Below are 48,218 nucleotides of genomic sequence, written 5' to 3' on the forward strand. Positions count from 1 at the left end.
GGCGTCGAAGAACGCGATCACGGGGCGCTCGTCCGTGGCGGTGGGGAAGGGCCCGTCGGGGCCGGACTCGTCGGCCCGGGCGGGGCGGTGGGGCCGTCGGGGGCTGCCGGGTTGCGTGCTGATTTGGAGGGGTTGGGTGCGCGGGTGGTGTTCGGGGCGTGTGATGTGGCGGATCGTGGGGCGTTGGAGGGTGTGTTGGCGGGGGTGCCGGTGGAGGCGCCGTTGGTGGGTGTGGTGCATACGGCGGGTGTGGCTGAGGATGGTGTGTTGTCGCAGTTGGACGGGGAGCGGTTGGAGCGGGTGCTGCGGCCGAAGGTGGATGGTGCGTGGAATCTGCATGAGTTGACGCGTGGGTGTGGGTTGAAGGCGTTTGTGTTGTATTCGTCGTTGGCGGGTCTGCTGGGGACGGCGGGTCAGGCGAATTATGCGGCGGGGAATGCGTTTTTGGATGGTCTGGCGTCGTTGCGTCGGGCTGAGGGTTTGGTGGGGGTGTCGATGGTGTGGGGTTTGTGGGAGGAGTCGAGTGGGATCAGTGGGGATTTGGGTGAGGTGGATCTGCGGCGGTTGGGGCGGTTGGGGTTGCGGGCGTTGTCGTCGTCGGAGGGGTTGAGGCTGTTTGATGCGGCGTTGGGTGTGCGGGAGCCGGTGGTGGCGTTGACGGGTGTGGACGGGGGTGCGTTGCGGGCGCGGGGTGATGAGGTGCCGGTGATGTTGCGGGGGCTGGTGCCTGGTGGGTCGCGGCGTCGGGGTGTGGTGTCGGGTGGGGATGGTGGTGGGGGTCAGTCGTTGGGTGTGCGGTTGTCGGGTCTGTCGGTGGAGGAGCGTGGGCGGGTTCTGGTGGATCTGGTGCGGGGTGTGGTGGCCGGGATTCTGGGTCATGACGATCCGCGGGAGGTCGAGGCCGATCGGGCGTTCCAGGAGATGGGTTTCGATTCGCTGAACGCGGTGGAGTTGCGGAACCGGTTGAACGCGTTGGGCGGGCTGCGGCTGGCGAACACGGTGGTCTTCGACTATCCCTCGGTCAGTGCGCTGGCCGGTTTCCTCGACAGGCAACTCGCCGACCAGGACACCCCCACAACCAACAACACCCTCCCCACCGCACTGGGGGAGCTGGAGGAGTACATCCGGAGCGCCGGGGGAGACGACGCGCTGCGGCGAAGCATCACCGAACAGCTGCAGCGGCTGCTGGAGCTGGCGGGTGCCGGCCCGAACGAGGGCCATGACGCCAACGACGACCTCGACTCCGCCAGTGACGAGGAGCTCTTCGCACTGATCGACGGAGCCGAGTAGCCGTTCGCCGGCGGGGTGGGCGGCCGACCCGGACGGGCCGGCCGCCCACCCCGTACATCCACTGCGTGCGGTCTCCGCGCGGACGGACGCAACGCCACCAACGGAACACCACAACAGGAAGAGGACACCGAACGATGGGCACTGACCGATGGATACGCCGGATGGGAGTGCCGGGCTCGGGCAACGTCCGGCTGGTGTGCTTTCCGCACGCGGGCGGCGCCGTCACCTTCTTCACGGGGCTCGCGCGGGCGCTGGCGCCGGACATCGAGGTGCTGGGAGTGCAGTACCCGGGCCGCCAGGACCGCCACCGGGAGCAGCCGGTCGATGAGATCCCCCGGATGGCGGCAGCCGTCGGCGAGGAACTGGAGGCGCTCCTCTCGGACGGGCGCCCGTGTGCGTTCCTCGGCCACAGCATGGGCGCACTGGTGGCTTTCGAAACGGGCCTGTTGCTGCGCGGGGGACAGGCGTCGAAGGGTCTGACCCGGCTGTTCGCCTCCGGCCGTGCCACTCCGCCGGCGGGACCGCTCCCCGGCGATCTGGTGACCGGGGACGAGCTGCTGACCGAGCTGCACCGGATGGGGGGCATCGGCGAAGACGTGCTGAACGACCCCGAGATGCTCTCGATGATCATGCCGGTGGTGCAGGCCGACTACCAGGCGCTGGCGGCGTACCGTATGGCTCCCGGTGCCTCGCTGGACTGCCCGGTCACGGTGCTGACGGGAGAGACGGACCCCGTCGTCTCGCCGCAGGAGGCGGCACGGTGGCAGGAGGTCACCTCGGCCCCCACCCAGGTGCACGTCTTCCCGGGGGGCCACTTCTATCTACAGGACCAGGTCCGGCAGGTCGCCGCAGTGGTGCGCGAGTCACTGCTTCCCGGCTGACCCGGCGCCGGCCCGGGGGGTGCGGGCCGCCTCCCGGGTGCCGGGGGTCACTCGGCAGGGGGCTCGTAGGCCAGGTTGTGCATGGAGCACAGCTCGTACAAGTTCTCCTCGAACACCGGCTCGAGATCGCTGTAGGCGAAGTCGAGCTGGCGGAGTATCTCCATGCACAGCAGGCCGTACAGCTTGATCCAGCTCGACAGGAACAGGTGGAGGGCCTCCGGCGGGAGGGTGCTGTTCGTGCGGGCCGAGTAGTCGGACATCTGCCGCTGGATGGACGGTGCCAGGTCGGTGAAGGCCGTCACCGGGTAGGGGGCCTGCTTCCACACCTCCACCAGCTGGTCGAGGAAGACGCTCTCGAACTGCTGTCCCGCCTGCTGCCGCGGCGACTCCTCGTCCGGCTTTGCCGCCGACATCACGGGGCTGGCGAACATCCAGCTGAACTCGCTGGGGTGGTCGAGCGCCCAGGCGCGCATCGCCCGGCACGTCAACAGCAGCCTCCGGCCCGGACGGTCGGGCGGACAGGTGTCCCGCGCCGCCAGCATCGTCGCGGTCAGCTCCTGGTAGAAGTCCGTGATGATCGCTTCGACCAGGGCGTCATGACTGGCGTAATAGCGGTACACGGCGGGGCCGCTCATGCCCATCTCCCGGGCCACGGCGTTGATCGTCACTCCGGTCGGGCCGTGCTTGCGCAGCAGCCCGCGTGCTGTCGTACGAATCTCAAGAAGTGTGGCCTGCCGGCGCCGTTTCACCCAGGAACTTGACGTTTGCTGGCCCATCGCTTCGTCCTCGCAGTCGTAGCCATTGACATGATAGTTGGCCTATGATTTGTTATAGAGCGTAAGTTAAGTCAGTGGTTAGAATATTACTGAGTAGAACTTGTGCTGTCCATAGTCGAGACGCGGGATGACGATGCTGAAGAGGTCCGAGGACTGGCGGTTCGTGGCGGCGGCTCTCGTGCTCGTCGCGGGGGGCGTCTGGGGCGTTTCCCGTGCGCTTTCCGCGCGGGACGCGCAGATCGCCCGGCTGCTCGATGTCCTGGAGAGCGCGGTGGGCGGTGAGGCGGTGGGCCAGGAGGTCCTGAAGGAGGCGCGGCAGCGCTGACCCGGACCCGCCGCGGCCCCGAAAGAGCCGGCGCGCAGCCGTTCCTCCCCCGGGCGGCGGCGCGCTTCTGTGTGTCGGTCCGCCGGCGGCCCGGCCGTTGCGCCGGGACCGCGTGCCGCAGGATCTGACGCACGGTTGCCGAGGCGTCGCCTTCCCTCCACAATGCCTTCTGGGGCCGGAGCCGGGGCCACGCGCTGCTCGTCGGGAGCCGGGCGGGCCGGAGTCGCTCCTCGTCCGGCGTGCCCCGAGACGTCCAGCGCCCGTCCCCGGTGGCATCGGGAGTAGGCCGAGCGCACGAAAACCACATGAGGTTCCCCGCTTCCTGAGATCGGTACGGATTCAGTTGCGGCGTGGACGACTCGCACGGCAGAGCAACCTGGGTGAGCGGCTGAGACAAGCCTAGGGGTGTCCCCGACCCGCAAAGGGCGTCCGCAGACCGCGCGGTGAGCGGGCAGTGGAAGCGTGATGTGCGCTGCACGGCCTGCCCCTTCGCGGTACGAGGGGCAGTTCCCGAAGGGTTTCCGTGACGGGTGCCGCGGAGCTCGCGCGGCACCCCGCGGCACGGGGTCTCACTCGTCCAGGATCCTGGCCACCAGTTCGGCGGCGCGCGGGTGCGGCATGCCCGCCGCGCACAGGAGGGTGACCGTGACGGCGTAACCGGCCTCCTCGGCGCGCACCTGGCCGTTGTTGGTGGCCTCCATCATCGAGAACAGCACGCCCTCCAGGACGTACCGCAGCCCCTCCGGCGGCAGTGGTGAGGAGAACGACCCCTCCTCCAGGGCGCGTTGGATCAGCTGCGTGCCGGCCCCGTGGACGGCGCCGAGGCGGTCCCGGATCCCCTCCATCGTGAGGCTCTGCTGGGCGAGGGAGAGCAGCAGGCGGTACCGGTCGACGACCTTCCAGACCGCGAGGAGCGAGCGGGCGAGTGCCTCCGCCGGATCCGCCACGCCTTCCCGGCCGGCGGCGTGCGCCTGCTCCACCGCCTCGATGGCCTCGCCGATGATCGCGGCTACCAGTGCGTCGCGGCTGGTGAAGTGGCCGTACACCGTGCGCCGCGACAGGCCCGCCGCGAGGGCGATCTGGTTCATGGACGCGTCCGGGCTGCGGAGCAGCTCGACGAGGGCGACGTCGAGGATGTGTCGGCGGTTGGCTTCGGCTCTGAGGCTCGACGCGTGTGGATGCATGGCGCCTAGTTTTACAGATGTGTGCAAGTACGGCTACATTCACAGGTGTGCGCAACTTGCAGTCGCGCTGCCCTGCGCTGCCGGCATGCGGTCGCAGAGCCGAACCGAGAACCGAGGGGGACCCATGCCGCTAATCGTCAACGAGCCGGTCGAGCGGTTGAGCCGGCCGTACTCCCGCCGCTGGTGGGCGCTGATGGTGCTCTGCCTGAGCCTGATCATCTCGGTCATGGCGAACACCGCCCTGACGGTCGCGGCGCCGGCCATGACCCGCGACCTCGATCTGTCCAGCTCCGACCTGCAGTGGGTCATCGACGCGTACACCGTCCCGTACGCCGCGCTGATGCTGCTGCTCGGCGCGATCGGCGACAAGTACGGCCGGCGGGGCTCGTTGGTGCTCGGCCTGCTCATCATGGGGGCGGGCGGCGTGGCCGGCGCCTTCGCGGACACCTCCGTCCAGGTCATCGCCGTCCGCGCGGCCATGGGGTTCGGTGCCGCCATGATCATGCCCGCGACGCTGTCGCTGCTCGCGGCGATGTTCCCGCGCAGGGAACGGGCCAAGGCGATCACCATCTGGGCGGCGACCTCGGGCCTCTCCATCGCCGCCGGGCCGCTGATCGCCGGTGTGCTGCTCAAGGACAACGGCTGGGAGTCCACGTTCCTGATCAACGTGCCGGTGTGCGCCGTCGCGATCCTGGCGGCGTACGTCCTGGTGCCGCCGTCCAAGGCCGGCGACCGCGGCCGGATCGACTACGGCGGCGGCGTGCTCTCCGTGGTCTGGTCCGGCGCCCTCATCTACATGATCATTGACGGCCCCCACTTCGGCTGGGGCCGGTCGGCGTTCACCGCCGCGGCGATCGCCGGGATCGGCCTGCTCCTGTTCGTCTGGTGGGAGTTGCGCCACCCGCGTCCGATCCTCGACGTGCGGAAGTTCGCCCAGCGCGGCTTCGCCGGCGCGAACCTCGGCATCGCCGCCTTCTTCCTCGCCGTGTTCGGCGTCTTCTACTACCTCACTCAGCACTTCCAGTTCGTCCTGGACTACGACCCGCTGGAAACCGGCATCCGCATGCTGCCGCTGGCGTTCGGGGTGTTCCTGGGCGCCGCGCTGACCGGCATGCTGACCCCGCGCCTCGGCGCGCGCGTCATGGTGACGCTGGGCATGGTGGGCGGTACGACGGCCCTGGCCCTGCTCATCGGCGTCGACGCGGGCTCCACGTACGGGGACTTCGTCGCCCCGCTCGCCCTGCTCGGCGTCTCCCTCGGCCTCGCCGTCTCCCCGTGCACGGACACCATCATGGGTGCCTTCCCCGAGTCGGAGCTCGGCGTCGGCGGCGCCGTGAACGACACCTCGCTCGAACTCGGCGGATCGCTCGGCATCGCGGTCCTCGGCTCGGTGCTCGCCTCGTCGTACGCGGCGAACCTCACCGACGCGACCAAGGGCGGCGGGGTCCCGCCTCAGGCGCTGGAGGCCGCGAAGGACTCGGTCGGCGCCGGCAACGCCGTGGCCCAGTCCTTCGACGAGCGGGCACGTCAGCTGACGGAACAGGCGGCGCAGGCAGCGTCCCCCGCGGACGCCGCCGCGCTCAAGGAGCAGGCGGCGGAAGTGGCGCGGGGCTCGGCCCGGATGGCCGACGCGGTCGGGTCCGCCTTCTCCGACGCGGTGTCCCACACGAGCCTGGTCGGCGCGGTCGTCCTCGGTGCGGGCGCCCTGGTCGTCGCCGTACTGATGCCCCGCAAGTCCGCCGAGCCGCAGCCCCCCGTCGAGGCGGAAGCCCTGCCCGAGCCCCCGCAGACTCCGGTGCCCACGAGGGTGGGCCGGTGAGGCGGCCCTCCGGCCGAAGCGTGTGCTGAGACCGCGCCGACGGCACCACGAAGGCCGCCCGGCGCAGGAGTGAAAGCCGCCCGCGCCGGCGGACCGGACGCGATCCCGCTCCGGTCCGCCGGCGCGGGCAGCCGTTTCGGTGGTGACGCCGGCAGCGGTGACGCCGGCGGTACGACGCCTGGCAGTGGCAGCAGTGGCAGCAGTGGCAGCAGTGGCAGCAGTGGCAGCAGTGGCAGCAGCGGCGGACGGCCGGCGCGGGCACGCCGCTGCGCAGCTCACGGGACCGCGTGCAGGGCGCCGCGGTGGAAGACGATCGATGTGGAGCCCGCCGTGGCCGGCCGTCCCAGACCGGCCACGCGCGCCAGGGCGAAGTGGTGGTCGCCGAGCTTTCGTATCTCCTCGACCCGGCAGTCGAGCCACGCGGCGACGCCGGGGAGCAGGGGATTGCCCAGCGGAGACGTCGCCGGCGTCAGCCCCGCGAACTTGTCGCCGCCGCTGCTCGCGAACCGGGCGCACAGCTCCTGCTGGTCGCCCGAGAGGACGTTGACGGTGAAGGTGGCCGAACGCCTCATCTCGGGCCAGCTCGACGACTTCTCGTCGACGAAGATGCCGATCAGCGGCGGATCCAGCGACACCGACACGAACGACCCCACGGTCAGCCCGGCCGGCCCGCCCTCTGTTGTCGCCGTGACCACGGTGACGGCTGTCGGAACCTCGCGCAGCACACCGCGGAGCGTCCCCGAACTGACGGGCACCGCTGCGTCGGTGTGGTCGCGGGCGGGCGAAGTCGTGCCCATGGTGTCCTCCCGGTCGAGTCGTCCTCCGGCAGACCCTGGCACCCGGCCCTGGAGAGCCGGTCACCGCCACATGGTGCGCGGCAGATCCGCAACGGCGGCGGACGAGCCGCGAGCCGTCCCCACTCCCGGGTCTTCAGTCATCCTCCAGGCGCGACCGCCAGGCTCGGCCGGGTAGAGCCAGTGTCAGCAGGTCAGGAGGAAAACGTCATGACGACGGAGCCGCAGAGCGGGGAGTCCCGGGTCGCTTTCGTCACGGGTGCCACGCGGGGCATCGGCCGTGCGGTGGCCGAGACCCTGGGCGGGGCCGGCATCAAGGTCTTCATCACCGCACGCAACGCCGAGGACGTCACGGCGACGGTGAAGGAGCTGACCGAGGCAGGCATCACGGTCGACGGCACCGCCGCCGACGTACGGTCCGGCGACGACGTCGCCCGGTCGGTCGCGACGGCCGTCGAGCGTTTCGGCCCCATCGACATCCTGGTCAACAACGCGGGCCGCAGCGGCGGCGGAGTGACCGCCCAGATCACCGACGAACTCTGGAACGACGTCGTCGAGACCAACCTGACCAGCGTCTTCCGCGTCACCCGCGAAGTGCTCAACGCGGGCGGCATGGCAGCCAAGTCCGTCGGGCGGATCATCAACATCGCCTCGACGGGCGGCAAGCAGGGCGTGATGCTCGGAGCGCCGTACAGCGCCTCAAAGCACGCGGTTGTCGGCTTCACCAAGTCGCTCGGACTGGAGCTGGCCAAGACCGGGATCACCGTCAACGCCGTCTGCCCCGGCTACGTGGAGACTCCCATGGCCAAGAGGGTGCGCGAAGGGTACGCGGGCCACTGGGAGGTCGCCGAGGAAGAGGTGCTCAAACGGTTCGAGGCCAAGATCCCGCTGGGCCGCTACACCGCCCCCGGGGAAGTCGCCGCCCTGGTCGCCTACCTGGCCGGTCCCGCCGCCGCCCCCGTCACCGCCCAGGCCATCAACGTCTGCGGCGGCCTCGGCAACTACTGACGCGCCCGCGGACGACCCGTGCGCGTACGGGCGGCCGCAACCCCGCCCAGCCCTACCGAAGGAGAGCCGGACCCACCATGGCAGTGACGCATCACGCTCGGCACACGATCACCGTCGACGCTCCGGCGCGCACGGTGTACGACATCGTCGCGGACGCCGCCGACTGGCCGCGGGTCTTCCCCCCGTCGGTCCACGTCGAGCGGACGCCGCTCGGCGACGGCGAGGAGGCCCTGCGCATCTGGGCCACGGCCAACGACGAAGTGAAGCACTGGCAGTCGAGGCGGTGGCTCGACCCGGAGGCGCTCACGGTCGCCTTCCGGCAGGAACGGACCACGGCTCCGGCGACGTCGATGGGCGGCCGGTGGCAGATACGCGCGCTGTCCGACGGCCGCTGCGAGGTCGTCCTCCTCCACGACTTCACCGCGCAGGACGACGACCCCGGGAACGTCGAGTGGATCAACCGGGCGCTGGACCGCAACAGCGAGGCCGAGCTGAGCCGGATGAAGGCCACCGCCGAATCCGCCGGTGAACTGGGCGAGTTGCTGTGCACCTTCGAGGACCGGGTGCGCATCGAGGCGCCGATTGCGGACGTGCACGCGTTCCTGTGGCGCGGCGAGCAGTGGCAGGACCGGCTGCCGCACGTGGCCCGGGTGAAGCTGTCGGAGCCGGAGGACGACATCCAGGTCCTCGAGATGGACACCCTGGCCAAGGACGGCTCCCGGCACACCACCGAGTCGGTACGGGTGAGCCTCGGGTCCTCGAGGATCGTCTACAAGCAGCTGCGGGTGCCGCCGCTGCTCACCGCGCACGTCGGCGAGTGGCTGCTGGAGGAGGCGGACGGGGGCACGACGGCCGTGGCGCGCCACACCGTCGTGATCAACCCGTCCTCGGTCACCCTGCTCGGCCCGGACACCACCGTGGCCGGCGCGCGCACCTTCATACGGGAGACGCTGGGTGCCAACAGTCTGGCGACGCTGCGGCACGCCAAGGAGTTCACCGAACCGAGCCCCGCCCGCTGACCGCGGCGCCGGACACACCCGGCCGGTGGCCCGGCCGGGGCCGGCACCCGCGCATCGGCACCTGTGCACCACTGCATCCGCACCGGCCGGGCCCGTACCCAGGGCCCGGCCGGTGCGGATGCAGTGCGTCGTGGGCCGTCGCCCGCGCCCGTGCGCCCGCGCACTTGGACATGGCCCACGTGTGCGTGACGGGCGCGACGGGTCAGGCGTGACGGGCAGCGGCGACGGTCAGGCGTGACAGGCGACGGGGCGGCCCCCGTTGAACTCCGCCATCTCCGCGAAGACCGGGGCCGACCGGATCTCGGTGTCCCGGGGCCGCGACGACTCCTCGACGTAGGCGCGGTGCAGATTGGCCACCAGGCGCTCGGAGTCACGGAGTCCGGCGTACGGGCCGAGGCCGGCGTCGCGCGCGGCCTGCAGCGGTGAGGCCCCGGCGGCCAGGCCCGCCCGGGCGGTGTCGCGCACCCACAGCAGGTAGTCGCGGGTGTCGTCGAGCACCTCGGGGCCGGCGACCGGCCCGTGTCCGCCCACGACGACGGCCGGGTCCAGGGCGCGCAGCCTCGTGATGGCCTCCAGGGTGCCGCTCAGGGAGCCCATGAGGACGAAGGGCGTGCAGCCGGGCAGCAGGACGTCACCCGCGAACAGGACGCGCTGTTCGGGGAGCCAGACCACGATGTCACTGGTGGTGTGTGCGGGGCCCACGTGGATCAACTCGGCGGTCAGGCCCCCGACATGGAGTGTGGCGCGGTCCCGGAACGTCAGGGTGGGCAGCGCGAGGCGGAGGTCGCCCCAGTCCGTGTCCGGCCAGACCTCCCGCATCGCGAGGCCGCGGCGGGCCATTTCGTTCCGGGTCACCTCGTGCGACACCACGGTGGCGTGCGGGGCGACCACCGAGTTGCCGAAGTGGTGGTCCCCGTGATGGTGGGTGGTGACGATCGTGCCCACCTCCAGCGGCGTACGGGAGGCGACGGCCGCGCGCAGGGCGCGGGCCCGCCGTTCGGTGGCGGCGGTGTCCACCACGGCCACCGCGCCGTCTCCGATCAGCACCCCGGCGTTGTTCAGGCACCAGCCCCCGTCCGGCTGGACGTAGGCGTGGACGCCCGGTGCGAGCTCTTCCAGACGGGGAGGGTCCTGCGCGGGCGGGGTGCCGGTGCGGGGCGTGGCCGACGGCTGGGTCATTCGGGCGTTCCTTCCCGGGGCGGGCGGGGTCCGGTTGCGCGAGCGCCCCCTCACGATCTGCCGTTCCGCTGGAGGGCCGGAGGTGGGCGGATGGCCGCGGACAGGAGGCCCGCAGGAGCGGTCGTCCCCGCCGTGTGGAACAGCTTGCACCGGAGAGAAGTGCGGGACATACTGTTCCGTAGTTGTGGGGCGAGTTGTTCCGTTTCCAGAGGACGAGCTGTCGCTGTCCATACACCCCCCCATTCCCACCGCACCTCGGCAGGAGATTCCTGGTGTCCGAACAGTCCCTGGGGCAGGCTCACGCATCCCCGTCCGCTTCCCCACCGGCCGGCGCCGCGACCGGCTCACCCTCCCGCAAGGGTCTGGCGCTGACCGCCATCGCGGTCGCCCAGCTGATGGTCGTGCTCGACGTGTCGATCGTCAACGTGGCGCTGCCGTCCATCCAGTCGGCTCTCGACTTCTCCGCGACCAACCTGGAGTGGGTGGTCAACGCCTACGCGCTCGCCTTCGGCGGACTGCTGCTGCTCGGCGGGCGGATCGCGGACATGTACGGTCAGCGCCGCACGCTCCTCTTCGGCATCGGACTGCTGACGGTGTCGTCGCTGCTCGGCGGCCTCGCGACCAACCAGGGCTGGCTGATCGGCGCCCGGGCCGTGCAGGGCGTCGCCGGTGCGCTGATCGCACCCGCCGCTCTGGCGCTGATCGCCAGCACGTTCTCCGAGGGCGCCGAACGCAACAAGGCCATGGGCATCTACGCGGCCATGGGCGGCGCGGGCGGCGCGCTCGGCAACGTGCTGGGCGGCGTCTTCACCGACGCGCTGAGCTGGCGCTGGGTGCTGTTCGTCAACGTTCCCATCGGTGTTCTGCTGCTGCTGGCCGCGGTCAAGGCGTTCCCCGCCGAGCGCGTCACCACCGGGGGGCGGCGCCTCGACCTGCCGGGCGCCGTCACCTCCACCGTCGGCATGTCGCTCGTGGTGTACGGGCTGATCCACGCGGCCACCGACGACTGGGGCAGTGCGGGCACGGTCCTGCCGCTCGCCGTCGGCGCCGCGCTGCTCGCCGTCTTCCTCTTCATCGAGTTCCGCACGGACTCCCCGCTCATGCCGCCGAGCATCTTCCGCAACCGCAACCGGTCCGGTGCGTACGCGATCATGCTGGCGCTCGGTGCCGGCATGATCGCCCTCTTCTACTTCCTCACCCTGTTCATGCAGATCGTGCTCGGCTTCAGCCCGCTCAAGACCGGCTTCGCCTTCCTGCCGTTCGCCGTGGGAGCGGCGGTCTTCGCGACGATCAGCAGCCAGGTGGTCGGGCGTGTCGGCCCGCGGATCCTGCTCGGCGCCGGCACCCTCCTGGCGGCCGTCGCCTTCTTCTGGTTCTCGCAGCTCAGCGAGAACGGCAGCTACAGCGGCGATCTGCTCGGCCCGCTGAGCCTCGCCGGATGCAGCGTGGGCCTGTGCTTCGTGCCGCTCACCCTCGCGGCGGTGGCAGGGGTGCGCAAGGCCCAGGCGGGTGTCTCCTCCGCCCTCCTCAACGCCGGTCAGCAGGTCGGTGCCGCACTGGGCCTCGCGGCCCTCGGGACGGTCGCGATCAGCGCCACCAAGGACCGGCTCACCGAGCTGATGGGAGCGGCCGCCGCCGAATCGGCCGAGGGCTACGGACCCGCCGACGCGGCGAACATGCCGCCGGAGGTCCGCAAGGCGGTGTTCGACTCGCTCGCGCAGGGCTACGGCACGGCGTTCATGGTGGCCGGCTTCGTCCTGCTCGGCGCGTTCGTCCTCGCCGTCCTGGTGCTCCGGGTCTCCTCCAAGGACGCGGAGGACGCCGAGATGGGGGTCGTGATCTGACCCGCCGGACCCTCGTCCGGCCCTCGCCCGAACCCCCGTACCGACACTCGACCCGCAGGAGGCCGCAGTGAACGCCCGAGCGCAGACCGGCAGCGCACCAGCCGTCGACCTGACGATGATGTACGCGATCCACCACGCCTTCCGGCGGGATCTGCGGCTGCTGGAGGAGGCGCAGCACGACGACCTCGCGGCCTTCCGGCAGGGATGGCAGCGTTTCAAGACCTACCTGACGATCCACCACCTCGCCGAGGACCACTCCCTGTGGCCCGTGCTGCGCACCAAACTGGCCGGGCAGAAGGAGGCGTTGGAGATGCTCCGGGCCATGGAGGTCGAGCACGCACAGCTCGACACGGCCGTGGAGAAGATCGACGCGGCGCTCGGCCGGCAGGGCGGTGAACGGGCGCTTCCGGACCTCATGGAGGACGTCGCCGCCTGTCTGCTCGACCACCTCGACCACGAGGAGGCCCAGGCCCTGCCCCTGGTGGAGAGCGAGCTGTCGGCGGCCGAGTGGGACGCCTTCGTGACGGAGCAGCGCACCCAGGTCGGCATCAAGGGCGCGGCGACGTTCTTCCCCTGGCTGCTCGACGGGGTGCCGGAGGACGAACGACGCAACGTGCTCGACCGGGTCCCGGCCCCGCTGCGCCTGGTGTACCGGGGAGTGTGGCGGCCCAGGTACGAGCGCAACTCGCCCTGGAAGGGCGGGGCCGCCGCCTCCTGAGGGCGGGACCCCGGTAAGACTCCGGTGCCGGACGTGGACATCCCCCGCCGCGTCCGGCACCGGTCCGCCTTCTCGCCCCGCCCCGGCGGGGCCCCTGTTCCGGACCGCCCGCAACATGGGAACTCCCGGATCACCGGAACCGCCCGGGACACCGCGACGGCTCCGAACCGCCCGGAACATCGGAACTGCCCGGGGCACCGGGACGGCTCAGAACATCAAAACCGATCAGGACGTCAGAACACCAGCACAGCCTTGCCGTTGACCTGTCGGTCACCGACGCCGCGCAGCACGGGATCCGGGTCCGACCAGTCGCCGACGAGCGTGACCTGCGGGTCCAGGGCGCCCTCGGCGACGAGCCGCAGCAGCACCCCGAGATCCTCCCCGACGGGCCTGCGCGGCATCTCGTCGAACAGGTGGAGATACCGGATCCGGACACCGGGGCGGGCATGGCCCCAGTCGAAGGGCAGGGAGAGGTCCGAGCGCGTGGTGTTGCCGTAGCAGACCACGACGCCGCGCTGCCCGACCAGTTGGTACGCGCTGCGGAACACCTCGCCGCCGACGCTGTCCACCAGGACGTGCACCGGCTGCGTCACCCCGGGCCCCGCCTCATAGGTGGCGGCCTCGGCGGCACCCAGCTCCGCCAGGCCCTTCAGCCGCTCGGCCGAACCGGCCCAGGCGGACACCTCCGCTCCGGACGCCCGGGCGAGCTGGACGGCGATCCGGCCGACCCCGCCACTGGCGCCCGTGACCAGAACCCGGCGGCCCAGGAGCGACCCGGCGTTGCGCAGGGCGTACAGCGCGGTGAGGCCGGCCACGGGGACGGCCGCGGCGTCGGTCCACTCGACGCCGTCCGGAAGCGGGGCCAGCCGGGCGGCCGACAGGGCGACCCGCTCGCCCCAGCCGTCCCGTTCGGCGACGCCGGCCACCCGGGTGCCGGACGGCGGCCCGCTGCCGTCGGCCGCCGCGCGGACCACCGTGCCGGCCACGTCGAAACCGAGCCGTGAACCCGGCGGCAGCATGCCGAGCAGGGAGAGGTCGCCGCGGTTCACGGAGACCGCCCTGACCTCCACCACGGCCTGGTCGGGCCGGGGTTCGGGCTCGGGCACCGTTACCGGCCGTACTCGGGTGCCGCCGTCCGCGGGAGTGGTGAGTGCTCGCACCTGGTCGTCGCCTCCGTGGCTGTCGTCGCGATGGGATTCCGGGGGAAGAGGGGGTGCCGGGGAAGACGGGAACACCGGGAACCCGAGGCGCCGTTCACCAGCGCACGCCGCCGTCGACCGGCAGCACCGCCCCGTTGACGTAGCTGCTCTCCGCGGAGGCCAGGAAGACTGCGGCCCGGGCCACCTCGGCTCCCGTCCCCGGCCGCCCCGCGGCCAGTGTGTCGCGCAGCCGCGGCCAGAGGACCTCGTTGGCCATCAGCGCGCGTCCCTGCCCCTCCTCGATGAAACCGGGGGACAGGCAGTTCACCGTGATGTCCTTGGGCGCCAGCTCCAGCGCACAGACCTCCGTGAACCGCTCGACGGCCGCCTTGGAGGCGCAGTACGCGGCGGCGCCCGGCATGGCGCGCCGCCCGAGCAGCGAGGACACGGTGATGACCCGCCCCGGCCCGGCCTCCTGGAGGAACGGCACCGCCGCCCTGACCGTGTGGAAGACGCCCGTCAGATTGGTGCCGATCACGGTGTCCCAGTCCTCGCCGGACAGCACCGACACCGGACCGGGCCTGCTCACCCCGGCGTTGGCGACTACGATGTGCGGACCGCCGTACCGCTCGTGGGCCGTACGCATCAGGTCCTCCACCGACTGGGGAACCGTGACGTCGGCCTTCACCTGGACGATCCGGCCGCCCCCGGCCACCGGGTCCGGCTGCGCGTCCTGCACGTCCCTGGCCGCGGCGACCACGACCGCACCCGCGTCGGCCAGCGCCTGCGCGACGGCCCTGCCCAGGCCGCGTGTACCGCCGGTGACCACGGCGGTCCTGCCCTGCAACTGCATTGTTCCTCCTGTGTTCCGGTCGGCGAGAAGAGCCCGCGGAATCCGGGAACTCGATGCTGCTTCGACGAGATGGCGGGGCGAGGGAGCCCGGCTGGAGACGCGCGGCCCGCGGGACTTGCCGGGCACGCCTCCAGCGGCCCTGGACCCGGGGGCCAGGGGCTCCGGCGAGACTCGGGCTCCGCCCGGACCGGCCGGACACCGCGGTCCGGGCGGAGCCTGCCGTAGCGAAGGAGGAAGCCCGTGCCCGTACCCGTGCAGCGCGATTCCGAAGAGACCCGCCTGGCGTTGGCCGGGTGGTTCAAGGCCCGCACGCCCGGGGCCGGCGAGGTGAGGATCGGTCCGGTCGGGGTGCCCGATGCCGCGGGATTCTCCGGAGAGATCCTGCTGTGCGACGCCGAGTGGACCGAGGACGGGGCGACCCGCCGGGAACCCCTGGCGGTGCGGGTGGCCCCCACCGGGCACCGCGTCCTCCCCGACGACCGCTGGACAGAGCAGGTGAGACTGCTGGAGGCGCTCGACGGCACCGACGTCCCCGTGGCCCCCCTGCTGGGGCACGAGCCGGGAGCATCCGTGCTCGGGGCGCCGTTCCTGGTGATGCGCCGGGTCGAGGGACAGGTGCCCGCCGACCTTCCCTCGTACCACCGGGAGGGCTGGCTGGCCGAACTGCCGCCGCACGACCGTCGCGCCGTCTGGCTCGGCGGCGTGGAGATGCTGGCCGCGGTCCACCGGCTCGACCCGGTGGCGCTCGGCCTCGGCTTCCTCGACCGGCCCCAGTACGGCACCGGTCACCTCACGCAGCAACTCGCGGAGTACACCGAACTCCTGCCGTTCTACGGCGCCGACGGCAACGAGGCCGCCACGGCGGCCCTGGCCTGGCTGCACGCGCACCGGCCCGCGGAATCCGGCCGGCCCCGCCTGCTGTGGGGCGACGCCCGGCTCGGCAACATCGTCTACGACGGGGTGACACCGGCCGCCGTACTGGACTGGGAGATGGCCGGACTGGGACGGCCCGAGTCGGACCTGGCCTGGTTCCTGCACCTGGACCGGCACCTGAGCGAGGGCATCGGCGCCGCCCGGCTCGCCGGGCTGCCCGACCGCGCCGAGACGGTGCGCCACTACGAGCGGCTCACCGGACACACCGTGCGGGACCTGGAGTACTACGAGGTCTTCGCCGCGTTCCGGTTCTGCCTGCTCACCGCGCGGGTGACCCGGCTGCTGGAGGAGAGCGGCATCATGCCGCCCGGCACGGACTTCCCGCTGCACCGCAACGCCACGCGGCTGCTGGCGCGGGTCCTGGAGGAGACGGGCGCCCTGCAGGGCGGCACGGCCGCCGCAGGCCGCTGACGAGAAGCACCCGGCAGTCTCCGCGACTGCCGGGTGCCGGATGCGGGGTGTCGTGTGCCGTGTGCCGGGCCGCGGGAACTACGCCGCGGCGATGGCCCGGTTGACGACCGCCAGGAGGTCCCGCGGAGTCTCGACGTCGTCGAGGACGTCGTCGCCCAGCTCGACCCCGTGGTCCCGGGATATACGGGCGACGGTCTCCAGCAGTGCGAGGGAGTCGTAGCCGAGATCGGTGAAGGCGGAGTCGAGGATGTCTCCGTCGAGGTCGACCGACTCGTCCTCGCCCGCGGACGACCGCATGATGCTGGTGAGGTCCTCCACGCTCAGTTCGGTCACGGCCGTGTTGGCGTCACTCATGAGTTGTCCTTTCGGAGTGAGGTGGGCTTGGTGGAAGCGGAAGCGGAAGCGGAAGCGGAAGCGGAAGCGGAAGTGAAAGCGGAAGGGGAAGGAGGGAAAGGGGACGGAGGGAAAGGGGACGGAGGGAAAGGGAAAGGGGAAAGTGTCCGCGGAAGGGCGAGACCGCAGGGTCCGCCCTTCCTCACGTGTCGCGTCGGACGACGGCCGCGGCGTTGAATCCGCCGCGTCCGCGCGCCACGACCAGTGCGCGGCGCAGGTCCGCCTCGCGCGGCTCCCCGGTGACGAGGTCGATCGGATGCCCGGGGCCGGGGCGCGAGACGTTCGCGGTGTGCGGAATCGCTCCGTCCCGCAGGGCGAGCAGCGCGGTCGCCAGGTCCAGTGACGCCCCGCCCGCGAAGAGACGGCCCGTCATGCTCTTGGGCGCCGTCACCGGGACACCGCCCGGCCCGAACACCTCGCCGAGCGCACGGGACTCCGCCCGGTCGAGCTCGGGCACACCGGCGGCGTCCGCGAACACGACGTCCACGTCCTCGGGGGCCGTACCGGCGTCCCGCAAAGCCCGCCGGATCGCCCGCACCAGCCCCTCGCCGGCCTGGTCCGACGGGACGGGGGCGGGGTCGAACGTCGCCGCGTAGCCCGCGAGTTCGCCGTAGCTGCGGGCGCCGCGCCGCCGTGCGCTCACCGCGTCCTCCAGGACCAGGAACGCGCCTCCCTCGCCCGGCACCTGGCCACCGGCGCCGTCGGCGAAGGGCAGGAACGCGCGGTCGGCACGGCTGCCGGTGCTCATGGCGCCGGAGCTGAGCTGTCCGGCGAGGCCGAGCGGACACAGGGCACCGTCGACGCTCCCGGCGAGCATCGCGGTGGTCCCCTTGCGGATCTGCCGCCGGGCGTTGCCCAGTGCGTCGAGGCCGCCGGCCGCGTCGGTCACCACGGTGCTGCTGGAGCCCCGCAGGCCGTGCCGGATGGAGACCTGGCCGGTGTTCACGGCGTAGAACCAGGCGAAGGACTGGTACGCGCTGACGAACCGCCCGCCCTTGCTCCACAGGTTCTGCAGCTCCCGCTGCCCGAACTCGAACCCGCCCATCGACGACGCCGTGGCCACCCCCATGCCGTACGGGTCGAGCCGGCCGGGGTCGAGCGCGCTGTCGCGCAGCGCCTCGTCGGCCGCGTACAGGGAGAGCCGGGTGCCGTGGTCGGTCTGCGGGAGGAGCCGGCTCGGGATGTGCTCCCCGGGGTCGAAGTCCCGCACCTCCCCGGCCAGCCGCAGCGGATACCCGCTCGCGTCGTAGCGGGTCGTCGGGGCGATGCCGCTGCGTCCGGCCAGCGTCGCCGCCCAGTACGCCTCGGTGCCCATCCCGTTGGGCGCGGCCACGCCGACGCCGGTGACCACCGCCTGTACCGTGCCGCCGGCGCTCATGCCGCCGCCCGCTCGGGACGGGCCAGGACGATGGCCGTCTGGAAGCCGCCGAAGCCGCTGCCGACGCTCAGCACGTTGTCGACCTCTGCCTCCCTGGCCCGCAGCGGCACGTAGTCCAGGTCGCAGACCGGGTCGGGCTCGTGGAGATTGGCCGTCGGCGGGACCAGCCCGTCGCGCATGGCGAGCACGCAGGCGACCAGCTCCAGCGCGCCGATCGCGCCCAGCGAGTGCCCGATCATCGACTTCACCGAGCTGACCGGGACGTCGTAGGCGTGCCGCCCCAGTGCGGTCTTGAAGGCGGCGGTCTCGTGCCGGTCGTTCTGCTTGGTGCTCGACCCGTGCGCGTTGACGTAGTCGATCGACTCGGGCGCCAGGCGGGCCTCGGCGAGGGCGTGCGTGATGGCGTCGGCCATCTCCGCCCCGTCGGACCGCAGTCCGGTCATGTGGTAGGCGTTGCAGCGCGTGCCGACCCCCGCGACCTCGGCGTAGATCCGGGCCCCGCGCCGCCTGGCGTGCTCCAGCTCCTCCAGCACCAGCACCGCGGCCCCTTCGCCCAGGACGAGCCCGTTGCGCGTCGCGTCGAACGGGCGCGAGGCGTGCTCCGGGTCGTCGTTGCGGGGAGTGGTCGCCTTGATGGCGTCGAAACAGGCCAGGGTGATCGGCGAGATCGGAGCGTCGGTGCCGCCGCTGATCACGACGTCGGCACTGCCCTCGCGGATCAGGTCCGTGGCGTGGCCGATCGCGTCGAGGCCCGAGGTGCAGCCGTCCGAGACGAGCGCCACGGGGCCCTGCGCCCCCACCAGCCGCGCCAGTTCCACCGCGATGGAACTCGGTACGAAGTGGTCGTAGAGGTGCGGCACGGCGTAGCGGTGGTCGACCAGCCAGTCGGATCCCTCGTTGCTGAGGACCGTGTACTCCTCCTCCATGCTCGTCGTGCAGCCCACGGCGTTGCCGAGGGACACCCCGACGGCGGCGGGGTCGTCCGCGGGCAGGTCCAGCCCGCTGTCGGCGACGGCCTCGCGGGCGGCGGCGACGGCGAACTGGGTGGCCCGGTCCATGCGCCGGACCTCCTGCCGGCCGAGGCCGGCGGCCAAGGGGTCGAAGTCGCATTCGGCGGCGACCCGGGACCGGTAGGGCGCGGGATCGAAGGAAGAGATCGTACGCGTGGCCGTGCGGCCGTTCGAGATCAGCTCCCAGTACTCCTTGGCGCCCGGCTTGCCGGGGGCCACTGCACCGATCCCCGTAATGACGATGCGACGCTCCATGACATCCTCACTCACAGTCGGCGGGGTCCGGTGACCGGCCCCGGCCTGTCACGCTCGCAGCCCTGCCTGGTGGCGGGATGGTGGACCTCTGGTTGCGTGCTGGGCCCGTTCAGGGCGTGCTCGCCGGTGCCGCAACCGGCAGCCGGTCGGGCACCGGCCACCCCTCCGCCGCCAGCGCCTCGACCGCCGTACGCAGCGTCCGCAGGTCCGACGCGTCGCCCCGGGCGCGGGCCGGCAGCATCGCCCGGGCGGTGGAGCGGCCGGTGCCGACCGCCGGATGCCGCTTGGCGAGGGCGGTGAGCCCCTGCCCGGGCCCGGCCTCGAGGAGCAGCAGCTCGCCGGTGCCCAGCAGCGCGTCGAGCGTGGGGCCGAAGAGCACGGGGGCGGCCGGCTGCCCGGCCCAGAACCGCGCGTCCCGCGCCTCGTCCGGGGAGAGCGGTCCTCCCGTGTACGCCGAGTGCAGCGCCAGCCGCGGGGCCCGCAGCGGCAGCCGGGACAGCGCGGGCAGCGCCGCCCGCGCGGCCGGGGCGAGGGCCGGACTGTGGAACGGGCTCAGGGCACGGGTGCGGCGGCAGGTGAACCCCGCCGCGCGCAGCCGCGCCTCCGACTCGGCGAGCGGCTCCTCGGAGCCGGCCAGGATCACCTGGCGCGGTGCGTTGACGGCGCCGACGACCACGTCGGAGTGCAGGTAGGGCGCCATGTCGTCGGCCGCCGCGTGCACGGCCAGCATGCCGCCGGCCGGTGCGGAGGCGATGTGCGCCACCCGGTCGGCCATCAGCCCGGCCGCCTCCTCCAGGGTGAAGACACCGGCCAGGGTCGCCGCCGCCACCTCGCCGACGCTGTGACCGAGCAGGGCCGCGGGGCGCACCCCCCAGTCGAGCACCAGGCGGCCCAGCGCCCAGTCGACGGCGAACAGCAGGGGCTGGGCCCGGTGCACCCCGTCCAGGTCCACGTCCGGGGAGCCGGACAGCCAGTCGGCGCGCAGCGCGGCGCCCTCCGCGCCCCACACCTCGAACACCTCGTCCACGAGGCGGCGGAACGGCGGATGGGCGTGGTACAACCCCGCAGCCATCAGGTGCTGTTGGGCGCCCTGCCCGGGGAACAGCAGGGCGACTCCACGGGGAGCCGGGGACGGGGACGGGGGCGAAGGGGTCGGTTGCACGGCTGCCTCCTCGGGGCGGAACGGGAACGGTGCGACGGCCGCACTCTCGCACCGCGCCCTGGAGGCTCGGTCTCGGCGGGGCGAGAGCCGCCCCGCGCCTCTCCAGCGGGCCCCCATCCGACTCCCAGCCCCCGTTTCCACACTGGGAAGCACGGCGGACGGAACGCGACCCGTTCCCTTCGACCCAGCGCGCGCCCACCGCACACGGCCGCCGGACCACGGTCACCAACCGTCGTCCGGCGGCCGTTGGGGTTGACGGGCCCGGCGCGGTCCGTGTTCGACAGGCCGGACGAAGTTCGGACAGGCCAGACGGAGAAGGCAGGGAGGCCGCTCAGTGGAGAGGCAGCAGCACCGCGCCGACGTGGTGATCGTCGGCAGCGGCTATGGAGGATCGATCGCCGCCCTGAGGCTGGCGGAAGCGGGGGTCGACGCCGTTCTGCTGGAACGGGGGCGCCGCTGGCCCGTCGACGACGCGGGCGACACCTTCGCGACACAGGCCGCGCCCGACGGGCGTGCCGCATGGCTCAGCGAGACGTCGCCCCTCACCGACGCGAAGCTCGACGTCCACACCGGCGTCCTGGAGTTCGTCGAGGGCAGCGGCATGAACGTGCTCGCCGGTACGGGGGTGGGCGGCGCCTCGCTGGCGACCAACGGCACCATGTGCGAGCCCCCGGCCGAGCTGTTCCGGCGGACCCTGGGCGACGTCCTGGACCACCGCGAGATGCACGAGCGGTGGTACCCCGAGGCACGCGAACTGATCGGCTGCGCACCGATCCCGGACGACGTCTACCACTCCGAGTTCTACCGGTCGGCCCGTTCGTTCGCCGACCAGCTCGACAAGGCCGGGATCCCGTGGGACAAGGTCGACCTCGCCGTGGACTGGGACGTGGTCCGCGAGGAGATGGCGGGCACCCGGGTGCGGTCCCAGATCGACGGGCTGAACGTCTTCGGCGTCAACAGCGGCGCCCAGCGCAGCCTCGACCGTACGGTGCTGGCCCGCGCCGAGGCGTCGGGGCACATCGACGTGCGGCCGCTCAGCGTGGTGACCGCCGTACGCCCGGCCGAAGGCGGAAGCGGATACCACGTCGACTACGAGTCGATCGACGAGCGGGGCGAGGTGCTGCTCCGCCACCGGATCACCGCCGGGCGGCTGGTGCTGTCCGCCGGCACCCTGGGCACCAACCGGCTGCTGCTGCGCGCCAGGGAGAGCGGCGCGCTGCCCGCCCTGCACGCCGCGCTCGGCACCCGCGTCGGCAACAGCGAGGTGATCACGGCCCGTACCGGCATGGACGAGAACAACGCCCGGCAGGGCGGCCCCGCCGCGATCCTCGCGCGGGACTGGGAGGACAACCCGCTCGGGCCGGTGTCGCTGCTCAACTTCCCCTGGCCGCAGGCCCCGGAGGGGGAGGGCTGGACCACCACCATCGGGGCCGTGCCGGCACCCGCGCTGGGCGCCTTCCGGCACGACCCGGCCACGGACGACGTCGTCCTGCACTGGCCTGCCGACGACCCGGCCCTGGAACGCGCGCAGTCGGCCATCGGCCACACCCTGGACCGGCTGAACGAGGCCAACCCGGGCAGCCGTACGGCGTTCAGCCGGATCGGCACCACCGGCGGCAACGTGGTCGGCGGCGTGCCGCTCGGCACGGTGACCGACGACGCGGGCCGGGTGGACGGCTACCGCGGCCTCTACGTGGTGGACGGTTCGCTGCTGCCCGGCACCGGTGTTCCGCCGGCGCTGACCGTGGCCGCCGTGGCGGCGCGTGTGACGTCGACGCTGGTGCGTGACGTCGTCCGGCCCCGCTGACGACTCGGGCACGGACCCGGGCAGCCGACGAGGGCGGCGCCTCCCGGTGTGGGAGGCGCCGCCCGCGTCGGTTCCCGCGGACCGCGTCCGGTCAGCCGGCGGCGGCCGGAGCGGTGCGGAAGTGCGGGACGACCTGTTCGGCGAAGAGCCGCATGCTGCGCGCGGACTCCTCGTGGCTGGGGTTGCCGGAGATCACCTGGAGGCTGACGGAGATGTCCCCGAACCACTCACGGATCGTCCGGAGCCGTTCGGTGACCTCCTCGGGAGTGCCGACCAGCACCTTGTTGTCGGCCAGTGACCGGTCGAAGTCCGCCCGTGCGATGTTCTCCACGACCTTCTCGTACCCGGCGTACACCTCGCTGCGCCGCTCGCCCCAGGCGGCCACCGCGTCCCGCATGACCTCGTTGGAACGCCGGGAGTACTCCTTGCCCTTGGCCCTGGCCTCGGCGGCGTCCTCACTGAGGTAGCAGTTGTAGCTCATGTGGACCTCGCCCTGTCCGGGATGGCCCGCCTCCGCCCACGCCTTGCGGTAGAGGGCGAGCATGTCCTGCACGGTCTCGCGCTTGTTGATCGAGGGGACCATCATCAGGCCGTGGCCGTTCCGGCCGGCCTGCTCGCACGAGGACGCGGTCTTCGCCGTCGCCACCAGGATCGGCGGATGCGGGCGCTGGTGGGGCCGCGGCAGCAGGGTGACCGGGCCGAAGGAGTGGAAGGCGCCGTCCCAGACGACGTCCTCCTCGCTCCACAGCTTGCGGCAGGCCCTGACGCCCTCCTCGAAGCGTGCCCGGCTCTCGTCCATGTCGATGCCGAAGGCGTCGAACTCGTCGGGCAGGAAGGCCCGTCCGAAGCCGACCTGGAGCCGGCCCCGGGAGATGTTGTCGAGCATGGCCAGCTTGCCGGCCAGCTTCAGCGGATGCGTGAACGCCGGAATGACGGCACCGGTCACCAGCTTGATGCGGCTGGTGCGGGCCGCCGCGGCGGCGAGGAACGTGACCGGGTCCGGGCTGTAGCCGCCGTACTTGAAGAAGTAGTGCTCCACCGTCTTGACGTGGTCAAACCCGAGTTCCTCGGCGAGCACGACCAGGTTCAGGCTGTCCTCGAAGTAGTCCGCCGCGTCCTTGTCGTCCGGTCCCACGGTGGGAAAGAAGTTGATGCCGAATTCCATGCTGGCTCCCTTGTGCTGGCAGTCGAGAGGGCGGTCAGAAGACGACGCTCGCGCCGCCGTCCACGGGCAGGACGAGACCGGTGGCGAAGGACGCCTCGGGGCGGGCGAGGGCCACCATCCACCAGGCCACCTCCTCCGGCCGGCCCACGCGCCCGAGCGGCACCCGGTCGCGCTGCCGTGCGCGCAGCCGCGCGATGCCCTCGGCGTCGAGCCCGGCGTGCTCCGCGATCGGCGTCTCGATCGGACCGGGGGCGATGCCCGCGACCCTGATCCCCCTGGGGGCGAGTTCGAGGGCCCAGGTACGGGTGAGGAAGTCGAGGCCCGCCTTGGTCGCGCCGTAGACCGAATGCCCGGCCCAGCCGCGCTGGTTGCCGGCCGTGGTGACGTTGACGACGAGCCCCTTCGCGGCCTCCAGCGCGGGCAGCGCCTCCTGGGTGAGGAACAGCGGCCCGAGCAGGTTGGTGGCCACCTGGTCACGGGCGTTGTCCCGGTCGATGTGTCCCAGGGGCGCGGACCGCATCGTGACGGCGTTGTTGACCAGGACGTCGATGCCGCCGAGTGCGTCCCCGGCCGCCTCCACCACGGCACGTGCCGCCCCCGGGTCCGCCAGGTCGGCGCGAAACGTCCGGACGCCCTCGTGGCCACCGGCCGTCTCGGCGAGCACGCCGGCCCTGCGGCCGACCACCAGGACGCGGGCGCCTTCGGCGGCGAAGGCGTGTGCGGCCGCCCGGCCGATTCCCGTCCCGCCCCCGGTGATCACCACGGCCCGGTCCTGGAGCAGGCCCTGTGCTGGCTGAGTCATGGCTGCAACTTCCTCACTGGGATGCGCGAGGCCGTGCCGGGCACACCCGCCCGGACGGCCCCGCGAAGGATCAGTACTCGTAGCGCTCGCCGTCGGCGCCGACCGGTGACCACCACAGATTTCCCTGGGTGACACCGTCGGCGAACAGGGCGCTGCGGCCCTCGACGATCCGGCCGTCCTCCCAGCGCAGCATGTGCACACCTTCGACCTGCAGCCGCTCGTACGGGGAGGTCGCGTCCTCCTTGGCGTGCTCGCGGTAGCCGTCGAGGCGGTACACGTCGATCGACACGCCGGCCTCCTCGTCGATGAGGACGTCGAGCGTCTCGGACGAGATGCGGCCACCGGTGGCGGCCATCAGCTTGCCCATCTTCGCCAGGTAGTCGTCCAGGCCGACGAACCAGCCGGAGTACTGGTGGTTGCCCGGCATCTGGAAGCGCACGTCCGGCGACCAGTACTGGAGGATCTGCTCACGGTCCCCGGTCACCAGTGACGCGTACGCCGCGGCCACACGCTCGCGTGTCAGCTTGCTCATGCTCACAACCTTCTCTTCTTCGCTGTGCCGTCGGCCGGCTCAGGTGCCGTCGTGGGTGATGAGGCGGTGCTTGACCCGCCACTGGCCGTCCTGGAGGACCAGGACGTCCTCGCCGGTGGTGCTGAGGTAGGTGGCGGCACGGCCGCCCCGCGGGGTCTCGAAGACCATGGCGTAGTAGCGGGTCAGGACCGTCTCCGCGTCCTGCCGCTCGGTGGCGACCATGCCGAACCAGTGCCGCCGCTGTACGTCCTTCTTGGCCAGCCGGTCCATTCCGGCGCGCATCCGCTCGGCGATGACGGCACGGCCCGTCCAGGGCTCCGGCTTCACGTTCTGCGCGAAGACGCCGTCCTCGGTGAAGCCGTCGGCCCATTCCTCGGCCGCCCGCTCGTCGAGGAGCTGCATCTGATGGGCGTAGAACTGCGTGATCCGGGAGTAGGTCTCACCGTCGACCGGGTTGCTGATCTTGAGGGGTCCGGACACCGGATCAGGCCTCCCCGACGCCGGACTCGACCAGGTCGGACAGGTGCGGCTCGCCCTTGACGACGGTGCCCAGAGCCTTGAGCCGGCTGCGGAACTCCGGTTCCTTCAGCGCCTGTTCGAACGAGGCCTGGTCCGTCCACTCGGCGACGTTGAAGTACACCGACGGGTCGCCCTGCGAGCGGACGAGCTGGTAGCGGACGAGGCCCGGACGGGTGCGCATGAACTCGGCGACATGGGCGTAGACGCGTTCCAGGTCCTCGGCCGCTCCGGTGAGTGTCAGTTTGTTGACGAAGACGAACACGACGGCTCCTGTGTCTCGATGGGTGACGGCGGCGCGCTCGCGCGGACCGCCCCTGCCACCTTCGAGGCGCCCGCTGATGGTCTGTTGGGGAGGCGCTGGAGGAGCAAGTCGCCCACCGGAACCCCATCGGTGCTCCAACAGCCCTTCGCAGACTGGGCGCCCGGCCCGCCGGCCCCGTGACGGCGGCGGCCCCGGCCGGCCCGAGTCGGGCCGGCCCAAACGACCCAAGCGACCCAAGGAGTGGCCGTGTCGGACGAGCACGTACCCGTTCTCATCGTGGGCGGCGGCCTTGCGGGCCTCACCACCGCGCTGTTCCTGGGCCTGAACGGCGTCAGGCCGCTGGTGGCGGAGAAGCACCCTGGGACCTCGGTCGTCATGAAGGCGCGCGGGCAGTACCCCCACACCATGGAGGCGCTGCGGATCGGCGGGATCGCCGACCGCATCGCCGCCGCGGGGCCGGACGGCGGCACCGGCGAGTTCTACATGGTGGTGGCCGACAGCCTGGCGGGACCCGTCCTCAAACGGATCATGACCGAGGGCGAGATGGCGATGCGCCATGTCTCGCCCGAGGACTGGGCGATGGCCGGCCAGGAGCGGACCGAGGAGATCCTGGCCGACCGGGCCGCGGAGCTCGGCGCCGAACTCCGCTTCGACACCGAACTGGTGTCGCTGACCCAGTCGGCGGACGCGGCCACCGCCGTGCTGAGGGACGTGCGCACCGGCACCGAGCGGACGGTGACCGCCGACCACGTGGTGGGCGCCGACGGCGCCCACAGCCACGTGCGACGGGAACTGGGCATCGGCATGCACGGCCGCGGCAACCTCGGCGAGATCTTCCGGGTCTTCTTCGACGCCGACCTGAGTGAACAGCTGCGTGAGCTGCCCGGGGTCGCGGAAGGCCGCAAGTTCACGCTCCTGTGGCTCCAGCAGCCCGTACCGGGCGTCTTCTACACCACGGACGTGCCCGGCCGTTACGGCTACGTGCTCGGCATGTCCCAGGACCCGCCCGACTTCGCCGGCTTCACCGAGGAGCGGTGCGCCGAACTGGTCCGCACCGGCCTGGGCCTGCCCGACCTGCCGCTGAAGGTCGTGGAGACGGGGCGCACCGACATCGTCAGCGAGATCGCCGACCGGTTCAGCAGCGGCCGCGTCCACCTGGTGGGCGACGCGGCCAGGCTGGTGCCGGCGCCCGGCGGCCTGGGCGGCAACACCGCGATCACCGACGGCTTCTACCTGGCGTGGAAGCTGGCGATGGTCGTCAAGGGCGAGGCCGGACCCGGCCTGCTCGACAGCCACGACGCCGAACGCCGTCCGGTCTCGGAGATGATCGGGGAGCAGCAGCTGCGCAACACCGTCGAACGACTGGCGGATTACCTGGACGACGGAGCGCTCGCCGCGCCGCTCCCGCCCGTCGTCCAGGCCTTCGGCTACCGGTGCGCGGGCGGCGCGGTCGTCCGCGAGCCCGACGACGCGGGGGAGCTGCTGGAGGACCCGGCCGCCCCGACCGGCCGCCCCGGTTCCCGGGCGCCCTACGTGGCACTGCCCGCGGGCTCGCCCGCCGCGTCCACCACCGCGCTGTTCGGCCGCTCCTTCGTCCTCCTCACCGGGGACGGCACACCGGACGCCTGGACGACCGCGGCCGCCGCGGCGGCCGAACGCCTCGGCATCACCCTGCCGGTGCACCGGCTCGCCGGCACCGAGTGGGAGAAGAGCTACGGCGTGAGCGGGGCGGGAGCGGTACTGGTGCGGCCCGACCGCTTCGTCGCCTGGCGCTCCACCGGACCGGCCGCGGACGGCGACGCCGCGCGTCAGGCGCTGGAGAGCGCCCTGCGCACCGTCCTGGACCGCCCCCTCCCGGCGCACGACGCCCCATAGGCACCGGCCCCTCGAACCATCCCGCACATGTACGGACGGACAAGGAGACGAACATGATTCTGGTGACCGGAGCCACGGGAAACGTGGGCGGAAAGGTGCTGTCGCTGCTGCGTGCGGGCGGGCACAAGGTGCGGGCGCTCACCCGCGACCCGCAGCGGGTGGCGTTCCCCGAGGGGGCGGACCTGGAGGTGGTCGCCGCCGACCTGGGGCGCCCCGGGACACTGGCGCCCGCACTGGACGGCGTACAGAAGGTCTTCCTGATGTCGCTCGGCGCGAACAAGGCGACCCACGACGCGCACATGGTGGCCGCCGCGCGGGCGGCCGGAGTCGAGCACATCGTGCAGCTCTCCACCCTCGGGGTGGAGGTGGCCGAGGACGCGCGGGCGAACCCGCTCGGCCACTGGCACCGGATCGCCGAGGAGGCACTGCGGGACTCCGGGCTGCCCTGGACGATTCTGCGGCCGAACGGCTTCATGAGCATGAACCTCGGCTGGGCCGCCTCGATCAAGGCCGAGGGAGTCGCCCGCGGCCCGCTCGCGGACGTCTGGGAGGCGATCGTCGACCCGCGGGACATCGCCGAGGTGGCTGCGCGGGCGCTCACCGAGGACGGCCACGAGGGCCGGATCCACGAACTGACCGGCCCGCAGGCGCTGACCGGCCGCGAGCAGCTCGCCGTGCTCGCCGGGCTGCTCGGGAGGGACCTGCGCTTCGAGACCGTTCCGCTCGCCGCGCACCGCGAGACGATGCTGCGTCACTTCTCCGAGGAGACCGTGAACGGGGTGATCAGGACGCTGGAGGAGGCGATCGAGCACGGCAGCGAACTGCACGGCCGGCTGTCGCCCGACGTCCGCCGGGTCCTGGGCCGGGAGCCGCGCTCCTTCGCCGAGTGGGCCCGCGACCACCTGGACCTCTACCGCTCCTGACGGCTTCGTGCCCCGCCCGGGGGACCGGCCCGCCCGGGCGGGCCGGTGGGAGAACTGGCACACTCTGTACCGGACAGCAGATCAACGAACCACGGGGAGCCGACATGTCCACGCCTGCCGACGCCACAGGACACATCCCGCCGGCGCCGGAGCGCGGCATGGACCCACGGGCGGCCCGCAGCCGGGCCGCCGCCCTCGCGGCCGCCCAGGAACTGCTCGTGGAACAGGGGTGGTCCGCGGTCACCCACGTCGCCGTCGCCGCCCGTAGCGGCGTGGGCCGCACCACCCTGTACCGCCACTGGCCGGACTCCCCGTCCCTCATCTACGAGGCCATCGCCCAGCGCATCGCGAGCGCCCGCCCCACGCGCAGCGGCGTGCTCCGCGACGACCTGATCGGCCAGCTCAACGGTTTGCGGGCCCTGCTGCACGACCCGGTGGGCGAGCGCGGGATGCGGGTGGTCGTCGAGCGGGCCGGTGTCGACCCGGCCTTCGCCGGGCTCAAGGAGGCGCTGTACCAGGCGGGCTCCGGAGGGTTCCGCGCGATCATCGAAGGGGCGAAGGAGAGCGGCGAACTCCCCGGCGGCCTGGACACCGAGCTGGCCATCGACCAGCTCGCGGGCCCGCTGATGTTCCGACGGCTCCTCGCGGAGCGCACCTTCGGCGCGGAGTACGTGCGGACCGTCGTCGACGGCTTCCTCGCGGCCAACGCGTCGTCCCGGCCGGGCGCCGCGGTGGGGGACGGCGAGCGCTGAGGCGCCGCGGCGGGGCGCCGCGGTGGGGGACGGCGAGCGCTGAGGCGCCGCGGCGGGGCGCCGCGGTGGGGGACGGCGAGGGCCGAGGCGCCGCCCCCGCCGAGGGACGCGCCGCTTCCGCCCCCGCCGGCGCGGCGTGGCACTCGCTCAGCGTCGCACGAGCTGCTCCGGGCGCCCGGCGGCCGCTCCGACGGCCACCAGGTCGCCGCCCGCGGGCAGCCGGCGCCCGATCGGCGCGCCGGGTTCGGCGGTCAGCACGGAGTCGGTGCGCGCCGGGACGTCGAGGGCGGGGTCGCCGGCCAGGATCGCCTGGTGCAGCCGGCGCACCCGCGGTGAGGGGTCGAGCCCCAGCTCGTCGCGGAGCACGGTGCCCAGCCGCCGCAGCACCTCGAGCGCCTGGGTCCGGCGGCCGGTGCGGTGCAGCGCGAGCATGAACTGGGCGTGCAGGCCTTCGTGCATGGGGTACTTGGCCGTGAGCCGGCTCAGCTCCCCCAGCAGCTCCTGGTGCCTGCCGAGCCGCAGGTCCGCTGCGATGCGCTGCTCCTGCACGCTCGTGCGCTCCTCCTCCAGGCCGACGAGCAGGGCCCGCAGGACGGGACCGCGCTGTACGTCGGAGAGCGCGGACCCCTGCCACAGCCGCAGGGCTTCGGAGAGACAGGCCGAGGCCCGCACGTCGTCGTGGTGGAGCGCCGAACGGCCTTCGCGCACCAGGGACCAGAACCGGTTGGTGTCGAGTTCGTCGCTGCGCACGGCCAGCAGATAGCCGCCGTCGCGGGTTTCCAGGATGAGACGGGCCGCCTGGAGGCTGCCGATCCGGGGCACCCGCCGCAAACTGCGCCTGAGCTGGAGTATGTACGACTGGAGAGTGGAGAGTGCGCTGTTGGGAGGGGAGTTCTCCCACAGCTCTTCGATGCACGTGTCGGTGGACACGACCTGGTTCGCGTTGAGGAGCAGCAGAGTGAGCAGCTGTCGCTGCTTCGGGGCTGTCGGCGTGTAGGACTTCCCGCCCTCGTACATGCGCAGGGGTCCCAGTACGGAGAATTCCACGTCGGTCTCGCACACCTTCCGGAATAGTGACAGGATTCGTATCGCCCGCGTTCGGCGGGGTGGTCAGTACCCCCTGTGTTGTGCGGCGCGAAATCGCCGAATTGGAACGAAGGTTAATCGGGTGTGCACATCTGCCGTCAACCGGCGGTCAACACCCTCCGGGCTTCCTCGCAATTACAGCTCGTGACCTGCGGAAACATTCCTTGGGTCGGAGCGGAACCCAGCGGTAACGGTCCGCTCTGCGGTCCGTCGGGGGCGGTAGTTACCGGCTCATGACTCAGTCCCGTTTAGGGTCTCGGTGAAGAATGGGGCTCCGCTTGAATTCGGTGCGTTCGTCCTCGTGAGGGATATAAGCGATGCGGCAAAATGGGCGGTTGGATTCCGATGGCTGACGAGAAGGAACTGCGCGAGTACCTCAAGCGGGCGGTCGCGGACGCGCGGGACGCCCGGCGGCGGTTGCGCGAGGTGGAGGACCGGGCGAGTGAGCCGATCGCGATCGTCGGGATGGCGTGCCGGTTCCCGGGCGGAGTGAGCAGCCCGCAGGAACTGTGGGAGCTGGTGCACCGCGGCCAGGACGCGGTCTCCCCCTTCCCGGCCGACCGGGGCTGGGACGAGGACGTCTACGACCCCGACCCGGACCGCGCGGGCAAGTCCTATGTGCGCGAGGGCGGGTTCCTGGAGGACGCCGCCGGATTCGAGCCGGAGTTCTTCGGGATGTCGCCGCGGGAGGCACTGGCGGCGGACCCGCAGCAGCGGCTGCTCCTCGAGACGGCGTGGGAGGCGATGGAGAACGCTGGTGTCGTGCCGGCCGCGTTGCGCGGCAGCCGCACCGGCGTCTTCGCCGGGCTGATGTACCAGGGGTTCGCCGCGAACGTCCTCGACGACGTCCCCGTCGACGTCCAGGGCTACGTCGCCTCGGGCACGTCCAGCAGCATCGCCGTGGGCCGGGTGTCCTACACGTTCGGGTTCGAGGGACCCGCGGTGGCCGTGGACACGGCCTGCTCCTCCTCCCTGGTGGGGATCCACCTGGCGGCGACGGCGCTGCGGCGCGGCGAGTGCGACCTCGCGCTCGCCGGGGGCGTGACGGTGATGGCCACCCCGACGTCGTTCGTGGAGTTCTCGCGGCAGCGGGCGCTGTCGCCCGACGGACGGTGCAAGTCGTTCTCGGCGGACGCGGACGGCACCGTGTGGGGCGAGGGTGCGGGTCTGGTGCTGCTGGAGCGGTTGTCGGACGCGCGGCGGCTCGGGCACCGGGTGCTGGCGGTGGTACGGGGTTCGGCGGTGAACCAGGACGGTGCGTCCAACGGTCTGACCGCGCCGAACGGTCCGTCGCAGGAGCGGGTGATCCGCGAGGCCCTCGAAAGCGCCGGGCTGTCGTACGCGGACGTGGACGCGGTGGAGGCGCACGGTACGGGGACCCGGCTGGGCGACCCGATCGAGGCGCAGGCGCTGCTGGCGACGTACGGGCAGCAGCGCCCCGCGGGGCGCCCGCTGTACCTGGGCTCGCTGAAGTCCAACATCGGGCACAGCCAGGCCGCCGCGGGAGTGGGCGGTGTGATCAAGATGGTCGAGGCGATGCGGCACGGGGTGCTGCCCCGGACGCTGCACGTGGACACGCCGACGCCGCAGGTCGACTGGGACTCCGGGGCGGTCGAACTGCTCACCGGGAACACGCCCTGGCCGGAGCCCGACGACAGGCCGCGCTGTGCGGGTGTCTCGTCCTTCGGTATCGGCGGCACGAACGCACACGTGATCGTCGAGGAGGCCCCGCGGGAGCAGCCGGTCGGGCCCGGCGAGGCGGCCGAGCCGGTGGAGCCGCTCGCCGCCGCCGGCCTGCCGGTGGTGCCGTGGGTGGTCTCGGGCCGTTCGGCCGAAGGCCTGCGGGGCCAGGCGGCACGGCTGCTGGCTGCCGTGGCGGACGACAAGGGTCCGCACCCGCGCGACGTCGCCTGGACCCTCGTGTCGGAGCGGGCCGTGCTGGACGAGGCCGCGGTCGTGGTCGGCGGTACCCGGGCGGAGCTGGCGCGCGGCCTGCGGGCCCTGGCCGCGGGGTCCGCGGACGGATCGGCGGTGGCCCGGCCGCCGCGGTCGCCCGGCACGGCCGACCTGGCCTTCGTGTTCACGGGGCAGGGGGCGCAGCGGCTCGGTATGGGCCGGGAACTGTACGAGTCGGTGCCCGAGTTCGCCACGGTTTTCGACGAGGTGTGCGGCGCCCTGGACGAGCATCTCGCACAGCCCCTGAAGCAGGTGGTGTTCGCGCAGGAGGGCTCGGAGCAGGCCGGGCTGCTCGACCGCACCGAGTACACGCAGCCGGCGTTGTTCGCGCTGGAGGTGGCGCTGTTCCGGCTCCTCGAACGGTTCGGTGCGGTACCTGAGTTCGTGGCCGGCCACTCGGTGGGCGAGGTGGCGGCGGCCCATGCGGCGGGCGTGCTGTCCCTGGCGGACGCGGCCCGGCTGGTGGCCGCCCGCGGCCGGCTGATGGGCTCGGCGCGCGACGGCGGCGCGATGCTCGCCGTCCAGGCGGACCCGGAGACGGTCGCCGGCGACTTGGCCGGACTGGAGAGCCGGGTGTCACTCGCGGCGGTCAACGGCCCGGACAACGTGGTGGTGTCGGGCGACGCCGAGGCAGTGGAGAACCTCGGGGCCCGCTGGCGTGCGGACGGCAGGCGGGTCCGCCGGCTGCGGGTCAGCCACGCCTTCCACTCGCCGCACATGGACGATGTGCTGGACGAGTTCGAGCAGGTCGTCGGGGAACTGTCGTTCCGGGCGCCGCGGATCGCGCTGGTGTCGACGGTGACCGGGAAGGCACTGACCGAGCAGGAGGCGTGCTCGCCGCGCTACTGGGTGCGGCAACTGCGCGAACCGGTGCGGTTCTTCGATGCGGTGCGTTCCCTGGAGCAGGAGGGCGCCGCCGTCTTCGTCGAGCTCGGTCCGGACGCGGTGCTCAGCGCCCTGGTCTCGGCCGGAGCCGGACGGGACCCCGGCCTGGTGGCACCGGTGCTGCGGGCGGACCGGCCGGAGGCGGAGTCGCTGGCGGCGCTGCTGGGCCTGCTGCACATCCGCGGACGGCGCGTCGAGTGGCCACGGGTGCTGCCGGGCGCGGCGCGGGTGGATCTGCCGACGTACGCCTTCCGGCGGCAGCGGTACTGGCTGGAGGCCGCGTCCGGGCGCGGCGACGCGGCGGGCCTCGGCCTCACCGGCGCCGGGCACCCGCTGCTCGGCGCCTCGGTGGCGGTCGCCGGCCAGGACGAGGTGCTGCTCACGGGACGCGTCTCCCGCCGCACCCATCCCTGGCTCGCCGACCACACCGTGCCGGGCACCGGCGTGCTGCCGGCCTCGGTCTACGTCGAACTCGCCGTCCGCGCGGCCGACGAGACCGGCTGCACCGTGCTGGAGGAACTGTCCCTGGCCGCCCCGCTGGTGCTGCCGGAGACGGGCGGGCTCCGGATCCAGGTCCGGGTCGGAGCACCCGACCCGGAGGGCCGCCGCACCCTCACCGTCCACGCCCGGCCCGAGACGAAGGACCAGGGGCACACCCCCGACGGTCCGTGGAGCGTCGGTGCCACGGGGGTCCTCGCGGTGGACGGGCCCGCCCAGCCCCCCGCCCCGGCCGGAGAACCGGCCGGAGAACCGACCGGAGAACCGACCGGCCGGCGGCACGGCCGCGGGGCTCAGGAGGCCGAGGCGCGCCTGCCCGAGGAACTGCTCACCGAGGCCGTCCGCTACCACCTGCACCCCGCCCTGCTGGAGGCCGCGCTGTCCGCGTCCCCCGCCCCCGCGGCCGGCGGTGCGCAAGGCATCGCGGTGCCGGCCGTCTGGCGCGACATACGGCTGCACGCCGTGGGCGCCGACGCCGTAGCGGTACGGTCGGTCCGCGTCGACGGCGACACCGTCGAGCTGGAACTCCTGGACCCCGCGGGGCGGCCGGTGCTCGGCGTCGGGTCGGTCACCTACCGGGTCGTGCCCGAGGAGGAGTTCGCCGCGGCCGCCGAGCCGTCCGGCGGGGGACTGTCCGCGATCGAATGGGTCCCCCTCTACGCCGCCCCCGACCCCACGGCCCGCTGGGCGGTGGTCGGCGCCGAGGCGGCCGGTCTGCCCGGCGTCCCCCGCTTCGACGACCTCGGCGCGGCCGCGCGGGCCGCCGCGTCGGACGAGGAGGCCTTCCAACTGCTCCTCGTGCCGTGGCCGTCCGCGGGCGACCTGCGTGAGGGAACACGCCGGGCGCTCTCCTTCGTGCGCGAACTGTCGGCGCAGGACGCGCTGCGCGGCACACCGGTCGTGGTGCTCTCCCGCGACGCGGTCGTGACGGGCCGCGACGACGCGACGCGCCTGGACCTGGAGGCGGCGGCCGTCCGCGGGCTGCTGCGCACGGCGGGTGCCGAAGGCGTGGGCCGTATCGTTCTGGCCGACGCGGACACGGACACCCCGCCGCTCGGCCTGCTGGCGTCCGCGGCGCCGGCGGGGGAGCCGGAAGTGGCGGTGCGCGACAGCCGGATCCACGTTCCCCGGCTGCGTCCGGCCCCGGCCGGCGCACCCGCACGGCAGCCGTGGCCCGCGGACGGCACGGTCCTCGTGACCGGCGGCACGGGGACCCTGGGCGCCGTACTGGCCCGCCACCTGGTCGCCGAGCACGGGGTCAGGAACCTGCTGCTGCTCGGCCGCCGGGGAGCCGAGGCCCCGGGAGCCCGGGAACTCGTCACCGAGCTGGGCGAATCCGGCGCCCACGTGACGCTGGCCGCGTGCGACGCGGCGGACCGTGAGGACCTGGCAGCGGTGCTGACCGCGATACCCGAGGACCGCCCGCTGACGGCGGTGGTGCACGCGGCCGGGGTGACGGAGGACGGCCTGCTGACCGCCATGACACCGCAACAACTCGACCGCGTCCTGCGGCCGAAGGCCGTCGCGGCCCACCATCTGCACGAACTCACCCGGCACCTCGACCTCACGGCCTTCGTGCTCTGCTCCTCCCCGGCCGGCACCTTCGGCGGTCCCGGCCGGGCGAACACCGCGGCGGCCGACGCCTACGTCGAAGGCCTGGCCCGCCACCGCAGGGCGCTCGGGCTGCCCGCCACCGCCGTGGCCTGGGCACCGTGGGAACTCGACGGCGCGGCGCGGCGCCCCGGTCTCGACCTGCTCGGACCGGTCACCGCGGACCGGGGCCGCACCCTCTTCGACCGGGCGGTCGCCCTCCCCGCGGACGGCGCCGGCGCCGCAGCGGTGATCGCGGGCACCGTGGACCGGGCCGCACTGCGCGCCCACGACGCCGTGCCGCCCGCCCTGCGCGACCTCGTCGGGGGCCCGGCGCGGCGCACCGCGCACAGCGCGGCCGAAGCGGGCGCCGCCACGCTCGCCGACCGGATCGAGGGCCTGGACGAGGAGGAACGCGAGACGTTCGTCCTGAACCTGGTGCGGGAGGAGGCAGCCGCGGTGACGGGCCGGCCGGACCTCCACGCGATCGAGGCGGACCAGGCGTTCCAGGAGAGGGGATTCGACTCGCTGGCAGCCGTGCAGCTGCGCAACCGTCTCACGGCCGCGACCGGACTCGGCCTTCCGGCCACCCTGATCTTCGACCACCCGACCCCGCGCGACGTCGCCGGCCACGTGCTCGCACGGCTGGCTCCGGCCGGGACCGACGTGTCCGCGCTGGTCCTGTCCGAGCTGGACCGCGTCGACGCCCTGCTCGCGGCGGTCGCCGAGGACGAGCGGCACCGGCAGATGGTCCGGCGCCGCCTCCAGAGCATGGCCTCCAGGCTCGGCGCCCCGGCAGCGGGCACCGCCCACGAGGACGAGCCGGCCCCGGCGGCCCGGATCGAGTCCGCGTCGGTGGACGAGCTGTTCGCCCTCATCGACACGGAACTCTCCGGCCCGCCGACCGACCACCAGACTTCCTGAAAGGGATACCGAGTCGATGTCCAAAGACAACAAGTCCCCTGAAGACAAGTCTCATGAAGACAAGCTTGTCGACTACCTGAAGCGGGTCACGTCCGACCTCCAGGACGCCCGCAGGCGGCTGGCCGAGCGGGAGGCGGCCGACGAGGAGCCCGTCGCGATCGTGGGCATGGCCTGCCGCTACCCGGGCGGTGTCGCCTCGCCGGCCGACCTCTGGGACCTCGTCGACCAGGGAAGGGACGCGGTCACCGAACTCCCCCGGGACCGCGGCTGGGACATCGAGAGGATCAAGGAGAAGAGCTACTCGGTCGAGGCGGGCTTCGTGCACGACGCCCCGTTGTTCGACGCCGGGTTCTTCGGCATCTCCCCGCGGGAGGCCGTGGCGATGGACCCGCAGCAGCGGCTGCTGCTGGAGGTCTCCTGGGAGCTGTTCGAGCACGCGGGCCTGGACGTCACCACGTTCAAGGGCAGCCGGACCGGTGTCTTCGTGGGCATCGTCGAGGAGAGCTACCTCGGGCTCAACGCCCCCGAGGACTTCGAGGGCTACCTCATGACCAGCAAGCTCAGCAGCGTGGCCTCCGGCCGCATCTCCTACACCTACGGCTTCGAAGGGCCCGCCGTCTCGCTCGACACGGCCTGCTCCTCGTCCCTCGTCGCGATGCACTCCGCGATCCGGTCGCTGCGGGCGGGCGAATCCACCCTGGCCGTCGCCGGGGGCGTGACGGTGAGCTGCGACACGAGCGGCCTGATCGACTTCGCCCGGCAGCGCGGTCTCGCCGCCGACGGACGGTGCAAGTCGTTCGCGGCCGCGGCCGACGGCACCGCCTGGTCCGAGGGTGCGGGTCTGGTGCTGCTGGAGCGGTTGTCGGACGCGCGGCGGCTGGGGCACCGGGTGCTGGCGGTGGTGCGGGGTTCGGCGGTGAACCAGGACGGTGCGTCGAACGGTCTGACGGCGCCGAACGGTCCGTCGCAGGAGCGGGTGATCCGGGAGGCGCTGGGAAGTGCGGGGCTGTCGTACGCGGACGTGGACGCGGTGGAGGCGCACGGTACGGGGACCCGGCTGGGCGACCCGATCGAGGCGCAGGCGCTGCTGGCGACGTACGGGCAGCAGCGCCGTGCGGGGCGTCCGCTGTACCTGGGCTCGCTGAAGTCGAACATCGGGCACAGCGTCGCCGCCGCGGGAGTGGGCGGTGTGATCAAGATGGTCGAGGCGATGCGGCACGGGGTGCTGCCCCGGACGCTGCACGTGGACGCCCCGACGCCGCAGGTCGACTGGGACTCCGGGGCGGTCGAACTGCTCACCGGGCCCAGGCCCTGGCCCGAGACCGGGGCGCCGCGCCGGGCCGCCGTCTCCTCGTTCGGCGTGAGCGGAACGAACGCACACGTCGTGCTGGAGGAAGTACCCGAGGGAGCGCGCGAGACCCGGGAGACCCAGGAGCCCGCTGCCGGCCCCGGGCCGCAGACCGCCGCCGCCGGCTCCCCGGTGGTGCCGTGGGTCCTTTCGGGGCGTTCGGCCGAAGGCCTGCGGGGCCAGGCGGCACGGCTGCTGGCGGCCGTGGCGGACGACGCGGGCCCGCAGCCGCGCGACGTCGCCTGGTCGCTGGTGTCGAGCCGCGCGGTCCTCGAGGACCGCGCCGTCGTCACCGGCGCCTCCCGCGACGAACTGCTCGACGGCCTGGGCGCGTTGGCCCGCGGCGAGTCCGCGCCGGGCGTCGTGAAGGGCACCGCGTCCGCCGCCGCGGGCCGTGCCGTCTTCGTCCTGCCGGGCCAGGGCACCCAGTGGGCGGGCATGGCGGTGGAACTGCTCGACTCGGCACCGGTGTTCGCCGAGCAGATGGACGCCTGCGGCCGTGCGCTCGCCGAGTTCGTGGACTGGGACCTGGCGGACGTGCTCCGCCGGACGCCGGGCGCGCCGACGCTGGAACGCGTCGACGTGGTGCAGCCGGTGTCCTGGGCGGTGATGGTGTCGCTGGCCCGGCTGTGGCGCTCCTACGGCGTGGAACCGGCGGCGGTGGTGGGCCACTCGCAGGGCGAGATCGCGGCCGCCTGCGTGGCCGGCGCGCTCTCCCTGGCGGACGGCGCCCGCGTCGTGGCGCTGCGGTCGCAGGCCATCGCGGACGGCCTGGCCGGCCAGGGCGGGATGGTGTCGGTGGCGCAGGCGCCGGCGGACGTCGAGACCCGGCTGGCACGGTACGCCGGCCGGCTGGAGGTCGCCGCGCTGAACGGCCCCACGTCCGTCGTGGTGGCGGGCGACCCGGACGCACTGGACGAACTCCTCGCGGAGTGCGCGGCCGAGGAGGTACGGGCCCGGCGGATCGCGGTCGACTACGCCTCGCACACCCGGCACGTGGAGCGCATCGAGGACGAACTGGCCCGGGCGCTCGCCGACGTGCGGCCCGGGACGTCCGACGTGCCGCTCTTCTCGACGGCGACCGGGACCTGGCTGGACACCTCCACGATGGACGCCGGGTACTGGTACCGGAACCTGCGCCGGACGGTGCGCTTCCAGCCCGCCGTCGAGGCGCTGGCCGCCGAGGGCTTCGGTACGTTCATCGAGGTCAGTGCCCACCCGGTGCTGTCCACGAGCGTCCAGCAGACGCTGGAGGACGTCACCCGGCCCGAGGTCCCGGTGGTGGTGGCGGGGACCCTGCGCCGGGACGAGGGCGGGCTCGGCCGTTTCCTGACCTCGCTGGCCGAGGTGTGGGTGCAGGGCGTGGCCGTCGACTGGACCGGCGCCCTCGCCGGTACGGGCGCCCGCCGGGTGGACCTGCCGACCTACGCCTTCCAGCGCAAGCGGTACTGGCTCGACGAGCAGGCTCTGACCGGGGACGCGGCGAGTCTCGGGCTCGCCGGCGCCGGGCACGCGCTGCTGGGCGCGGCGGTGCCGGTCGCGGACGGGGACGAAGTCCTGCTGACCGGGCGGATGTCCCGGCTCACCCACCCCTGGCTGGCCGGCCGCACCGTCCTCGGTTCCGACGTCGTACCGTCCTCGGTCTTCGTCGAACTCGCCGTCCGTGCGGGCGACGAGACGGGCTGCACGCTGCTGGAGGAGCTCACCCTCACCACCCCGCTGGTGCTGCCCGAGACGGGCGGGCTCCAGGTCCAGGTCCGCGTCGGCGCCCGCGACGACACCGGCCGCCGCACCGTCACGGTGTCGGCGCGCACGGACGCCGTCGACACGCTCTGGACGGTGCACGCGTCGGGACTCCTGGGCACCGCCCCGTCGGACGAGGAGACGGGCATCCCGGAATGGCCGCCGGCCGGTGCCGAGGAGATCGCCCCGGGCGACGGGACCGCGGACGCGGCCGGATCCGGCACCGGGCACGGCCCGGCGGCCGGGGACCGCACCCCGCTCTGGCGCCTGGGCGACAGCCTGTTCGCTGAGGTGAGCCTGCCCGAGCAACTGCAGGGCGCCTGCGCCTACTTCGGACTGCACCCGGCGCTGCTGGACATGGCCGCCGGGATCGGAGGGCCGGCCGGGGAGCCGACCGGGGCCTCCGCACCGCTCGCCGACTGGCGGGGAGTGCGCCTGCACGCCACCGGAGCCGCGGCCCTGCGCGTGCGCCTCGACCGGGTCGCGGACGGCTTCGCCCTGCTGGTGGCGGACCGCGCCGGGCGTCCCGTCCTCAGCGCGGAGCGGGTCGTGCCGCGTGCGGTGACCGCGCGGACGCTCGGCACGGCGCTCAAGCAGGGCTACGACGCGCTGTTCCAGACGGTCTGGAACCCGCTGCCCGGCACGCCGGACGACACGAGCGCCCCGCGCTGGGACGTCCTCGGTGACGGCACGGACCTCACCGTGCCCGGCGCCCGGCGCTTCGACGACGTACGGGCGGCCGCGAGTGCCGCCGGACCGGTGGACGCCGTACTCCTCGACCTCACCGGATCCCGGCGTCCCACGTCCGGAGCGGACGTCCCCGGCTCGGTACGCGCGGCGACGCACCGGATGCTGGCGCTCCTGCAGGAGTGGCTGGCCGAGGAACGGCTCGCCGACGCACGGCTCGTCGTGGTGACCCGGGGCGCGATGAGCCCCCGGGGAGAGGGCGCGGCGGATCCCGGGGCCGCCGCGCTGTGGGGGCTGCTGCGCTCGGCACAGTCGGAGGCGCCCGACCGGATCGTGCTGGTCGACGTCGACGCCGACCCCCGTTCGGCGGCCGCACTGCCGAGGGCCGTGGCGTCGCGGCAGCCCCAGACGGCGGTCCGTGAGGGCGTGGTCCTCGTTCCCGGGCTGCGTCGCGTCGCACCGCCCGCCACCACGGACACGGGGCCCGACCGCAACCGCTGGCGGCCCGACGGCACGGTCCTGATCACCGGTGGTACCGGGTCCCTGGGTGCCCTGTTCGCCCGCCGGCTGGTCGTCGAGCACGGGGTGGCGCGGCTGCTGCTGGTCAGCCGCCGCGGACCCGACGCCCCCGGGGCCCAGGAGTTGCAGCGGGAACTGACCGCCCTCGGCGCCGAGGTGGAGATCGCCGCGTGCGACATCGCCGACCGCCAGGCCCTGGCGGACCTGCTGGCCGGTGTGCCCGCCGACCGTCCGCTGACCGGGGTCCTGCACACGGCCGGTGTCCTGGACGACGGACTGCTGCCGGACCAGACGCCCGAGCGGCTCGACAAGGTCATGCGTCCCAAGGTCGACGCGGCCTGGCACCTGCACGAGCTGACCCGCGACCTCGGCCTGACGGCGTTCGTCCTCTTCTCCTCCGTCGCCGGCGTGATCGGCGGCGCCGGACAGGCCAACTACGCGGCCGCCAACGTGTTCCTCGACGCCCTGGCCGAGCACCGCGCCGCCGCGGGACTCGCCGCCACGTCCGTGGCCTGGGGCGTGTGGACCCAGGACAGCGGCATGACCGGCCACCTGGACGAGGCGGACCTCAACCGCATCGCCCGGGGCGGCTTCCGCCCCGTCGGGCAGGAGCAGGGCCGGGCCATGCTCGACACCGCGCTGCGGCTGGGGACGCCCGCCCTGGTGGGCATGCCGCTCGACGCGACAACCCTGCGCGAACGGCCCTCGCAGGTACCGGCCGTGCTGCGGGGACTGCTGCGCACACCGGTGCGCCGCACGGCCCAGAACGTGGACAACGGCTTCGACACGCTGCTCGGGCGGCTGACCGGAATCGACGAGAAGGAACAGCTGCGCCGGGTGCTCGACCTGGTCCTGGCCGAGACCGCCACGGTGCTCGGTCACACGAGCACCGACGGCGTCCGGCCGACGCAGCGGTTCACGGAGCTGGGCTTCGACTCCCTCACCTCCGTGGAGCTGCGCAACCAGCTGATCGCCACCACCGGCTGCCGGCTCCCGGCCACGGTGGTCTTCGACCGGCCCACACCGACCGAACTCGCGGGCTTCCTGCGGACCGCCCTGCTGGAGCGGCTCGGGGAGCAGGTCTCCGACTCCCGCGACGCGGTGGACTTCGCGGCCGAGATCGACCTGCCCGCCGACATCGTCCCCGCGCCGGAGGTGTCGTACGAGGTCACAGAGCCGGACGAGGTGTTGCTCACGGGCGCCACCGGCTTCCTCGGCGCCTTCCTGCTCCGCGACCTGATGCGTGCGGGACGCGGCAGGGTGCACTGCCTCGTGCGCGGCGCCGACGAGGAGGCGGCGTGGGCGCGGCTGCGGGCGGGCCTCGAGTGGTACCAGGTGTGGGACGAGATCGACCCCGACCGCCTGCAGGTGGTCGTCGGTGATCTCGCCGCGCCGCGACTGGGCCTCGACGAGGAGGACTTCGACACCCTGGCGAGGCGCGTGGACGCCGTCTACCACGCCGGTGCGACCGTCAACTGGCTCTACCCGTACGTCGAGTTGAAGGCGCCCAACGTGTCCGGCACCGTCGAGGTGCTGCGGCTGGCGGCACGCCACCGCTCGGTGCCCGTCCACTATGTGTCGACCACGGGCGTCTTCGCCGGCGGCGAGCCGGGCGGCGCGCCCCGCAGGCCGGAGGATCCGACCGCGCCCGTCGAGTCGCAGCCCACCGGCTACGTGCAGAGCAAGTGGGTGGCGGAGCGGATCGTGGGCCTCGCCGCGGAGCGGGGGCTGCCGGTCACCGTCCACCGGGCGGACGTCATCTCGGGCGACCGGGCCCGAGGCGCCTGCCAGACCAGTGACTTCGTGTGGCTCAGCCTCAAGGGCCTGGTGCAGGCCGGCGCCGCGCCCGAAGGGCTCGGCGGGAGCGTCCACTTCGTGCCGGTCGACTACGTGAGCGCGGCGATCGTGGCCCTGTCCGGGAAGAAGGAGGCGGTCGGACAGACCTTCCACCTCTTCAACCAGAGCGGGGTGACCTTCCGGGACTGCGTGGAGCACCTGCGGGCGTACGGTTACGCGATCGACGAGGTGGCCCACGACGTGTGGCGCGGCCGCGTGCACGCGGACCGGGACAACGCCATGCTGCCGCTCTTCGAGGCCTTCGAGGCGATCGCCCTGACCGCCGAGGACGCCGGGGCGGGCATCGACACCGCCTCCACGGAGGCGGCCCTGGTCGGTACCGGCGTCGAGTGCCCCCCGTTCACGGAGGAACTCTTCCGGAAGTACGTCGACTTCTTCGTCGGTGCCGGCCACTTCCCGGCGCCCGGGCAGCGTTGAGTCACGGCGGCGGCCCGGGCGGGTCCGGCCGGGCCGCCGCTACGACGCCTGCGGTGCCTCGTACTCCACGTTGTGCATGTCGCACAGGTCCTTGAGGCACTCCTCGAAAACCGGTTCCAGGTCCGAGTAGGCGAAGTCCAGTTGGCGGAGGACTTCCATGCACAGCAGCCCGTAGAGCCTGACCCAGCTCGTCAGGAACTGGTGCAGTGCCTCGGGCGGCAGTGAACTGTCGGTCCGGGCCGCGTACTCCAGGACCTGCTTCTGCAAGGACGGACTCATGTCCTCGAACGGCCGGGCCGGGACGGGGTGCCTCTCCCAGATGTCCACGAACTGGTCGAGGAAGACCTTCTCGAACTGCTGCCCGGCGCGCATCCGCAGCGACTCGGCGCTCGGGCGGTTCTCCGCGTCGACCGGACTGGCGAACATCCAGCTGAACTCGCAGGGGTGGGTGACCGTCCAGCTTCGCATCGCGCGACAGGTGGCGGTCAGCCGTCTCCCGAGCCGGTCCGGCGGACAGGCGTCCCGTGCTGCCTGCATGGCCGTCGTCAACTCCTGGTAGAAGTCCGCGATCACCGCTTCCACCAGCGCGTCGTGGCTGGAGTAGTAGCGGTACACGGCGGGCCCGCTCATGCCCATCTCGCGGGCCACGGCGTTGACCGTCACGCCCGTGGGCCCGTGCTCGCGCAGGAGCCGGCGGGCCGTACTGCGGATCTCCAGCAGGGTGGCTTGCCTGCGCTTCTGCACGCGGCTGCTCGACGTCCGCTGCTGCATCTTCTCTCCTCGCTTCCAGTCATTGACATAGTAGGTGATCTATGGTTTGTTAGTGGTCGTAATCTAAGTCACTCTGTCAAACATTAATGAGCAAGTGACGCATAGTCCACAGTCGCGGTGCGAAAAGGCCGGATGCAGGTGTGAGCGGCTGAAGCGCCGCGCCCGGGAGGAGCCCCCATGTCGGACGGTACGGTGAAGCCCGCGCGGCGCCCGTCACTCAATCCCCTTGAACACATCTTCGCCAAGCAGCGACTGGAGGGAGTGGTCACGGAGACGGGCTCGGTGACCCCGACGATGAAGCGCATCAGGATCGCCGCCGACGGCCTGGGCGGAACGACCGTCCCGCCGGGCCGGCATCTGCGGATCCAGATCAACGACCCCTTGTCGCTGTACGGAATCCTGCGCCCGGGGGAGACCCTCCGCACCTACTCGGTCTGGGACCAGTCGGACGACGGCCGAGAGGTCGAGATCCGGGCGCATGTCTACGACGGCGAGGGTATCGGACTGCGCTGGATCCGTGATGTGCAGATCGGTCAGGAGGTCTCGTTCTGGGGGCCGCTGGGCGACTTCGACCTCAGGCCGGACGCGCCGTACCACGTGTTCGTCGGCGAGGAGACCGCGTCCGCCGCGTTCGGCCCCATGATCAGGGCCCTCGGCCCCGAGGCGCGGGTGTACGGGGTGCTGGAGAGCGAGTCCCCCGAGGACGAGGTGCCCGTGCCCGGGCCGCACGTCCTGCACCGCACCCACCGCGAAGGTGCTTCCCCCGTCTCGTCGAAGGTGCTGGTCGACGCGGTGTCGGACCTGGACCTCCCGGAAGGGCCCGGCATGGCCTACGTCGCGGGCGAGGCGCGTACGTGCCAGGCGGTCCGGGACCATCTCGTCCACGTACGCAAGTGGCCCCGCACGCAGATCAAGGTCAAGCCGTTCTGGACGCCCGGGAAGAAGGGGCTGCACCACTGAGCCAGGGGGCCGGGTCCCGTCGACGGTCCCCGGCCCCCTGGCAGCCTGGCCCCCGGCCCTTCTGGTCGTGCGCGGCAGAGGGGATCAGGGAGTGCAGTCGGCCAGGCCGGGAAGCGGCCGGTTCGCGGGTATGACCGGGAGGTTCCTCGGCGCCCGGCGGGACGTGGCCGGCGGATCGATGGAGATGGTCGTGAAGTGCGGCGTCCCACCGCCCCAGCCCGGGCGCCGCTCGTAGAGCTGGGGGCGTGCCGTGGCCACGACGAACAGCGGTATCTGCGTGAGCTCGTTGTTCATCCTGCCGACGAAGTCCAGGAGGGCGTTGTCCGCCTCGTGCAGATCGTCGACGAACATGATCAGAGGGCATTCCCGCGCGATGCCGTCCAGCGGGTTCCGGCCGGACTTCAGTGACTGGGTCAGGTCCAGCTCCAGAGTCTCGTTCCCGTACGGGTCGAAGAGCGGACTCTTCCGCAGCTGGAAGGGGCGGGCTCCGCGCGTCCGGCACCAGTCCCGGTCCTGGCCGGAGGGCGCCAGGAACCACGTGGCGGTCGGCTGCCCCATGGAGCGCCGCTCGAACTCCTTGAGGAGCCTGCTCTTTCCGATGCCGGGCTGCCCGACGATCGTGACCACGTGGGGGGTCTCGCGGTGCCGGACGCGCTCCAGCATGCCGCGCAGGACGTCGAGTTCGATCTCCCTGTCCACCATGGCCGCCGCGGACACCGGCTGCACGGTGCGTGCGGGCGGCCGGTTCGCCTTCCACGCCTGTGGTGAGTCACCGACGGAGGTGAAGGAATGTTCCGACGCGGTCAGCTGCCGGGTGTTCCCGCAGACCCAGACCTCCCCCGCGGAAGCCTGGGACAGCAGCGACTGGCACTCGTCGAGCAGTGTTCCGTCGGCCGATCGGACCGTGCCGGAACCGTCGTTCTCGTAGCGCAGCAGCGCTTCCCCCGTGGACACCGCCGCGTGCACCGTCGACTCCCCGGCGCGCCGGGCGGAGCGGTCGAGGGGGGTGATCGTGGGAGCGGTGTGGAACTCGTCCCGGACGGCCAGGGCGGCCCGCACGGCCCGCTCGGCGTGGCCGTCGCCCTCGTGCCCGGAGTCGAAGACGGCGAGTTGCGTGGACCCTATGGAGCTGATCACCGATCCGCCCAGTTCCCCCACCAGGTCCCGGATGCCGTCGGTCAGACGGTCGTGCAGTTCGTCGGTGCCCTTCGTCCGGTCGCCCGCGGACGACCTCAGCCCGGTCTTGACCAACAGCACGCTGACCGGGCGGCGCGTGCTCGCCGAGGCGGTTCGCTGGGTGGGCACCCGTACGTGTGCGGCCGGGGCGGACGTGTCGGGGGAGCGGTGGTCTCCGTGGTGTTCCGGGTGCTCGTGCACCGGGTTCTCGTGCGGCCTCGAAGGCTCCGGGGCGGCGGCCGGCCAGGTCTGCTGCGCGGACTGCGTCGGCGTGTGTTCCTCCGACGGTCCGGAGCTCGCCCGCACGAGTTCCGGCGCCGGTGACGGGGGCTCGGGCGGTGACAGCGTGGCGTCCTGGGTCAGTATCGCCTGCTGCAGGGACTGCAACTCGCGTCGCGGCTCCAGGCCGAGATCCTCGATCAGGGACGCGCGGACCCGGGTGTAGACGTTCAGGGCGTCGGCCTGCCGCCCGCACCGGTACAGAGCCAGCATCAACTGTCCGCACAGCCGCTCCCGCAGGGGCTGTGCCTCGACCATCGACTCGAGTGCCGCCAGCGCGGACTGGTGCCGTCCGCAGCGCAGTTCGGCCTCGAAGTAGTCCTCCATCGCGCCGAGCCGGGCGCTTTCCGCGGCGTCCAGCTCCGGCCAGTTGATCCCGCTCTCGACCAGGTCGGACAGGGCCTGACCGTGCCACAGCGACAGGGCGTCGCGCAGTACGACCGCGGCCTGCGCGGGGGAGCCGGACTCCAGGGCGGCCCGCCCCTCCTGTATGCGGCGGTGGAAGAGATGCAGGTCGACCTGGTCGCGGTCCACCTGCATGACGTATCCGGGAGCCTTCGTGAGGAGGAGACCGCTGTGGCGGTCGGTGCCGCCGGCCGCGAGGGATCCGCGGAGGCCCCATACCGCGTTCTGGAGGATCTTGCGGGCCGTCGTCGGCGGTGTGCCGTCGGGCCACAGTGCGCCGAGGAGTTCCCGGGTCGGGACCACACGGTTGGCGTTCAGGAGCAGATACCCCAGTGTGGCACGCTGTTTGGTGCCGCTCAGTGTGATGGGTCGGCTGCCGTCGAGGACTTCCAATGGCCCGAGTATTCGAAACCACATGACTGCTCCTCAATTGACTGAATCCGGGTCAGCAGATTGGTGTCTCAGTTGAGCATTCAATTTTCTGGACGCCGCGGCGGGTGCAGGCCGAATGTGGGCGCCCAGCGTGCCCGGGGTGTCCGGGTCGAGGGGTCATGCCGGGTCGGAGGTGTCCGAACTCGCGACAGGTGGTGCCGGTGGAGGGCCAATGGGCGGAAGTGCGGATTCCGCCAGGTGCTCCCCGGGCGCTCCCGGCGCCGGCGGCGGGAGGGGCGGCTGCAGACCGCCGACGGGTGATGCTGGAACGGCTGATGTGCAGGCCTGGTGCAACGCGTTGTCTCCCCGTGTGTGTCACCCGCCGACGTCGAAGGCGCGAGCGGACCCCGTGTGTGACGGTTGCCGGCCCTCCGGCGGTCAGTCCGGGTGGCTTGGCAGTGTCACCCTAACCATCGTGATGCCCTAAAACAAGTGTTACTGACAATGCCGACGGGCGTTGTCGGGCACCGCTCGGGGCTCCTTCCCGAACAGCCGTTCAGGCCGCCCGGCGTCACTGCCGGCGGCCGCGCTCATTGTTCCCTCTCCGTCGAGCCTTTCCATGGCAACTACCGTGTCCACAAGGGGCATTCGAGGTGTCCAGACCCGATGTCGAGTGATCGGGCCGGTGTAGCCTCCGAGGAGTCAGGCCGCGTTCACCCCGGGGCTCCCATGAGTGCACATGGGCACGGGGAGTCGGGCGAACAGCGGCGATCCAGGGGCCGTCCCGGTGCGTACGGAGCGCCGAGGCCTCGGCGTGCCGCCCGGGCTCGTCCCCTGTCGTCACCCCCCTCAACAACAGGAGCAGTCATGACGTCCACTGACTCGAAGAGCGTCGTCCTCGCCTACCTCAAGGCCATCGACGAGAGGGACGCGGAGGCCATTCGGGCGACCCTCTGGGAGGACGCCGAGTTCCGCATCCCCGGTGAGCACGCGCTCGCCGGGAGCTGGGTCGGTCTCGACGAGATCCTCAACAAGTTCATGCTGCCGCTGATGGACCTGTTCTCCACGGACGTTCCCTACACCATCGAGACCTCGCAGATCGTGGCCGAGGGAGACACGGTCGTGCTCGACTGCGTGGCCCGTGCCGCGTCCCGCTCCGGCCGGCCCTACGAGGCCAACATCGTCTCGGTGTTCACCCTCCAGGACGGGCGGATCAAGGCCATGCGTGAGTTCTTCGACACGCAGTACTTCGTGCGGACGCTGTTCGGCGACAACTGAACAGGGCAGCAGGGAGGGCGAGTTACCACCGTGTGAGCGCGCCCTCCTAGCCTCGGACAGCACACCACGCGGCACGTCGCGCCCTCGGGACCCGTCGGGCGGGCGTGCCGCACACTTCGGGCGGTCGTCACGGTGTCACCTCCACCCATTGAGGCGGACGCCGCCACGGCCGTTCCCCGGCCGAGAGGCGACTGTTGGACGTGACCCGGAACCAGGTCTCCGAGCTGCACGGGATCCGTGCGCAGGCGCTGGCGGGACCGAGTGAGAAGGCGACGGCGGCGCAGCACGCCAAGGGGAAGCTGACGGCTCGTGAGCGTATCGAGCTGCTGCTGGACCCGGATTCGTTCCGGGAGGTGGAGCAGTTGCGGCGGCACCGGGCGATGGGGTTCGGTCTGGAGGCGAAGAGGCCGTACACGGACGGTGTGGTCACGGGGTGGGGGACGGTGGAGGGCCGTACGG

At 72.6% G+C, this 48,218-nt stretch carries 35 protein-coding genes and 1 pseudogene; 18 read left to right on the top strand and 18 right to left on the bottom strand.

Annotated elements, in window-relative coordinates; all coding sequences use genetic code 11:
- Both HZS56_RS38770 and HZS56_RS22100 read left to right on the top strand, forming a co-directional pair.
- The coding region (locus HZS56_RS38770; RefSeq protein ID WP_216722502.1) for a type I polyketide synthase at positions 1–1,290 on the top strand (1,290 nt) is incomplete at its 5' end.
- 134 nt (positions 1,291–1,424) lie between these two features.
- Positions 1,425–2,171 (top strand): thioesterase II family protein, encoded by a 747-nt coding sequence (locus HZS56_RS22100; protein ID WP_216722503.1) that lies wholly within the window; start codon positions 1,425–1,427, stop codon positions 2,169–2,171.
- Between the two features lie 47 nt (positions 2,172–2,218).
- Here HZS56_RS22100 and HZS56_RS22105 read toward each other — a convergent pair whose 3' ends face one another.
- Positions 2,219–2,920: a TetR/AcrR family transcriptional regulator gene (locus tag HZS56_RS22105; protein ID WP_216722504.1), complete on the bottom strand. Its 702-nt coding sequence runs from the start codon at positions 2,918–2,920 to the stop codon at positions 2,219–2,221.
- 154 nt (positions 2,921–3,074) lie between these two features.
- On the opposite strand from HZS56_RS22105, the gene HZS56_RS22110 reads away from it, so the two are divergent.
- Entirely contained in the window at positions 3,075–3,272 is a 198-nt protein-coding gene (locus HZS56_RS22110) for a hypothetical protein (protein ID WP_216722505.1), read from the top strand.
- A gap of 569 nt (positions 3,273–3,841) precedes the next feature.
- Here HZS56_RS22110 and HZS56_RS22115 read toward each other — a convergent pair.
- Positions 3,842–4,456, bottom strand: coding sequence for a TetR/AcrR family transcriptional regulator (locus tag HZS56_RS22115; RefSeq protein WP_216722506.1), 615 nt, complete (start codon positions 4,454–4,456; stop codon positions 3,842–3,844).
- Positions 4,457–4,580: 124 nt separating this feature from the next.
- Between HZS56_RS22115 and HZS56_RS22120 the strand changes: the two genes are divergently transcribed.
- Positions 4,581–6,275 (top strand): MFS transporter, encoded by a 1,695-nt coding sequence (locus HZS56_RS22120; RefSeq protein ID WP_216722507.1) that lies wholly within the window; start codon positions 4,581–4,583, stop codon positions 6,273–6,275.
- Between the two features lie 275 nt (positions 6,276–6,550).
- Here the strand turns inward: HZS56_RS22120 and HZS56_RS22125 are convergent, their stop codons facing one another.
- The gene (locus tag HZS56_RS22125; RefSeq protein WP_216722508.1) at positions 6,551–7,072 is read right to left on the bottom strand and encodes a flavin reductase family protein; all 522 of its coding nucleotides are present in this window, start codon (positions 7,070–7,072) and stop codon (positions 6,551–6,553) included.
- 207 nt (positions 7,073–7,279) lie between these two features.
- Between HZS56_RS22125 and HZS56_RS22130 the strand changes: the two genes are divergently transcribed.
- Entirely contained in the window at positions 7,280–8,077 is a 798-nt protein-coding gene (locus HZS56_RS22130) for an SDR family NAD(P)-dependent oxidoreductase (protein ID WP_216722509.1), read from the top strand.
- Positions 8,078–8,154: 77 nt separating this feature from the next.
- Positions 8,155–9,096: an aromatase/cyclase gene (locus HZS56_RS22135; protein ID WP_216722510.1), complete on the top strand. Its 942-nt coding sequence runs from the start codon at positions 8,155–8,157 to the stop codon at positions 9,094–9,096.
- Between the two features lie 228 nt (positions 9,097–9,324).
- Here HZS56_RS22135 and HZS56_RS22140 read toward each other — a convergent pair whose 3' ends face one another.
- Positions 9,325–10,275, bottom strand: coding sequence for an MBL fold metallo-hydrolase (locus tag HZS56_RS22140; RefSeq protein ID WP_216722511.1), 951 nt, complete (start codon positions 10,273–10,275; stop codon positions 9,325–9,327).
- 272 nt (positions 10,276–10,547) lie between these two features.
- On the opposite strand from HZS56_RS22140, the gene HZS56_RS22145 reads away from it, so the two are divergent.
- Both HZS56_RS22145 and HZS56_RS22150 read left to right on the top strand, forming a co-directional pair.
- Positions 10,548–12,119: a DHA2 family efflux MFS transporter permease subunit gene (locus HZS56_RS22145; RefSeq protein ID WP_216722512.1), complete on the top strand. Its 1,572-nt coding sequence runs from the start codon at positions 10,548–10,550 to the stop codon at positions 12,117–12,119.
- A gap of 67 nt (positions 12,120–12,186) precedes the next feature.
- Positions 12,187–12,837 (top strand): hemerythrin domain-containing protein, encoded by a 651-nt coding sequence (locus HZS56_RS22150; protein ID WP_216722513.1) that lies wholly within the window; start codon positions 12,187–12,189, stop codon positions 12,835–12,837.
- Between the two features lie 233 nt (positions 12,838–13,070).
- Here the strand turns inward: HZS56_RS22150 and HZS56_RS22155 are convergent, their stop codons facing one another.
- Positions 13,071–13,997 carry a zinc-binding dehydrogenase gene (locus tag HZS56_RS22155; RefSeq protein WP_308408127.1) on the bottom strand — a complete coding sequence of 309 codons (927 nt, stop codon included), beginning with the start codon at positions 13,995–13,997 and terminating at the stop codon, positions 13,071–13,073.
- A 94-nt stretch (positions 13,998–14,091) separates the two neighbouring features.
- On the bottom strand, positions 14,092–14,829 hold the full coding sequence (locus HZS56_RS22160) for an SDR family NAD(P)-dependent oxidoreductase (RefSeq protein WP_216722514.1): 738 nt from the start codon (positions 14,827–14,829) through the stop codon (positions 14,092–14,094).
- A gap of 240 nt (positions 14,830–15,069) precedes the next feature.
- Here HZS56_RS22160 and HZS56_RS22165 point away from each other — a divergent pair, with 240 nt between their 5' ends.
- Positions 15,070–16,173 (top strand): phosphotransferase family protein, encoded by a 1,104-nt coding sequence (locus HZS56_RS22165; protein WP_216722515.1) that lies wholly within the window; start codon positions 15,070–15,072, stop codon positions 16,171–16,173.
- 78 nt (positions 16,174–16,251) lie between these two features.
- On the opposite strand, the gene HZS56_RS22170 is transcribed toward HZS56_RS22165, so the two are convergent.
- From HZS56_RS22170 to HZS56_RS22185, 4 genes are all read right to left on the bottom strand, one after another.
- On the bottom strand, positions 16,252–16,527 hold the full coding sequence (locus HZS56_RS22170) for an acyl carrier protein (RefSeq protein ID WP_216722516.1): 276 nt from the start codon (positions 16,525–16,527) through the stop codon (positions 16,252–16,254).
- A gap of 181 nt (positions 16,528–16,708) precedes the next feature.
- Positions 16,709–17,944 (bottom strand): ketosynthase chain-length factor, encoded by a 1,236-nt coding sequence (locus tag HZS56_RS22175; protein WP_216722517.1) that lies wholly within the window; start codon positions 17,942–17,944, stop codon positions 16,709–16,711.
- Entirely contained in the window at positions 17,941–19,209 is a 1,269-nt protein-coding gene (locus tag HZS56_RS22180) for a beta-ketoacyl-[acyl-carrier-protein] synthase family protein (protein WP_216722518.1), read from the bottom strand. The genes HZS56_RS22175 and HZS56_RS22180 overlap by 4 nt, the downstream gene beginning before the upstream one ends.
- Before the next feature lie 109 nt (positions 19,210–19,318).
- On the bottom strand, positions 19,319–20,371 hold the full coding sequence (locus tag HZS56_RS22185; RefSeq protein WP_308408128.1) for an acyltransferase domain-containing protein: 1,053 nt from the start codon (positions 20,369–20,371) through the stop codon (positions 19,319–19,321).
- Positions 20,372–20,705: 334 nt separating this feature from the next.
- On the opposite strand from HZS56_RS22185, the gene HZS56_RS38935 reads away from it, so the two are divergent.
- Positions 20,706–22,178: a GMC oxidoreductase gene (locus tag HZS56_RS38935; protein ID WP_216722520.1), complete on the top strand. Its 1,473-nt coding sequence runs from the start codon at positions 20,706–20,708 to the stop codon at positions 22,176–22,178.
- A gap of 91 nt (positions 22,179–22,269) precedes the next feature.
- On the opposite strand, the gene HZS56_RS22195 is transcribed toward HZS56_RS38935, so the two are convergent.
- The 5 genes from HZS56_RS22195 to HZS56_RS22215 form a co-directional block, all read right to left on the bottom strand.
- The gene (locus HZS56_RS22195; RefSeq protein WP_216722521.1) at positions 22,270–23,343 is read right to left on the bottom strand and encodes an LLM class flavin-dependent oxidoreductase; all 1,074 of its coding nucleotides are present in this window, start codon (positions 23,341–23,343) and stop codon (positions 22,270–22,272) included.
- A 34-nt stretch (positions 23,344–23,377) separates the two neighbouring features.
- On the bottom strand, positions 23,378–24,145 hold the full coding sequence (locus HZS56_RS22200; RefSeq protein ID WP_216722522.1) for an SDR family NAD(P)-dependent oxidoreductase: 768 nt from the start codon (positions 24,143–24,145) through the stop codon (positions 23,378–23,380).
- 70 nt (positions 24,146–24,215) lie between these two features.
- Positions 24,216–24,677 carry a nuclear transport factor 2 family protein gene (locus HZS56_RS22205; RefSeq protein ID WP_216722523.1) on the bottom strand — a complete coding sequence of 154 codons (462 nt, stop codon included), beginning with the start codon at positions 24,675–24,677 and terminating at the stop codon, positions 24,216–24,218.
- 39 nt (positions 24,678–24,716) lie between these two features.
- Positions 24,717–25,157: a nuclear transport factor 2 family protein gene (locus HZS56_RS22210; RefSeq protein WP_308408129.1), complete on the bottom strand. Its 441-nt coding sequence runs from the start codon at positions 25,155–25,157 to the stop codon at positions 24,717–24,719.
- Between the two features lie 4 nt (positions 25,158–25,161).
- On the bottom strand, positions 25,162–25,458 hold the full coding sequence (locus HZS56_RS22215) for an antibiotic biosynthesis monooxygenase family protein (RefSeq protein WP_308408130.1): 297 nt from the start codon (positions 25,456–25,458) through the stop codon (positions 25,162–25,164).
- A 246-nt stretch (positions 25,459–25,704) separates the two neighbouring features.
- On the opposite strand from HZS56_RS22215, the gene HZS56_RS22220 reads away from it, so the two are divergent.
- The 3 genes from HZS56_RS22220 (at position 25,705) to HZS56_RS22230 (ending at position 29,008) form a co-directional block, all read left to right on the top strand.
- Positions 25,705–27,333, top strand: coding sequence for an FAD-dependent monooxygenase (locus HZS56_RS22220; protein ID WP_216722524.1), 1,629 nt, complete (start codon positions 25,705–25,707; stop codon positions 27,331–27,333).
- A 53-nt stretch (positions 27,334–27,386) separates the two neighbouring features.
- Complete coding sequence (locus HZS56_RS22225; protein WP_216722525.1) at positions 27,387–28,256, top strand: NAD(P)H-binding protein; 870 nt, start codon at positions 27,387–27,389, stop codon at positions 28,254–28,256.
- Between the two features lie 104 nt (positions 28,257–28,360).
- Positions 28,361–29,008, top strand: a complete 648-nt coding sequence (locus HZS56_RS22230; protein ID WP_216722526.1) for a TetR/AcrR family transcriptional regulator — start codon at positions 28,361–28,363, stop codon at positions 29,006–29,008.
- A gap of 147 nt (positions 29,009–29,155) precedes the next feature.
- Here the strand turns inward: HZS56_RS22230 and HZS56_RS22235 are convergent, their stop codons facing one another.
- Positions 29,156–30,055 carry an AfsR/SARP family transcriptional regulator gene (locus tag HZS56_RS22235; protein WP_308408131.1) on the bottom strand — a complete coding sequence of 300 codons (900 nt, stop codon included), beginning with the start codon at positions 30,053–30,055 and terminating at the stop codon, positions 29,156–29,158.
- A gap of 393 nt (positions 30,056–30,448) precedes the next feature.
- On the opposite strand from HZS56_RS22235, the pseudogene HZS56_RS22240 reads away from it, so the two are divergent.
- Positions 30,449–35,947: pseudogene (locus HZS56_RS22240) on the top strand (type I polyketide synthase); the annotation flags it as partial.
- Between the two features lie 16 nt (positions 35,948–35,963).
- Entirely contained in the window at positions 35,964–42,518 is a 6,555-nt protein-coding gene (locus HZS56_RS22245; RefSeq protein WP_216722528.1) for a type I polyketide synthase, read from the top strand.
- Between the two features lie 39 nt (positions 42,519–42,557).
- Here the strand turns inward: HZS56_RS22245 and HZS56_RS22250 are convergent, their stop codons facing one another.
- The gene (locus HZS56_RS22250; RefSeq protein ID WP_216722529.1) at positions 42,558–43,289 is read right to left on the bottom strand and encodes a TetR/AcrR family transcriptional regulator; all 732 of its coding nucleotides are present in this window, start codon (positions 43,287–43,289) and stop codon (positions 42,558–42,560) included.
- Positions 43,290–43,466: 177 nt separating this feature from the next.
- Between HZS56_RS22250 and HZS56_RS22255 the strand changes: the two genes are divergently transcribed.
- Positions 43,467–44,249, top strand: a complete 783-nt coding sequence (locus tag HZS56_RS22255; protein WP_216722530.1) for a siderophore-interacting protein — start codon at positions 43,467–43,469, stop codon at positions 44,247–44,249.
- Between the two features lie 84 nt (positions 44,250–44,333).
- On the opposite strand, the gene HZS56_RS22260 is transcribed toward HZS56_RS22255, so the two are convergent.
- A complete protein-coding gene (locus tag HZS56_RS22260) occupies positions 44,334–46,526 on the bottom strand; it encodes an ATP-binding protein (RefSeq protein WP_216722531.1) in 2,193 nt (730 codons plus the stop codon).
- Between the two features lie 822 nt (positions 46,527–47,348).
- On the opposite strand from HZS56_RS22260, the gene HZS56_RS22265 reads away from it, so the two are divergent.
- Positions 47,349–47,759: a nuclear transport factor 2 family protein gene (locus HZS56_RS22265; RefSeq protein ID WP_216722532.1), complete on the top strand. Its 411-nt coding sequence runs from the start codon at positions 47,349–47,351 to the stop codon at positions 47,757–47,759.
- 200 nt (positions 47,760–47,959) lie between these two features.
- Positions 47,960–48,218 (top strand): carboxyl transferase domain-containing protein (locus tag HZS56_RS22270; protein WP_308408132.1); only part of this gene is annotated, 259 nt, incomplete at its 3' end.

Source organism: Streptomyces mayonensis, assembly GCF_018982965.1.
GTDB lineage: Bacteria > Actinomycetota > Actinomycetes > Streptomycetales > Streptomycetaceae > Streptomyces > Streptomyces mayonensis.

Bases quoted from the DNA above. Each gene is read 5' to 3' on its own strand.
- HZS56_RS22100 (WP_216722503.1), top strand. From the start codon at position 1,425: ATGGGCACTGACCGATGGATACGCCGGATGGGAGTGCCGGGCTCGGGC.
- HZS56_RS22110 (WP_216722505.1), top strand. From the start codon at position 3,075: ATGACGATGCTGAAGAGGTCCGAGGACTGGCGGTTCGTGGCGGCGGCT.
- HZS56_RS22115 (WP_216722506.1), bottom strand. From the start codon at position 4,456: ATGCATCCACACGCGTCGAGCCTCAGAGCCGAAGCCAACCGCCGACAC.
- HZS56_RS22120 (WP_216722507.1), top strand. From the start codon at position 4,581: ATGCCGCTAATCGTCAACGAGCCGGTCGAGCGGTTGAGCCGGCCGTAC.
- HZS56_RS22125 (WP_216722508.1), bottom strand. From the start codon at position 7,072: ATGGGCACGACTTCGCCCGCCCGCGACCACACCGACGCAGCGGTGCCC.
- HZS56_RS22130 (WP_216722509.1), top strand. From the start codon at position 7,280: ATGACGACGGAGCCGCAGAGCGGGGAGTCCCGGGTCGCTTTCGTCACG.
- HZS56_RS22135 (WP_216722510.1), top strand. From the start codon at position 8,155: ATGGCAGTGACGCATCACGCTCGGCACACGATCACCGTCGACGCTCCG.
- HZS56_RS22140 (WP_216722511.1), bottom strand. From the start codon at position 10,275: ATGACCCAGCCGTCGGCCACGCCCCGCACCGGCACCCCGCCCGCGCAG.
- HZS56_RS22160 (WP_216722514.1), bottom strand. From the start codon at position 14,829: ATGCAGTTGCAGGGCAGGACCGCCGTGGTCACCGGCGGTACACGCGGC.
- HZS56_RS22170 (WP_216722516.1), bottom strand. From the start codon at position 16,527: ATGAGTGACGCCAACACGGCCGTGACCGAACTGAGCGTGGAGGACCTC.
- HZS56_RS22175 (WP_216722517.1), bottom strand. From the start codon at position 17,944: ATGAGCGCCGGCGGCACGGTACAGGCGGTGGTCACCGGCGTCGGCGTG.
- HZS56_RS22180 (WP_216722518.1), bottom strand. From the start codon at position 19,209: ATGGAGCGTCGCATCGTCATTACGGGGATCGGTGCAGTGGCCCCCGGC.
- HZS56_RS22195 (WP_216722521.1), bottom strand. From the start codon at position 23,343: ATGGAATTCGGCATCAACTTCTTTCCCACCGTGGGACCGGACGACAAG.
- HZS56_RS22200 (WP_216722522.1), bottom strand. From the start codon at position 24,145: ATGACTCAGCCAGCACAGGGCCTGCTCCAGGACCGGGCCGTGGTGATC.
- HZS56_RS22205 (WP_216722523.1), bottom strand. From the start codon at position 24,677: ATGAGCAAGCTGACACGCGAGCGTGTGGCCGCGGCGTACGCGTCACTG.
- HZS56_RS22225 (WP_216722525.1), top strand. From the start codon at position 27,387: ATGATTCTGGTGACCGGAGCCACGGGAAACGTGGGCGGAAAGGTGCTG.
- HZS56_RS22230 (WP_216722526.1), top strand. From the start codon at position 28,361: ATGTCCACGCCTGCCGACGCCACAGGACACATCCCGCCGGCGCCGGAG.
- HZS56_RS22245 (WP_216722528.1), top strand. From the start codon at position 35,964: ATGTCCAAAGACAACAAGTCCCCTGAAGACAAGTCTCATGAAGACAAG.
- HZS56_RS22250 (WP_216722529.1), bottom strand. From the start codon at position 43,289: ATGCAGCAGCGGACGTCGAGCAGCCGCGTGCAGAAGCGCAGGCAAGCC.
- HZS56_RS22255 (WP_216722530.1), top strand. From the start codon at position 43,467: ATGTCGGACGGTACGGTGAAGCCCGCGCGGCGCCCGTCACTCAATCCC.
- HZS56_RS22260 (WP_216722531.1), bottom strand. From the start codon at position 46,526: ATGTGGTTTCGAATACTCGGGCCATTGGAAGTCCTCGACGGCAGCCGA.
- HZS56_RS22265 (WP_216722532.1), top strand. From the start codon at position 47,349: ATGACGTCCACTGACTCGAAGAGCGTCGTCCTCGCCTACCTCAAGGCC.